Annotated in this window: 45 protein-coding genes and 1 pseudogene (1 of these 46 cut by a window edge); 26 read left to right on the top strand and 20 right to left on the bottom strand. The window is 73.5% G+C overall.

All coding sequences use genetic code 11. The annotated features are described in order from the left end of the window. The 4 genes from nuoL to ACGF5C_RS08155 all read left to right on the top strand — a co-directional run. Positions 1 to 1,360, top strand: partial view of an NADH-quinone oxidoreductase subunit L gene (nuoL, locus tag ACGF5C_RS08170; protein WP_393298150.1) — the 3' portion only. Its footprint begins 602 nt before the window's first position; the window shows 1,360 of its 1,962 coding nt (coding positions 603–1,962); its start codon lies beyond the left edge, outside the window; its stop codon occupies positions 1,358 to 1,360. A gap of 64 nt (positions 1,361 to 1,424) precedes the next feature. Further along, complete coding sequence (locus ACGF5C_RS08165; RefSeq protein ID WP_350701863.1) at positions 1,425 to 2,960, top strand: NADH-quinone oxidoreductase subunit M; 1,536 nt, start codon at positions 1,425 to 1,427, stop codon at positions 2,958 to 2,960. Continuing rightward, on the top strand, positions 2,957 to 4,510 hold the full coding sequence (gene nuoN, locus ACGF5C_RS08160) for an NADH-quinone oxidoreductase subunit NuoN (RefSeq protein ID WP_393298147.1): 1,554 nt from the start codon (positions 2,957 to 2,959) through the stop codon (positions 4,508 to 4,510). Before ACGF5C_RS08165 ends, nuoN begins: the two co-directional genes overlap by 4 nt. 90 nt (positions 4,511 to 4,600) lie before the next feature. Beyond that, a complete protein-coding gene (locus ACGF5C_RS08155; RefSeq protein ID WP_393298144.1) occupies positions 4,601 to 5,686 on the top strand; it encodes a polyprenyl synthetase family protein in 1,086 nt (361 codons plus the stop codon). A 46-nt stretch (positions 5,687 to 5,732) separates the two neighbouring features. On the opposite strand, the gene ACGF5C_RS08150 is transcribed toward ACGF5C_RS08155, so the two are convergent. From ACGF5C_RS08150 to ACGF5C_RS08140, 3 genes are read right to left on the bottom strand one after another with little or no spacing between them, the layout of a single operon-like run. Continuing rightward, positions 5,733 to 6,209: a hypothetical protein gene (locus ACGF5C_RS08150; protein ID WP_393298141.1), complete on the bottom strand. Its 477-nt coding sequence runs from the start codon at positions 6,207 to 6,209 to the stop codon at positions 5,733 to 5,735. After that, a complete protein-coding gene (locus tag ACGF5C_RS08145) occupies positions 6,206 to 6,565 on the bottom strand; it encodes a DUF6915 family protein (protein WP_357452455.1) in 360 nt (119 codons plus the stop codon). The genes ACGF5C_RS08150 and ACGF5C_RS08145 overlap by 4 nt, the downstream gene beginning before the upstream one ends. A gap of 46 nt (positions 6,566 to 6,611) precedes the next feature. Further along, on the bottom strand, positions 6,612 to 7,793 hold the full coding sequence (locus ACGF5C_RS08140) for an MFS transporter (RefSeq protein ID WP_393298138.1): 1,182 nt from the start codon (positions 7,791 to 7,793) through the stop codon (positions 6,612 to 6,614). Between the two features lie 154 nt (positions 7,794 to 7,947). On the opposite strand from ACGF5C_RS08140, the gene ACGF5C_RS08135 reads away from it, so the two are divergent. Continuing rightward, positions 7,948 to 8,730 (top strand): IclR family transcriptional regulator, encoded by a 783-nt coding sequence (locus ACGF5C_RS08135; protein ID WP_393298135.1) that lies wholly within the window; start codon positions 7,948 to 7,950, stop codon positions 8,728 to 8,730. 113 nt (positions 8,731 to 8,843) lie between these two features. On the opposite strand, the gene ACGF5C_RS08130 is transcribed toward ACGF5C_RS08135, so the two are convergent. Further along, positions 8,844 to 10,970, bottom strand: a complete 2,127-nt coding sequence (locus tag ACGF5C_RS08130) for a PhoX family protein (protein WP_393298132.1) — start codon at positions 10,968 to 10,970, stop codon at positions 8,844 to 8,846. Positions 10,971 to 11,220: 250 nt separating this feature from the next. Here ACGF5C_RS08130 and ACGF5C_RS08125 point away from each other — a divergent pair, with 250 nt between their 5' ends. Together ACGF5C_RS08125 and ACGF5C_RS08120 are read left to right on the top strand one after the other, a co-directional pair. Continuing rightward, positions 11,221 to 11,715, top strand: a complete 495-nt coding sequence (locus tag ACGF5C_RS08125) for a sigma-70 family RNA polymerase sigma factor (RefSeq protein ID WP_393298417.1) — start codon at positions 11,221 to 11,223, stop codon at positions 11,713 to 11,715. After that, positions 11,712 to 12,404 carry an anti-sigma factor family protein gene (locus tag ACGF5C_RS08120; RefSeq protein WP_393298129.1) on the top strand — a complete coding sequence of 231 codons (693 nt, stop codon included), beginning with the start codon at positions 11,712 to 11,714 and terminating at the stop codon, positions 12,402 to 12,404. The genes ACGF5C_RS08125 and ACGF5C_RS08120 overlap by 4 nt, the downstream gene beginning before the upstream one ends. A 197-nt stretch (positions 12,405 to 12,601) precedes the next feature. Here the strand turns inward: ACGF5C_RS08120 and rarD are convergent, their stop codons facing one another. The 4 genes from rarD to eccE all read right to left on the bottom strand — a co-directional run bounded on the left by rarD (position 12,602) and on the right by eccE (position 16,607). Further along, positions 12,602 to 13,546: an EamA family transporter RarD gene (gene rarD / locus ACGF5C_RS08115; RefSeq protein WP_393298126.1), complete on the bottom strand. Its 945-nt coding sequence runs from the start codon at positions 13,544 to 13,546 to the stop codon at positions 12,602 to 12,604. Further along, positions 13,543 to 14,043, bottom strand: coding sequence for a GNAT family N-acetyltransferase (locus ACGF5C_RS08110; protein ID WP_393298124.1), 501 nt, complete (start codon positions 14,041 to 14,043; stop codon positions 13,543 to 13,545). Before ACGF5C_RS08110 ends, rarD begins: the two co-directional genes overlap by 4 nt. A gap of 80 nt (positions 14,044 to 14,123) precedes the next feature. Beyond that, positions 14,124 to 14,510 (bottom strand): phage holin family protein, encoded by a 387-nt coding sequence (locus ACGF5C_RS08105; RefSeq protein WP_350701847.1) that lies wholly within the window; start codon positions 14,508 to 14,510, stop codon positions 14,124 to 14,126. Between the two features lie 171 nt (positions 14,511 to 14,681). Beyond that, positions 14,682 to 16,607 (bottom strand): type VII secretion protein EccE, encoded by a 1,926-nt coding sequence (gene eccE, locus ACGF5C_RS08100; RefSeq protein ID WP_393298120.1) that lies wholly within the window; start codon positions 16,605 to 16,607, stop codon positions 14,682 to 14,684. Positions 16,608 to 16,833: 226 nt separating this feature from the next. Here eccE and ACGF5C_RS08095 point away from each other — a divergent pair, with 226 nt between their 5' ends. Next, positions 16,834 to 17,154: a WXG100 family type VII secretion target gene (locus ACGF5C_RS08095; protein WP_350701843.1), complete on the top strand. Its 321-nt coding sequence runs from the start codon at positions 16,834 to 16,836 to the stop codon at positions 17,152 to 17,154. Positions 17,155 to 17,181: 27 nt separating this feature from the next. Further along, positions 17,182 to 17,475 carry a WXG100 family type VII secretion target gene (locus ACGF5C_RS08090; RefSeq protein ID WP_350701842.1) on the top strand — a complete coding sequence of 98 codons (294 nt, stop codon included), beginning with the start codon at positions 17,182 to 17,184 and terminating at the stop codon, positions 17,473 to 17,475. Between the two features lie 109 nt (positions 17,476 to 17,584). On the opposite strand, the gene mycP is transcribed toward ACGF5C_RS08090, so the two are convergent. Next, the gene (gene mycP / locus ACGF5C_RS08085; RefSeq protein WP_393298117.1) at positions 17,585 to 18,865 is read right to left on the bottom strand and encodes a type VII secretion-associated serine protease mycosin; all 1,281 of its coding nucleotides are present in this window, start codon (positions 18,863 to 18,865) and stop codon (positions 17,585 to 17,587) included. Positions 18,866 to 19,017: 152 nt separating this feature from the next. Between mycP and ACGF5C_RS08080 the strand changes: the two genes are divergently transcribed. Then, the gene (locus ACGF5C_RS08080) at positions 19,018 to 21,924 is read left to right on the top strand and encodes an SseB family protein (protein WP_393298114.1); all 2,907 of its coding nucleotides are present in this window, start codon (positions 19,018 to 19,020) and stop codon (positions 21,922 to 21,924) included. Further along, complete coding sequence (locus ACGF5C_RS08075; RefSeq protein WP_393298111.1) at positions 21,921 to 22,286, top strand: hypothetical protein; 366 nt, start codon at positions 21,921 to 21,923, stop codon at positions 22,284 to 22,286. The genes ACGF5C_RS08080 and ACGF5C_RS08075 overlap by 4 nt, the downstream gene beginning before the upstream one ends. Positions 22,287 to 22,335: 49 nt before the next feature. Here ACGF5C_RS08075 and ACGF5C_RS08070 read toward each other — a convergent pair whose 3' ends face one another. The 5 genes from ACGF5C_RS08070 to acs form a co-directional block, all read right to left on the bottom strand. After that, a complete protein-coding gene (locus ACGF5C_RS08070) occupies positions 22,336 to 23,268 on the bottom strand; it encodes an alpha/beta fold hydrolase (RefSeq protein ID WP_393298108.1) in 933 nt (310 codons plus the stop codon). Between the two features lie 231 nt (positions 23,269 to 23,499). Then, on the bottom strand, positions 23,500 to 25,929 hold the full coding sequence (locus tag ACGF5C_RS08065) for an immune inhibitor A domain-containing protein (RefSeq protein WP_393298415.1): 2,430 nt from the start codon (positions 25,927 to 25,929) through the stop codon (positions 23,500 to 23,502). Between the two features lie 323 nt (positions 25,930 to 26,252). Beyond that, positions 26,253 to 28,559, bottom strand: coding sequence for an immune inhibitor A domain-containing protein (locus ACGF5C_RS08060; protein ID WP_393298104.1), 2,307 nt, complete (start codon positions 28,557 to 28,559; stop codon positions 26,253 to 26,255). Between the two features lie 381 nt (positions 28,560 to 28,940). After that, positions 28,941 to 31,733, bottom strand: coding sequence for an immune inhibitor A domain-containing protein (locus tag ACGF5C_RS08055; RefSeq protein WP_393298101.1), 2,793 nt, complete (start codon positions 31,731 to 31,733; stop codon positions 28,941 to 28,943). A 268-nt stretch (positions 31,734 to 32,001) separates the two neighbouring features. Then, complete coding sequence (acs, locus tag ACGF5C_RS08050; protein ID WP_393298098.1) at positions 32,002 to 33,966, bottom strand: acetate--CoA ligase; 1,965 nt, start codon at positions 33,964 to 33,966, stop codon at positions 32,002 to 32,004. Between the two features lie 262 nt (positions 33,967 to 34,228). Between acs and ACGF5C_RS08045 the strand changes: the two genes are divergently transcribed. Then, positions 34,229 to 34,975, top strand: a complete 747-nt coding sequence (locus ACGF5C_RS08045; protein ID WP_393298095.1) for an oxidoreductase — start codon at positions 34,229 to 34,231, stop codon at positions 34,973 to 34,975. Between the two features lie 144 nt (positions 34,976 to 35,119). Here the strand turns inward: ACGF5C_RS08045 and ACGF5C_RS08040 are convergent, their stop codons facing one another. Further along, positions 35,120 to 35,935, bottom strand: a complete 816-nt coding sequence (locus tag ACGF5C_RS08040; protein WP_357452503.1) for an HAD-IB family hydrolase — start codon at positions 35,933 to 35,935, stop codon at positions 35,120 to 35,122. A 376-nt stretch (positions 35,936 to 36,311) separates the two neighbouring features. Further along, complete coding sequence (locus tag ACGF5C_RS08035) at positions 36,312 to 36,503, bottom strand: VOC family protein (RefSeq protein ID WP_393298092.1); 192 nt, start codon at positions 36,501 to 36,503, stop codon at positions 36,312 to 36,314. A 315-nt stretch (positions 36,504 to 36,818) separates the two neighbouring features. Between ACGF5C_RS08035 and ssd the strand changes: the two genes are divergently transcribed. The 7 genes and pseudogenes from ssd to ACGF5C_RS08000 all read left to right on the top strand — a co-directional run bounded on the left by ssd (position 36,819) and on the right by ACGF5C_RS08000 (position 42,184). Continuing rightward, on the top strand, positions 36,819 to 37,922 hold the full coding sequence (gene ssd, locus ACGF5C_RS08030; protein ID WP_393298089.1) for a septum site-determining protein Ssd: 1,104 nt from the start codon (positions 36,819 to 36,821) through the stop codon (positions 37,920 to 37,922). Next, a complete protein-coding gene (locus ACGF5C_RS08025; protein ID WP_393298086.1) occupies positions 37,919 to 39,130 on the top strand; it encodes a TadA family conjugal transfer-associated ATPase in 1,212 nt (403 codons plus the stop codon). The genes ssd and ACGF5C_RS08025 overlap by 4 nt, the downstream gene beginning before the upstream one ends. A 980-nt stretch (positions 39,131 to 40,110) precedes the next feature. Beyond that, positions 40,111 to 40,440, top strand: a pseudogene (locus ACGF5C_RS08020) (hypothetical protein); the annotation flags it as partial. Beyond that, positions 40,440 to 41,234, top strand: coding sequence for a type II secretion system F family protein (locus tag ACGF5C_RS08015; RefSeq protein WP_393298083.1), 795 nt, complete (start codon positions 40,440 to 40,442; stop codon positions 41,232 to 41,234). The pseudogene ACGF5C_RS08020 and the gene ACGF5C_RS08015, both read left to right, overlap by 1 nt. A gap of 64 nt (positions 41,235 to 41,298) precedes the next feature. Continuing rightward, positions 41,299 to 41,427, top strand: a complete 129-nt coding sequence (locus ACGF5C_RS08010; protein ID WP_208418639.1) for a DUF4244 domain-containing protein — start codon at positions 41,299 to 41,301, stop codon at positions 41,425 to 41,427. Beyond that, positions 41,424 to 41,792 carry a TadE family type IV pilus minor pilin gene (locus ACGF5C_RS08005; protein ID WP_393298080.1) on the top strand — a complete coding sequence of 123 codons (369 nt, stop codon included), beginning with the start codon at positions 41,424 to 41,426 and terminating at the stop codon, positions 41,790 to 41,792. Before ACGF5C_RS08010 ends, ACGF5C_RS08005 begins: the two co-directional genes overlap by 4 nt. Beyond that, positions 41,789 to 42,184: an Rv3654c family TadE-like protein gene (locus tag ACGF5C_RS08000; RefSeq protein WP_393298078.1), complete on the top strand. Its 396-nt coding sequence runs from the start codon at positions 41,789 to 41,791 to the stop codon at positions 42,182 to 42,184. Before ACGF5C_RS08005 ends, ACGF5C_RS08000 begins: the two co-directional genes overlap by 4 nt. Positions 42,185 to 42,195: 11 nt before the next feature. Here ACGF5C_RS08000 and ACGF5C_RS07995 read toward each other — a convergent pair whose 3' ends face one another. Then, positions 42,196 to 42,774: a hypothetical protein gene (locus tag ACGF5C_RS07995; RefSeq protein WP_357699006.1), complete on the bottom strand. Its 579-nt coding sequence runs from the start codon at positions 42,772 to 42,774 to the stop codon at positions 42,196 to 42,198. Positions 42,775 to 43,100: 326 nt separating this feature from the next. Continuing rightward, positions 43,101 to 45,587, bottom strand: a complete 2,487-nt coding sequence (locus ACGF5C_RS07990; RefSeq protein ID WP_393298413.1) for a DEAD/DEAH box helicase — start codon at positions 45,585 to 45,587, stop codon at positions 43,101 to 43,103. Between the two features lie 297 nt (positions 45,588 to 45,884). Between ACGF5C_RS07990 and ACGF5C_RS07985 the strand changes: the two genes are divergently transcribed. The 6 genes from ACGF5C_RS07985 to topA all read left to right on the top strand — a co-directional run bounded on the left by ACGF5C_RS07985 (position 45,885) and on the right by topA (position 53,947). Beyond that, entirely contained in the window at positions 45,885 to 46,241 is a 357-nt protein-coding gene (locus ACGF5C_RS07985; protein ID WP_091099109.1) for an STAS domain-containing protein, read from the top strand. After that, a complete protein-coding gene (locus ACGF5C_RS07980) occupies positions 46,241 to 46,675 on the top strand; it encodes an ATP-binding protein (protein WP_357699001.1) in 435 nt (144 codons plus the stop codon). Before ACGF5C_RS07985 ends, ACGF5C_RS07980 begins: the two co-directional genes overlap by 1 nt. A gap of 376 nt (positions 46,676 to 47,051) precedes the next feature. Beyond that, positions 47,052 to 49,412 (top strand): sodium-translocating pyrophosphatase, encoded by a 2,361-nt coding sequence (locus tag ACGF5C_RS07975; RefSeq protein ID WP_393298073.1) that lies wholly within the window; start codon positions 47,052 to 47,054, stop codon positions 49,410 to 49,412. Between the two features lie 113 nt (positions 49,413 to 49,525). Continuing rightward, on the top strand, positions 49,526 to 50,068 hold the full coding sequence (locus tag ACGF5C_RS07970) for a hypothetical protein (protein WP_393298070.1): 543 nt from the start codon (positions 49,526 to 49,528) through the stop codon (positions 50,066 to 50,068). Further along, positions 50,065 to 50,769: a hypothetical protein gene (locus tag ACGF5C_RS07965; RefSeq protein WP_393298410.1), complete on the top strand. Its 705-nt coding sequence runs from the start codon at positions 50,065 to 50,067 to the stop codon at positions 50,767 to 50,769. Before ACGF5C_RS07970 ends, ACGF5C_RS07965 begins: the two co-directional genes overlap by 4 nt. A 334-nt stretch (positions 50,770 to 51,103) precedes the next feature. Then, positions 51,104 to 53,947: a type I DNA topoisomerase gene (topA, locus tag ACGF5C_RS07960; protein WP_393298067.1), complete on the top strand. Its 2,844-nt coding sequence runs from the start codon at positions 51,104 to 51,106 to the stop codon at positions 53,945 to 53,947. Positions 53,948 to 53,957: 10 nt separating this feature from the next. On the opposite strand, the gene ACGF5C_RS07955 is transcribed toward topA, so the two are convergent. Further along, positions 53,958 to 55,271 (bottom strand): D-arabinono-1,4-lactone oxidase, encoded by a 1,314-nt coding sequence (locus tag ACGF5C_RS07955; protein WP_393298064.1) that lies wholly within the window; start codon positions 55,269 to 55,271, stop codon positions 53,958 to 53,960. Between the two features lie 225 nt (positions 55,272 to 55,496). On the opposite strand from ACGF5C_RS07955, the gene ACGF5C_RS07950 reads away from it, so the two are divergent. Further along, positions 55,497 to 56,072, top strand: a complete 576-nt coding sequence (locus ACGF5C_RS07950) for a TetR family transcriptional regulator (RefSeq protein WP_393298061.1) — start codon at positions 55,497 to 55,499, stop codon at positions 56,070 to 56,072. Between the two features lie 243 nt (positions 56,073 to 56,315). Here ACGF5C_RS07950 and ACGF5C_RS07945 read toward each other — a convergent pair whose 3' ends face one another. Then, positions 56,316 to 57,524: an alanine racemase gene (locus ACGF5C_RS07945; protein WP_393298058.1), complete on the bottom strand. Its 1,209-nt coding sequence runs from the start codon at positions 57,522 to 57,524 to the stop codon at positions 56,316 to 56,318. Positions 57,525 to 57,671 lie beyond the last annotated feature (147 nt).

The raw sequence follows: 57,671 nt of genomic DNA, 5'->3' as shown, positions 1-57,671 counted from the left end.
TGCCGGCCTGGCGATCGGCATCTTCATCATGTTCGCCACCCTCGGCACCACCCAGTACGACGAGGTCTTCAACGGCGTCGGCTCGCTGACCGCGACCACGGTGCTGGTGCTCGGCCTGCTGCTGCTGCTCGGCGCGACCGGCAAGTCCGGCCAGTTCCCGCTCCAGGCATGGCTGCCGGACGCGATGGAGGGTCCGACCCCGGTGTCGGCGCTCATCCACGCCGCCACCATGGTCACGGCGGGCGTCTACCTGATCGCCCGCTCCAACCCGATCTTCTCGGCCAACTCCACCCTCCAGCTCGTGGTGGTGAGCGTCGGCGCGCTGACCCTGCTGATCGGCTGCGTCATCGGCGCGGCCAAGGACGACATCAAGCGGGTGCTGGCCTGGTCGACGGTGAGCCAGATCGGCTACATGTTCGTCGGTGTCGGCCTCGGTGGGGGCGCGTACGCGCTGGCCATCATCCACCTGCTGGCGCACGGCTTCTTCAAGGCCAACATGTTCCTCGGCGCCGGCTCGGTCATGCACGGCATGAACGACCAGGTGGACATCCGCCGCTTCGGTGGCCTCTCGAAGCACATGAAGATCACCTGGCTGACCTTCGCCGCCGGCTGGCTCGCGATCATCGGCATCCCGCCGCTCTCCGGCTACTTCTCGAAGGAGCCGATCATCGCGGCCGCCTTCGAGCGGGAGGACTGGACCGCCTGGCTCTTCGGCGGGGCGGCGCTGCTCGGCGCCGGGCTGACCGCCTTCTACATGACCCGGCTCTTCGTGCTCACCTTCCACGGGCCGAAGCGCTGGACGGAGGACATCGAGCACCCGCACGAGTCGCCGAAGCTGATGACGATCCCGCTGATCCTGCTGGCGGCCGGATCGGTGCTGGCCGGTGGACTGATGGCCTGGAACGACGGGGTCATCTCCTGGCTGACGCCGGTGCTCGGTGAGAAGCCCGGCGGGGAGGCGCACGGGGTGCTCTCGCACACCGTGATCACCGTGCTCTCGCTGCTGGTCACCGTGGTCGGCGCGGGCCTGGCCTGGTTCCTGTTCCGGGGCGGCACGGCCACCGCGCCGCAGCCGGCCGGGGTGCTGGTCACCGCCGCCCGGCGCAACCTCTACACCGACGCGTTCAACGAGGCGGTCTTCGAGAAGCCGGGCATCTTCCTCACCCGGGCGCTGGTCTACCTGGACAACCGGGGCGTCGACGGGCTGGTCAACGGCCTCGCGGCGGGGATCGGTGGCGGCTCGGGCCGGCTCCGGCGGCTCCAGACGGGCTTCGTCCGGTCGTACGCCACCTCGATCCTGGCCGGCGCGCTGCTGGTGGTGGCGGCGTTCCTGGCCGTCGAGGCGGGGTGGCTGGCGTGATCGACCTCTTCCAGGCGGCCGTCGTCGGCGGACCGCGCAGTGACGACGGAGGTAAGGCCGCATAATGTCCGACTTCCCGTTCCTCTCGGTGCTCACCGTGGCACCGCTGGTCGGTGCCCTGGTGGTGGCCTTCCTGCCGCGCAGCCGGCCGGAACTGGCCAAGCAGGTGGCGCTCGGCTGGTCGCTGCTGGTGCTGGCGCTGTCGGTGGTCATGTGGGTGACCTTCCAGGTCGGTGGTGACCGCTTCCAGTTCCGCGAGTCGTACCCGTGGATCCCGAACTGGGGCGTCAGCTTCACCTTCGCCGCCGACGGCATCGCGCTGGTCATGCTGATGCTGATCGCGGTGCTGGTGCCGCTGGTGATCCTGGCGTCCTGGCACGACGCCGAGTCGTCGAAGCGGTCAGTGCCGGTCTACTTCGCGCTGCTGCTCGTCCTCGAGTGCACGATGATCGGCGTCTTCGCCGCCGCCGACGTCTTCCTGTTCTACGTGTTCTTCGAGGTCATGCTGGTGCCGATGTACTTCCTCATCGGCAGCTACGGCGGCCACCAGCGGCAGTACGCGGCGGTGAAGTTCTTCCTCTACTCGCTCGTCGGCGGCCTGTTCATGCTCGCCGCGGTGATCGGCCTCTGGGTGGTCGGCGGGAAGACCTTCGACTGGCAGGCGCTGTCCCAGGTGGACATCTCCACCGGCACGGAGCGCTGGCTGTTCCTCGGCTTCTTCCTCGCGTTCGCGATCAAGGCGCCGTTCTTCCCGTTCCACACCTGGCTGCCGGACGCCGGTGGCGCGGCCCCGGCCGGCGCGGCGGCGCTGCTCGTCGGCGTGCTCGACAAGGTCGGCACGTTCGGCATCCTGCGCTACTGCCTGCCGCTGTTCCCGGACGCGGCCAAGTGGTTCGCCCCGTGGGCGCTGGCGCTGGGCCTGATCGGCATCATCTACGCCGCGCTGCTGGCGGTGGGCCAGAACGACCTCAAGCGGCTGGTGTCGTACACGTCGATCGCGCACTTCGGCTTCATCGGGGTGGGCATCTTCGCCTTCACCACCCAGGCGGGCACCGGCGCGGTGCTCTACATGCTCAACCACGGCCTCGCCACCGGCCTGCTCTTCCTGGTGGTGGGCATGCTCATCGCCCGGCGCGGCTCGGCGCTGATCAGCGACTTCGGCGGCGCCGGCAAGCTGGTGCCGCTCCTGGCCGGGGTGCTCTTCTTCGCCGGTCTGGCCTCGCTCGCGCTGCCCGGCACCGCGCCGTTCGTCTCCGAGTTCCTGGTGCTGATCGGCACGTTCACGGTGAACAAGCCGGTCGCGGTGATCGCGACGCTCGGCATCATCCTGGCCGCCGCGTACGTGCTGTGGATGGTGCAGCGCACCACGCAGGGCACGCTCAATCCGGCGCTGACCGAGGTCGACGGCATGCGGCGGGACCTCAACCTGCGCGAGAAGTTCGTGGTCGCCCCACTGATCGTGCTGATCGTGCTGCTCGGCTTCTACCCGAAGCCGGTGACCGACGTGATCAACCCGGCCGTGCAGGCGACCATGCAGGACATCGGCAGGACCGACCCCGCCCCGACCTCGGGCGGCACCGTCCAGGAGGCGGCAAAGTGAATGAGCTGAAACTGCCGTCGATCGACTACGCGGCGCTCGCGCCGACCCTGATCATGCTGGGTGCCGCGCTGCTCGGCGTGCTGGTCGAGGCGTTCGTGCCCCGCCGGCTCCGGCACGTGGTGCAGCTCTCGTTGGCCCTGCTGGCGGTGCTGGCCGCGCTGACCATGGTGGTGCTGGCGGCAGACGAGCGGTCGATCACCATCGGCGGGGCGATCGCGATCGACGGGCCGACGCTCTTCCTCCAGGGCGCGATCCTGGTCCTCGCCGCGATGGCGCTGCTGCTCATCGGCGAGCGCTCGGTGGAGCGGGGCGGGGCGTTCGTCGCCCAGGCCGCGGTCACCGCCGAGTCCGCCGACGACCGGCGGCAGGCCGAGGGCAAGAACGGCCTCACCGAGGTCTACCCGCTGACCACGTTCGCGATCGGCGGCATGCTGATCTTTGTGGCGGCGAACGACCTGCTGACCATGTTCATCGCGCTCGAGGTCTTCTCGCTGCCGCTGTACCTGCTCTGTGCGCTGGCCCGCCGCCGGCGGCTGCTGAGCCAGGAGGCCGCGCTGAAGTACTTCATGCTCGGCGCGTACGCCTCGGCCTTCTTCCTGTTCGGCGTGGCCCTGGTGTACGGCTTCACCGCGGGCGTCCCGGGCCGGCAGGCGGGCGTCGACTTCGCCACCGTCCACGCGGCCGTCGCCGACTCCCCGGCCAGCCCGGTGCTGCTCTTCGGCGGCATGGCGCTGCTCGCCATCGGTCTGCTCTTCAAGGCCGCGGCCGCCCCGTTCCACGTCTGGACGCCGGACGTCTACCAGGGCGCGCCGACCCCCATCACCGGCTTCATGGCCGCCTGCACCAAGGTCGCCGCGTTCGGCGCCCTGCTGCGGGTGTTCCACGTCGCCTTCGACGGGGCGCGGTGGGACTTCACCCCGGTCCTCGGCGCGGTGGCGGTGCTGACCATGCTGATCGGCGCGGTGCTGGCGGTCACCCAGACCGACATCAAGCGGCTGCTGGCGTACTCCTCGATCGCCAACGCCGGCTACCTGCTGGTGGGCGTGCTGGCGCCGAGCGCCGACGGGGTCTCCGGGACGATGTTCTACCTGGTCGCGTACGGCTTCTCGGTGCTCGCCGCGTTCGCCGTGGTGACCCTGGTGCGCGACGCCGACGGGGAGGCCACCCACCTGTCCCGCTGGGCCGGGCTGGGGCGGCGTTCGCCGTTCTACGCCGGCGTCTTCACCTTCATCCTGCTCGCCTTCGCCGGCATCCCGCTGACCAGCGGCTTCACGAGCAAGTTCGCGGTCTTCGGGCCGGCGCTCGACGGCGGGCAGGCGTGGCTGGTGATCGCCGGCGTGCTGACCAGCATGGTGCTGGCCTTCCCGTACCTGCGGGTCGTGGTGATGATGTGGCTCTCCGAGCCGGGCGAGTCGACGCCGACCGTCGCCGTGCCGGGCGGGCTGACCTCGGCCGCGCTGATGATCGGCGTGATCGCCACCCTGGTCCTCGGCGTCGCCCCGGCGCCGCTGCTCGACCTGGCCACCGGCGCCGCCGAATTTGTCAGATGACCGACGCTCGGGCCCGCGGGGGCCGGTACGCCACGGCGTGCCGGCCCCCGTGCCGTATCCCCCGTCCCGGGCAGGTCGGAGGGGTGTGGCATGGTTGAAGGCGTGGTGAATCCGGCTGGCGAGCGTTCAAGTGCCATCGGGTCCGGCGGCCGTCGGACCAGGGTGAGCACGAGTCAGTTCGGCGCGCTCGGCCTCTATCTCGCCGATCCTCGCGTCGAGGCGTCCGTGCTGGGCCTGCTGGAGGGCATCGAGGTCGAGTTGCGGGCCAGTGTGGCCAGTGCCGACCCGTTCGTCACCGAGGCCGCCCGGCATCTCGTGGAGGCCGGCGGCAAGCGGTTCCGCCCGCTGCTGGTGGCGTTGGGCGCGCAGTTCGGCGACCCGACCAGCGCCCAGGTCGTGCCGGCCGCGGTGGTGATGGAGCTCACCCACCTGGCGACGCTCTACCACGACGACGTGATGGACGAGGCCGCCGTGCGCCGGGGGGCGCCCAGCGCCAACTCCCGGTGGACCAACTCGGTCGCCATCCTCGTCGGCGACTACCTCTTCGCCCGCGCCGCCGACATCGCGGCCGACCTGGGCATCGAGGCCGTACGCCTCCAGGCGCGCACCTTCGCCCGGCTGGTGCACGGCCAGATCGCCGAGACCGTCGGCCCCCGCCCCGGCGACGACCCGGTGGCCCACTACCTGGACGTGATCGCGGGGAAGACCGGCTCGCTGATCGCCACCTCGGCCCGTTTCGGCGGCATGTTCGGCGGCGCCGCCCCGGAGCACATCGAGGCGCTGGCCGGCTACGGCGAGACCATCGGGGTGGCCTTCCAGCTCTCCGACGACCTGCTCGACATCGCCTCTGAGTCGGTGGAGTCGGGCAAGACGCCCGGCACCGACCTGCGTGAGGGCGTGCCGACCCTGCCGGTGCTCTACGCGCTCGCCTCGGACGACGCCGACGCCGCCTCGGTGCGGCTGCGGGAGATCCTGGCCACCGGCCCGCTGACCGACGACGACCTGCACGCCGAGGCGCTCGGCCTGCTCCGCGAGAGCCCGGCGCTCAAGCGGGCCCGGGAGACGGTCCGCAGCTACGCCGAGGAGGCCCGGGAGCAGCTCGCGCCGCTTCCGGAGGCCCCGGCCCGCCGCGCCCTCGAGTCCCTCTGCGACTACATCGCCGACCGCACGAGCTGACGCCCGTCCTGGCCGCCCCGGAGCAGGGGCGGCCAGGTGCGGCCGGTCATTCGTGCTCGTAGTGCTGGACCTGGATTCCCGCTCGGCGGACGATCACGTCGGCGTGGTCGCCGAACGTCTCCAGGAGCACGTCGTCGAAGCCGCACTGCTCGAGAGCCTCGGCGAAGGCGTACGCCCGCAGGTAGCGGGCCTCGTCGTGCCCTCGGTACGTGTCCCGCCTCGAGGAGGCCCAACCGCCCAGGGTCGGGTGCCGGTCGGCGTATTCGCCCACGCAGAGATCGTCCGGGTCGGCCTGCGGCCCGTCGGCGGTGGTGCGTACCCACACGTCCTGGACGCCGAAGACGCACGGCTCCCCGTCGTTGAAGTAGGGCGTGAACTGCCGCCAGCCGAACTCCGTGACGGCCTCGTCGTCGAGCAGGGCGCGCAGGAGCGGTCGCAGCTCCTCCAGGGGCCGCTGCGGGACCCGGTGGCCCTGGGTGATCTCACCCTCGACCGGGATGCCGAGGAAACTGACGTGACTCACTGGTCGCCTCCGAGCAGGGTGGAGAGGGGCAGGTCCTTGCGCTGGGCGCCGGACATCCAGGGGCGGATCGGCATCCCGTCGAGGTAGTCGGCGGGGCTGGGCAGCCAGCCCAGGTCCTCGAGCACGTGCCGTTCGGCGATCAGGCGGACCGGGACGCGCTTGCGGCCGACCTGCAGGGTGTCGCCGAAGATCCGCTGGCAGAGGTAGATGCCGGCGGTGTGGTGGTACATCGCGCGGTGCCGGACGTCCCCGATGATCTGTTTGGAGGAGTCGATGAACTCCTCGATCGGCAGGTAGTCCTCCGGGGTGCCGCCCCACTTGCGCGCCGCCGACTGCGCGTGGTGCCACGAATTCATGATCGATAAACTAGCCGTCGGCACCGACAGGATCGGCCCGGCCCGCTCACTCGCGGGCGAGCAGGCGGCTGCCGGTGAGCATCAGGGCGGCGGCGGCCAGCATGGCCGCCCCGGCGGTGAGCCACATCGCGGGGTAGCCGGCATGGGCGGCCACCGCGCCGAGGCCCAGCGGGCCGAGGCAGCCGCCCGCGTACACCCCGGTCTGGGTGATCGAGGTGGCGGCGGCCGGGGCCTGCGGGTGCAGCCGGACCACCGCGAACGTCATCAGCCCCGGCCACGCCCAGCCCAGGCCGAAGCCGAGCACCACGCCGAGGACCAGCGGCGCCGGGCCGGCGACGGCGAGCAGGCCCAGCCCGGCCGCGCCGACCACGAGCATGCCGGCGATGACGGCCACGTGCCCGGCGGGGCGCCGGTCCGCCAGCCAGCCCGCGCAGACCCGCGCGGTGACGCAGACCGCGCTGCCGAGGGTCAGGGTCAGCCCGGCCAGCCCGGGGGTGAGCCCCCGGTCGACGGCGGAGTCCACCACGAAGGTGCCCAGCGCGTTCGCGGCCGCCGCGGCGAGCATCGCGGCGGCCCCGACCACCAGCAGGGCCGCCGTGGCGCGGCCGGCGCGGGCGGGCGTGGCCGTCCGGCCCGGGCGCGGCTCCCGTGCGGGTACGGCCGGCAGCGCCGCCAGGGCCGCCCCGGCGGCCACCACGAACGCCCACCGCCAGCCGGCGGTCAGCGCGACCGTCGGCACCGCCGCGCCGGCCAGCAGGGTGGAGACGGGGATGGCGGCCTGCTTCACCCCGAACGACAGCCCCTGCCGCCGCGCCGGCACGTGCCGGGCCAGCGCGGCGTTGCTGGCGAGCTGGCCGAGGGCGTTGGCGGCGGCGCTGAGCGCCAGCAGCCCCACCAGCACGGCGTACGACCGGGCGAGGGCGGCGACGGCGAGCATCGCCCCGGCGGAGAGCAGGATGGCGCAGCGGGCCACCACGGCCGGCCCGTACCGGTCGACAAGCCTCCCGGAGGGCACCGACGCCAGCGCGCCGACCCCGAAGTAGACGGAGACGGCCAGGCCCAGCCCGGCGGGGGAGAAGCCGAGGTCGTCGCCCAACTGCACGGCGAGCCCGCCGACCAGGAAGACCGGCAGGACGGAGGCGATGGTGACGGCGACGGCACCGGCGGCGGCCCGGGCGGGGCGGGGCGGCGCGACGTCCGGGGCGGGGTGGAGCGCGGGGCGGGCCATGGTGCGGCAAACCTACGCGAGGTCGTCTCGGGTCACGCATCGTGCCGGTGCGGGTACGCGCTGTTCCCGGCGATCTGGCATCCTCCACCCGAACAGGCATTTCGCACCGGGCCTGTATTTCATATGGTGTAAGTCCCCGGCGGCGGAGGTGGTTGTGCGCGACCCCTTGGCGGAACCTTCGGATCTCATCCGGAGCGTGTCCCGCGCGCTACGAGTGCTCGAGTCGGTCGGTCGCGCCCCGAAGGGGCTGACCGTCAAGCAGATCGCCCGGCGGTGTGAGCTGACCGTGGCGACGACCTACCACCTGGTCCGCACCCTGGCCTACGAGGGCTACGTGATCCGGCGCGAGGACGGCACGTACATCGTGGGCCTGGAGGTGGCCGACCGTTACCGCGAGCTGGTGACGGCGTTCCGGGGGCCGCCGGCGGTCGGGGAGAGCCTGCGCCGGGCCGCCGTGGACACGGGCTACAGCCACTACCTGGGCCGGTTCGTGGGCGGTCAGGTGGCCGTTACGGCCGTCGCCGAGGGCCCCCGCTCGCCCTACCTCGAGGACCTGGTGCCCGGGTTCGACGAGGGGGCGCACGCGACCGCCCTGGGCAAGGCCCTGCTCGCCACGCTGACCGCCGAGCAGCGCTTCCGCTACCTGCGCGACTACGGCATGCGCCCGTTCACCTCCGCCACCCTGACCAGCACGGAGGCGTTCGAGGCCGACCTGGCCGCCGGCGACCGGCGCGGCATGCAGCTGGAGCTGGGGCAGTTCCGGCAGGGGGTGGCGTGCGCCGCGGTGCTGGTCAGCCCCGACAAGGACATGGAGCGCCGGGTGGTGCTGGCCTGCGCGCTGCCGGCCAGCGAGATGATGACCTCCGCCCGGGTGGTCCGGGCGAAGCTGCTCACCGCCGCCCGGGCCATCGCCGACGGCCTGGCGTCGGAGAGCTGACCCGTCCGGCCGGCACCGCCGCAGCCGCCGTGCCCGGAAACGGCCGAGGGCCCTCACCCCGGCTGGGTGAGGGCCCTCGGTGGCGGTCCAGCGCCGGACCGCCCGAGGAGGCGTCAGCTGCCGACCGGCCCGCCGTCGAGACGCCAGGTCACCACCACGCCGGGCTTGGCGTAGTCGCCGTCCGGCCAGTTCGAGGCCGGCTTCTCGACCGACGCGCCGCTGATCTCACCCGGGTGCTGCACGGCCACGAAGACCGAGCGGTTGTCCCCGGTGATGAACGGGCCGCAGGCCTCCGCGCCCACCGGCACGGTCAGGAACTGCTTCAGGTGGCCCCGCTCCGGTCCCTCGACGGCGGTCGCGAAGAGACCGTCGTTGCTGCCCAGCGCGTTGCCGTCGGTGGAGATCCAGAGGTTCCCCGTGGCGTCGAACGCCACGTTGTCCGGGCAGGAGATCGGGGAGACCGCCGCCTTGTCGTACCCGCCGAAGTACGTCGACGGGTCGGTCGGGTCGCCGCAGACGATCGGCAGCGACCAGGCGAACGTCTCGGCGGAGTTGTCGCCACGGTCCTCGACCAGCTCCAGCACCTGACCGTGCTTGTTCAGGTTGCGCGGGTTGGCCTCGTCGGCGGCCGGCTTGCCGGCCTTGCCCCGGTCGGTGTTGTTGGTCAGCGCCACGTACACCTTGCCGGTGAGCAGGCTCGGCTCGACGTCCTCCGGGCGGTCCATCTTGGTCGCCCCGACCTTGTCGCCGGCGAGCCGGGTGAAGGTCAGCACGTCGGCGGCGGTCATCCCGTCGACGTACGAGCGGTTGCCGCTGACCAGCTTGATCCAGCGACCCCGGCCGTTGAACGCGCCGTCGGCGGGAAGCTTGCCGGAACCGTCGATCTCGCCGGCGCTGGTCTGCTCCAGCTGGGCGACGTAGAGCGTGCCCGACTCCAGCAGGGTCAGGTTGTGCCTGCGGGCGACCCAGGAGTTGCCCTTCATGAACTTCTTGTCGGAGACGAACTTGTAGAGGTAGTCGAACCGCTCGTCGTCGCCCATGTACGCGACCACGTGCCCGCTGGCGGCGACGATGACGTTCGCGCCCTCGTGCTTGAACCGGCCCAGCGCGGTGTGCTTGCGCGGGCGGCTCTCCGGGTCGAACGGGTCGATCTCCACGATCCAGCCGTGCCGGTTGGCCTCGTTCGGGTGCTTGGCCAGGTCGAACCGCTCGTCGGCGCGCTCCCACTTGCGGCTGCCGCCCGGGTAACGGGTGGTGGTGGTGATGCCGTAGCGGGCCAGCTTCGGCTTGTCCGCCTCCGGCGCGCCGTCGCCGCCGACGAAGTACTGGTTGAAGTTCTCCTCGCCGGAGAGCACCGTGCCCCACGGGGTCACCCCGCCGGCGCAGTTGTTGAGGGTGCCGACGACCGTGCGGCCCTTCGGGTCGGCGGCGGTCCTCAGGGCGGCCGAACCGGCGGCCGGCCCGGTCAGCTCGAACTTCGTGGCCAGCGCCGTGATCCGCCGGTTGTACGGCCGCCGCCCCTTGGTGACCGGCCGCCACTGCCCGGTGCCGTCGACCCGCTCCAGCTCCACCACGGACATGCCGTGCGCGGCCATCGCGACCCGGAGCTGCTCCACGGTCAGCGCGTCCTGGCTCTTGAAGCCGGGGAACATCAGGTCCTCGTTGGTGTACTCGTGGTTGACCACGAGCAGCGCCCGCTGCCCGCGCCCGTCCAGCGGCAGCACCCCGACGAAGTCGTTGTTGTAGCCGAACTGCTTGGCCTGCGCGGCGGCGGTCTGGCCGTGCAGGTCGAACTCGGGCGCGCCCGGGACGACCGGGTCACCCCAGCGGATGACGACCGCGTGGTCGTACCCGTTGGGGACGACGAAGGTGTCCAGGGTGTTCGGCGGGACCGGCTTGAAGGTCAGCGCGCCGCTGCCGACGCCGCCGGAGGGGCGGCCGAAGCCGGCGTCCTCGGGCACCACGGGGGCGGCGGGGGCGGCCGCGGCGGGGGCGGCGCCGGCCAGCGCGCCGGCCGCCGCGCCGCCGAAGCCGAGGACCAGCGCGCCGACCGCGCCGGCCCGGACCACGCCGCGCCGGGAGACCTCCGCGCCCACCACGTCACCGAAGTACGCGTTGTCGGAGGTGTTCGGCACCGGGTGGTCGCAGGCGTTGCCGCACCGGTACAGACAGGTCATGGCGTCGCGGCTGCCGTGGCGGGTGGCGCCCAGCAACGGGAGCAGCCGGGGACGGTCGCTCATGGAAGGAGCCTCCTGGAGAGGGGTCGGTGCACGCCGGACAGCCGCTGGCGTGCGTACCCGCCGGACGGTAGGAGGACCCGGTGAGCGGGCGTCGGCGGCGGCGTGAACCGGGCGTGAACACCTCCGCCGGGACTGCCACGATGACCTGCGGCTGAACCGATCCGGGTGACGGCGCGTATTCCCGTGCGAACGCCACTGTCGGACTCGCGCCGAGAGCGAGGAGACCGCCATCAGCGACCACGACGCCCAACTGCTCCGCGCGCTGCACGACGAGCACGCGGAGGCGCTCTACGCGCACGCTCTGCGCCTCGTCAACGGCGACCGGCAGCGGGCCGAGGACCTGGTGCAGGAGACGCTGCTGCGGGCCTGGCGGCACCCGGAGTCCCTCGACCCGCAACGCGGCTCGGTCCGGGCCTGGCTCTTCACCACCGCCCGCAACCTGGCCATCGACGCCTGGCGGCGCCGCTCCACCCGGGTCGGCGAGGTCTTCACCGACGAGCTGCCCGAGCCGCCGGAGACGGTGGACGAGGCGGAACGCGCGGTGGAGGCGTGGACCGTCGCCGAGGCGCTGAACCGGCTCAGCCCCACCCACCGGGAGGTGCTGGTGGAGTGCTTCTACGAGGGGCGGTCGGTGGCCGAGGCGGCCACCCGGCTGGGCGTGCCGCCGGGCACCGTGAAGTCCCGGACGCACTACGCCCTGCGCTCACTACGGTTGGTCCTGGCCGAGATGGGGGTGACCGCATGACCCGGTGCGACTTCGCGCACGACGACGGCGCGTACGTGCTGGGTGCGCTGGCCCCCGCCGAACGGGCGGCCTACGAGCGGCACCTCGCCGGCTGCGCCGCGTGCCGCCAGGCCGTCGCCGAGATCGCCGTCCTGCCCGGCCTGTTGGGCCGGCTCGATCCGGCCAGGCTGGAGCAGTTCCCGGCGTCGCCGGAGAACCCCCGGGTGTCCGAGCTGCTCACCGCCGCGGGCGACCGCCGGCGCCGCGAGCGTTCGGCCACCCGCCGCCGGTATGCCCTCACCGCCCTCGCCGCCGCCGCGCTGGCCCTGGTCGTCGGCGTCGGCACCGCCGTGGTGCTGCCCCGCGAGGCGGCCACCCCGCCGCCCGGCGACGCGCGGATGGTCACCATGCAGCCGGTGGCCGGCACCGTGCCGGTGTACGCCGAGATCGCGCTGACCAGCACCGGCTGGGGCACCGAGGTGCGGATGCGCTGCGGGTACGTCGCCAGGCCGGGCTACGCCAAGGCGTACACCTTCCGGCTGGTGGCGCACGGCCCGGGCGGCGCGACGGAGCAGGTCGGCTCCTGGCTCGCCGCCCCCGGCGACGACCTGCGGATCACCGGCGCGACCCGCTTCACCGACGCCGAACTGGTTCGTCTGGAGCTGCTCCGCGCCGACGGCACCCCCGTCCTCGCCTACGACTTCCGCTGACCCGCCCCCTCACCCCCGTCCTCCCCCGCCCTGTCCCGCCCCCGCGCCGTCGCTCTCCCGCCCCCGCCGATCTTGCATCTTGTGCCCGTCAAATGCGAGATATGCCCCTTTTGTTCGGGCGGGAAGGGCAAGATCGCGAGAGGCGAGGGGGCGGGCGGGGGGTGGGCTGGGCGAGGTGAGGGTAGGAGCGGGCTGGGTTAGCGGGTTGTGGTCGGGGTCAGGGTCGGGGTCGGGGTGGGGCGGCGGGCGGCGACGGTGGCGGCGGGGGTGCGGCGGGAGTGGTGGAGGGCGTCGATGGTGAAGACGATCAGCGCGGCCCAGACCAGGGCGAAGCCGGCCAGCCGGGCCGGCGGCATCGGCTCGTGGAAGATCAGCACGCCGCAGCCGAGCTGGAGGATCGGGGCGAGGTACTGGAGCATGCCGAGACCGGTGAGCGGGAGCCGGTTGGCCGCCCCGGCGAAGAGCAGCAGCGGGATCGCGGTCGCCGCCCCGGCCGAGACCAGCAGCGCGGTGTGCCCGACCGAGACGTGCCCGAAGGTGGCGTCGCCGCTGGCGGTGAGCCAGCCCAGGTACGCCAGCGCGGGCAGCGCCAGCACCGCCGACTCGACGAAGAGCCCCTCCGCGGCGGGCAGCCCGAGCCGCTTCTTGACCAGGCCGTAGCCGGCGAAGGTGAGCGCCACGACCAGCGCCAGGTAGGGCAGCCGGCCGTAGTCGACGGTCAGCACCGCCACGGCCAGCCCGCCGATGCCGAGCGCCACCCACTGCGCGGGGCGCAGCCGCTCGCGCAGCACGGTGACGCCCAGCAGCACCACCACCAGCGGGTTGATGAAGTAGCCGAGGGCGGTCTCCACCACGCGGTCGGAGTTGACGCCGTAGATGAAGGTGGCCCAGTTGACGGCGATCAGCGCGGCGGCCACGCCGATGCCGGCCAGCGCGCGAGGCCGGCGCAGCAGCGCCCGCAGGAAGCCGAGGTTGCGCATCGCGGCCAGCAGCAGGGCGACGAACGCCACCGACCAGACGACCCGGTGGGCCAGGACCTCCATCGGGCCGGCCGGGCGGAGCAGCTTCAGGTAGAGCGGGAAGAAACCCCAGAGCAGGTACGCGCCGAAGCCGTAGAGGTAACCGAGGCGGAGTGGTGTCACGTTTCCACCGTAAGGGGCGAATGACCGCCCGGCTCCTTTCCGGTGACCGGGCTCACCGGCTGGTCCCGCTGGTCGAGCTGCATCCAGTGGTGCGGATCGGTCACCGGGGCGAAGCCTACCTTCGCGTACACCTCGTGGGCGTCGAAGGTGGCCAGCAGGATCCGGCGTACGCCCAGGCCGGCGAGGTGGTCGCGGACGGCGCCGGCCAGCCAGGTGCCCAGCCCCCGGCCGCGCTCGCCCGGGTCGACGTAGACGTCGCAGAGCCAGGCGAAGGTGGCCCCGTCGGTGACCGCCCGGGCGACGGCGACCTGCCGCCCGTCGCCGGGGCGGTAGACGCCGAACGCCACCGACCCGGCGAGCGCGCGCGCCACCGTCTCCCGGTCCCGCCCGATCGCCCAGTACGCGTCGGTGGAGAGCCAGTGGTGCACGCGGTCCAGGTCGATCCGATCCGGGTCGGTGCTGAGCAGGTAGCCGTCGTGGCGGGTCAGGGTGGTCACCCTGGTGACACTAGCCCGGCGACCCGGGCCGCTGAGCAGCCCGTTCCCGGCATCTGGAGGCCGCCCCACGGCGGTGCGGCTCAGTCCCGATCGAGCACGGCGCCCAGGATCCAGGTGACGATCCCGACGAAGAGCGCGCCGAGCACGGCCTCCGGCCAGAAGCTGTCGACATGGAAGGGCAACCCGGCCTGGTCGGCGATCCAGCTCGTGAGCAGGAACAGCAGCCCGTTGACCACCAGCGCGATCAGCCCGAGGGTCAGCAGGTAGAAGCCGCAGCCGACGGTCTTGATGACCGGCTGGAGCACCGCGTTGACCACGCCGAAGATCGCCGCGACGAGGACGAGCGTGGTGACCGCGTCGGTGGCGGACTCCGATTCCAGCGTGATGCCCGGGATGAGCAGCGTGGCCAGCCAGAAGGCCAGTGCCGTGCTGGCCAGCCGGATCAGCAGCCCCTTGAGGAATCCCATGGCGGGGATCGTGCCACGGACGCGCCACGTGCGGAACCCGCTAGGTCGCCGGACCGCCTCGGGAAGCCGGATCCGCGGCCGGCCGCCAGGCGAGTGGCGCGCCGGTCAGCGGCGGAAGAGACGTGGGTCAGCGGCGGAAGGGATGCCGGTCAGCGGCGAGCGGTGCGCCGGTCAGCGGCGGGAGGGGCGGCCGATGAGCTGTGACTCGATCGGGGTGGGCGAGAGCAGCGCCCAGCGCAACGCGCGCCGGTTGACCACCGCGACCATGTCGTCCCGGATCCGGGTCAGCCACTCCGCCGACCCACCGAGGCCCAACGCGGCGCCGGCCAGGGCTGCCTCGGCCGGGCCGAGGGGTTGCAGCACGGCCAGGTCGGCCCGGCCCAGCGCGTCGGCGTCGGCCGGGGTCAGTTCGTCGCGGACCAGTAGCGTGGCCCGCCACGCGGGGCCCGGTTCCGGGTCGGCCGGCGTCGGGCCGGCGTCGACGACCACCAGCAGCGGGCACAGCGGCGAGCCCGGTCCGCCGCCCACCGGCCGGCCCGGCGGAACCAGCGGGATCATCGCGCCCGGCGTGCCGACGCCCCGCACGAACGGCTCCCAGCTGCGGGGGCGCGCCGTCTGCACCACCACCCGGGCGCCGAGCGCCATGGCCCGCAGCGCGACGAGCTGCGCCGCGCGTACCCCGCCGACGAGCATCACCCGGGTGCTCTCCGGCCGGAACAGCCGGACGGTCACCGCGCCGCCGTGCCGGTTCGCGCCGACCATCAGCCCCGCCTCGCCGACGGTCAGCTCCAACGCGTCGGGCGCCGGTCCCGGCCCCGGCGCCCCCGCCGCCGCGAGCGGCAGCGTGGCCGCCAGCCCGTCGAGCTGCGCGCCGTCGAGCCGGTGCACCTCGCCGCCCACCTCGGTCACCAGCCGGCGCAGCGCCTGGGCCGCGACCGAGAGCTCCGCCGGGGTGGCGGCGGCCAGCCGTACGGCCACCTCGGTCGGCGCCGACGCGGGGTCGGCGCCGGCCCACGGCCCGGCGCAGAGCGACACCGTGGTCGCCGTCGCGGGCAGCGCGAGCAGCCGGGGCACCAGCCGCCGGCCGGCATCGGTGCGCGCGTCGGGCCAGCGGCGCAGCCGGAACGTGGTCTGGAGCAGGTCGCCCGCTCGCACCGCCTGCCAGGACTCCCGCGCCGGATGGTCGTCGTGGTGGGCCGACTCCGCCAGCACCCGCAGCGTCGCGTGCTCGCCGAGCGGGCGGGCGGTGACCGCCCCGAGCCGGCGCACGATCCGGCGTACGGTGCCGGAGAGCGCCCGCCGCAGCTGCTCGCCGGTCCAGCCCTCGGCGCGGAGCACCCGCACGGCGAGGACGGCCTGTTCCAGGCCGGCGAGCCGCCCGTCGGTGAGCTGCCGGTAGGACGTGGCGACCGTGCCGCCGCCCGCCCCGACCGTCGGCGCCGGCGCGCCGGTCAGCAGGAGCTGGAGCCGGACCGGCGGCCCGTCCGGCGCGGCCGCCGACAGCAGGGACGCCGGGAGCGGCAGCGCGTGGGGACCGTCGCCGAGCAGGTCGGCCGGGTCGCCGACCTCCACCAGGGCCACCATGCCGGCGGCGTCGTCGAGCACGGCGGCCGGCGTGCCGGCCAGCTCGGCGGGGCGGACCACCGCACCCGGGTCGACCAGGTCCAGCAGGGCAGCCGGGCCCGCGGCCGGCGGCAGGGCGCGGCGGCGGGTCGCATAGCCCAGGCCGGTGGCGAGCCACTCGAAGAGCCAGCGCCCCCGCAGCCGCACCCACGCCAGGGGCAGCAGCGCCCCGGCCAGCGCCACGGCGGCCAGCGCCGCGAGCACGCCCCGGCCGGCGGCCGCGACCAGGGCGGCCACCGCGACCTGCGCGGCGACGACCTGACCGGCCCGGACGCCGATGGTCCGCCGCCGGGCGGCCGGAATCCACTGTGGCGGCAGGACGGCGCGGGGCCCCGACGCGCCCGGCGTGGGACCGGCCGGCGTGGGTGGGACCGGCGCGGGGACGGCGGCGGCCGGCTGCGCGGCCGGCCGGGCCGGGTCCGTGCTCGTGGTCACCGTCACCGTGCCTCCTCGACCGGTCACCCGCCGCGACATCGACGCCGCCCATCGTAAGGGCCGGCCGGGGGGAGTGGGGGAGCGCGGTTGTCCACAGGGGATGGCGACGGGGTAGCAGAACCGCGACGGGGCGGCTACCGTCAGCGACGAGTTTGCTGACCCCCGCGCCCGCCGCGCTCGACGCCCGGGCGGCGCGAGCGGGGCGCCCGAGTTAGCGGGCGCGCCGACGGCCAGCCACGACCGATGAGACGAGGTGACGTCCGGGGTGTCCCAGACCCAGGCAGAAGCAGCGGTGATGCAGCAGACTGCCGCGAAGTTCGAGCAGGTGGACCAGTCCCTGCAGTCCATGCTGAGCAGCCTGATGGCCCAGCTGGAGGTGTTGCAGCAGGCCTGGCGCGGCGCCGGTGGGCGCTCGTTCGAGCAGGTCAAGCAGCAGTGGGCGCAGGACCAGGCGACGCTGCAGCGGGCGCTGCGGGAGACCGCTGGCGCCATCCGCACCGCCGGTCAGCAGTACGACGTCTCGGACAGCGAGGCCGCCAGCCGCGTGTCCACCACCAACCGCGGCGGCATCCAGCTGCCGCTCTGACCCGGTCTTCGGGGGAGGAGACATCCGATGGACCACGGTGTGCTGGTCGTCAACTTCGCCGCGTTGCAGCAGGCCAGCGCGGACATCCAGCGAGCCCTGAACACGCTCGACTCGCAGCTCGGGCAGCTCGAACGCGACGCCGCCCCGCTCGTGGCGAGCTGGTCCGGCGAGGCCCGGCAGGCGTACGAGCAGCGGCAGGGCCGTTGGCGCTCCGCCTCGCAGGATCTGCAGGCCATGCTGCGCGACATCAAGCTCGCGGTCGACGACTCCGCGGCCGACTATCTCGACACGGAGAAGAAGAACGTCGGCCTGTTCCAGTGAGCCACGCCCGGTGGTGGCGCCGACCCTGACCCGGTCGGCGCCACCACCGTCGTTCCAAGCTTGTGGCTGGGCGACTGGGCGGAGAGCCAGGCCCCGCGGCAGCACGCCGTCAGGCCGGACCGGCGGGCTGCCAGCGGCGGCGGGCGCCGCGCGGCACGATCAGGGCCAGCAGCGCAGCCACCGCGACCGCCGCTCCGCTGACCCCGGCCACCAGCAGCGCCCGGTCCCGGGCCGTCGCCCGGCGGGCCTGCTGCGCCACCAGCGCCGGATCGTCGCGGTCGTCGGCGAGCGCGGTGGCCGGGCGCGGCCGCTCGGGTGCCCCGCCGCCGGTCTCGGTGACCGCCCGGTACGGATTCAGCACCCCCGCGCCGTATCCGCCGCCCCCGCCGCCACCCGGCGCCGGATCGGCGCTCGCCACGATTCGCTGCGCCACCTGCGCCGCGCTCAGCTCCGGCCGGTACTGCCGCAGCAACGCGGCCGTGGCCGCCACGAAGGGCGCCGCGTAGCTGGTCCCCTCGGCCCGGTGGTGCCCCTGGCCGGGGGCGGCCATCAGCACGTCGCTGCCCGGGGCGACCAGGTCGACGTACGCGCCGGTCTGGGAGAACGGGGAGCGGGCCCCGTCCGCCCCGATCGCGCCCACCCCGAGCACCCCGTCGTACGCGGCCGGGTAGGGCCGGGGGTCGCCACTGTCGTGCAGGTTTCCGGCGGCGGCCACCACGACCACGTCCCGCTCGACCGCGTAGCCGACCGCGGCCCGCACCGCCGGGTTGTCCGCGTACAGCACGACGGAGAGGTTGAGCACGTCGGCGTCGTGGTCGACCGCCCAGCGGATGGCCCGGGCGAAGTCCTCGGCGCTGACCGTGCGCCCCGACTCCCGCCCCTCGACGACCTGCTGCTCGCTGACCCGTACCGGCAGGATCCGGGCGTCCGGGGCGAGCCCGTGGAACGCCACCCCGTCGCGGGGGCCGGCGGCGATGATGCTCGCCACGCCGGTGCCGTGACCGGCGCAGTCCCGGCCGCCGTCGCCGCCCGGGTCGAGCAGGTCGGTGCCGTCGAGGACCCGCCCGGCCAGCTGCGGGTGGCGGCGGTCCACCCCGGAGTCGACGACCGCCACCGTCACCCCGGCCCCGGTGGCCAACGGTGCGAGCCGCTCCGGGGCGTACCGCTGGTGGGGCCACGGCGGCCCGGACACCGGCCGGACCGGGGCGAGCGGGGACGGGCAGCCGGGGGCCGCCCGCGCGGTGAGCGCGGCGGGCCCGGAACGGCCGACGGTGACCGGTTCCGTGGCGGCCCGGGCCGGCCGGGCGGCGGCAGCCGGGGCGGCCGGGACGGCGGCCAGCAGCGCCGTCGTCAGGGCTGCCAGGAGCGGGCGCGCGGGGGACCGGGACATCGACCGCCTCCGTATCGTGTCGACTCCGGGACGGGATGTTAGCGCCGCCGGCGCGACGGCGCGGACCGCCGCCGGCCAGCCATTGTGATCTTGTTTCTACCTTGTAGGTTGTACGCGATGCCTATGGCCTGTTCGCGGGAGGAGGGGTGGCCGTGACCGACTGGGAGCCGGCCACCGACGCCGAAGCGGCGATGCGGGACGCGTTGCGCGCCAACGACCAGCAGCTCTACTTCCGTGTCCTGGCCCAGACCGAGCTGCTGCTGCCGGTCTCGGCCGAGGCGCTCGCCGGGAAGGCGGCGCTGGGCTGGGGCACCTGGACGACCGGCGGTCGCACCCACGTGCTGGCGTTCACCTCCGCCGCGGCCATGCGGGCCTGCCTCGGGGATGCGGGATCCAGCCGCCGCACCTCGTACGCCGACCTGGCTGCCGGCTGGCCCAACCACGAGTGGTGGCTGGCGGTGAACCCCGGCCTGCCCGTCGAGGGCTACCTGCCGGCCTGGTTCGTCTCCCAGCTCTCCCGCGGCGACGTCCGGCTGCCCGGCCGCACCCTGGGTGCGCGGGCCCGCCTCGAACGGGCGGAGACGGTCGCCCGGGTGCGGGCCCAGGCCACCGGTCGCGACACGGCCGACGGGCCGGAGACCCGGCCGACCACCGGCAGCCCGGGGCGGGCCGCCCTGGCCGGTACCGCCCCGGCCAACGGCGCCCCGGCGGCCCGGCCCGAGCCCCCGGCGGCGTCGATGGTCGGCCGGGTGCCGGCACCCGGCCGACCCGGGCCGCCGGAGCCGCCCCGCGCCGCCGTCCCGCCCGCGTACCCGTCGAACCGGCCGGGCCCGCAGCAGGGTGACCCGACGACCGGCGACGCCGTGGCGGCTGTCGACCGGCCGGCGCCGTCCCAGTTCGTGCCGCTCGGCGACCGTGCGGAGGGCCGGCCGGTCCCGCCCCCCGCGCCGTCCTCGCCGACGAACGGTCGTCCCGCCGGCGAGACTCCGGAGCGGCCCAACCACCGGTCCTTCTTCGAGCCGGCGTCCGGCCGCGCGTCCGCCCAGCGGCAGGAGGCGCTGCGCTCCGGCGAACGGGCCGTGCCGCCGTCCCGCCTCGCGCGCGGCGGCCAGCCGTTCCCCCGGCGTCGACCGCTCGCCGAGCCGGTGCCGGAGGGCCCGACCCACCCGATCCCGATCGCCCCGGCCGACGGGGAGCCGACCCGGGCCTTCGCGGTGCCGGGCGGGGAGAGCACCCAGGTGCTGCCGCCGCGCCGGGTGGACCCGTCCGCCGAGGACGTCACCCGCGACCTTCGCGTTTCCGCCCCCGACCCCACACTGGCGTACGCCGCCCGCCGGCCGGACCCCGACGGCGACGTGACGCAGGCCCTGCCGCGCCCCCGGCCCACGCCGGCGCCCGGCGCGGAGCAGGAGGTGGCCTCGGCCGCGGAGCCGGTCTCCGGGCCGCCCGCGCCCCGGCGCGGGTTCACGCCGATCGTCATCGAGGGCACGGTCATCGAGTCGCGGGACCTCACGGGGCCGCCCGACGGTGCCCCTGAGGAGCCCGTGTCGCTGTTCGAACCGGTGCGGCGGCCCGGCCGGCCCGCCCCGACCGCCCCCGCCGCCACGGCGCCGGCTGGTCCGACCGCCATGGCGCCGGCTGGTCCGACCGCCACGGCGCCGGCTGGTCCGACCGCCACCGCAGCCGGTGCGGTCGGCCCCGCCGACCCCGTTGCCACCGGACCCGGCGCGGTCGACGCACCCGGTCCGGTGGAGACCGCAGCCGCAGCGGTGGAGACCGCGCCCGGCCTGTTCGACGCCCCGTCCCGGCCGGCCGCCGCCGCGCCGGGCCTGTTCGACACCGCGCCCGGGCCGCCCGACACCGCGCCCTGGCCAGCGGCGGCCGGCGCGTCGCGGCGGCCCGCACAGCCCGCGACCGGCGGCGTCGGGGGCACGGCCGCGCCGACGCCCGGCGAGGCGGTCGGGGACGACGCCGTGCCGGCGGGGGCCGGGTGGGGCGATGCCCCGGCGGGCGGATCGGTGGCGGCCGGGCCGGAGGGCCACGGGCCGGCTGGCGCCGGCGCGGCGGCGGCCCGCGTCGAGCCCGTGCCGGAGGACTTCCAGCCGGCCAACGAGGTCGAGGAGAACCTGCTCGACGCCGCCGGGAGCGGCAGCACCGACACGTTCCTGTCCACGCTGCTGCTGGCCCGCGTGCTGCTGCCGGTGGCCGCCGACTCCGCGCCGGGCAGCCGGCCCGGCGAGCCCGGCTTCGTCTGGCGTACCGAGGAGCTGGACGGCGACACGTTCGTGGTGGTGCACACCTCGCCGGAACGGCTCGCGGAGCACGCCGACGCGGCTGCCGAGACCATCGAGGTCAAGTTCGTCCAGCTGATCCGGCGGTGGCCGGACGCCTCCTGGTCGTTCGCGGTCAACCCGGGCAGCCCGGTCGGGGCGAAGCTGCCCGGTGAGCAGATCGTCGCGCTGGCCAACTGGGCGGCGGAGGTGGGGCTCGGTGACGACGCCGGGACCGAGGGCGAGGCGGCGGCCCCCGTCGAGGAGCCGGTCAGCCGCCCCCGCTACGCGGCACCCGACCCGGCCCGGCCGATCGTGATGCAGAAGGCGGTCGCCCCCAGCCAGCTCGCGTACTACCTGGAGCGCGGCTACGACCGGGTCTCCGGTTTCGTGCACCGGGCCAACGAGCTGGCCCACCTGAACACCCCGGCGCAGCTGCACGACGCGCTCGGCCTCGGTCACCCCGACTCGCCGTTCGCGCGGGACGCCGAGGAAATCTACGTGCTGCGCTGGCCGGCGCACCGACCCAGCCTCTACCGGATTCCGTACGGCGGGCAGAGCGAGGCCGCCATGCGGGCCATGGAGGGCTGGGTCATCGAGCGCCCGCCGTTCCGGGGCAACGGCTTCGCCCCGGGCGAGAGCAGCGACGTGGTGGCGGAGTTCAAGGTGGACAGCGCCCGGCTGCCGCACGGCGCGCAGCTCTGGCGGATCGGCGCGGACGGCACGGAGCGGGTGGTCGCCATCCTCGACACCGACGCGCTGCTGTGGCGACAGGTCGGTGCGCAGTGATCCGGGACGGCTACGTGGCCCGCTGGCGCGGCCGGGAGTACCAGGCGAGCCCGGACGGCGACGACGTCCGGCTCTACCAGCCCGAGCCGGGCGAGGGCTTCGAGGAGGTACGCCCCGGCCGGTACGTGCGGGTGGTCCCGGCCGCCGAGGTCGACGACCTGGCGTACGTGCGGACGACCTGCACCTGGCAGGGGCAGCCGTTCATCGTCCTCGGCGAGCACGACGGCTGGCTGCGGGTGGAGTACACCGGCGGGCGCTGGCCCGTCGCCCGGGCGATGGGGCTGGAGGTCTTCGACTTCGGCGTCTACCAGGGCTGGGCGCCCGCCGCCGAGGTCGCCGACCTGCGCGAGCAGCGGGTCTGAGGCCCGCGCGGGCAGCGGGTCGGGGCCGCGCACGGGCAGCGGGTCGGAGTCAGGACTTCGCCCAGCGCAGGATCTCGCCGAGCACCACCTCGCGGGCCTCCATGTGCGGGAAGTGCCCCACGCCGTCCAGGAGCCGCCACTCGTAGGGCGCCACCACGTACCGGCCGGAGCCCTGGGCGGTGCGCGGCAGGGACGCCTGGTCGAGCGCGCCGTGGAGTTGGAGCGTCGGGGTGATCAGCGGCTTCTGCATCAGCCGGACGAAGCGGTAGCCGTGCAGGCGGAGCACCGAGCGGAAAGCCCAGCGGTAGCCCTCCAGCGCGCAGAACGCCGCCTGCGGGATCCGCATCGCCTCCCGGCACCGCCGGGCGTACGCCTCGAAGTCCGGCCCGTGGACCCAGCGCGGCCCGCCCCAGCGGCGCAGCATCTCCTCCACCGCCGCCGCGCCGTCCCTGGTGAGCACGTGTTCGTAGCGGGGCAGCTGGAACTTCAGGGTGGGCGTGGAGGCGGCGAACTGCCCGCGCGGGTCGGCGAAGATGGCGGCCCGGAGCCGGAGCGGGTGCGGGGCGCCGAGCACCACCAGCTGGCGGACCAGCGACGGGTGGAACGACGCCACGGTCCACCCGATCATGCCGCCGATGCCGGTGCCCACCACGGTCGCGGAGCGCTCGCCGAGGGCCCGGATCAGCCCGGCGATGTCGGCGGCCAGCGTGTAGCCGTCGTACCCCCGGGGCGGCTTGTCGCTGGCACCGTAGCCGCGCAGGTCGACCGCGACGGCGCGGAACCCGGCGTCGGCGACCGCCGGCAGTATCTCGTGCCAGGCCCACCAGTGCTCGGGGAAGCCGTGCAGGAAGAGCACCATCGGGCCGGTGCCCGACTCGACGACGTGGAACCGGCTGCCGTTCGCGCCGACGAACCGGTGCGTCCACGGCCCCTCGCTGAGGACGCAGGACTCGTCGACGGGCCCGCCACGCTGCTCTGTCATGGCCGACAGCCTAGGACCCCGATGCCGGCCGGCTCCGCCGCCGACCCGGCGGGTGGCCGGGATCGCTGACGATCGCGCGGGTGGTGGGCAGCACGACCGGTCGGACGCGCCACACGCCGCGACGGTTCCCCGCCCGCCCGCGGGGGCGCCGGCATCCGTGTGAAACGGGCGATGCCCGGGCAGGTGGCCTGCCCGGGCATCGCGTGGTGCGGGTGGTGCGTGATCAGGCGATCAGGAGATGCGGATCTTGGTGTAGAGGCCGTCCTTCTCCAGGACCTTGATCTTGGTGCCGGTGGCCGGGAGCTTGACGCCGTGGTTCGGCAGCTCCGGGTACCAGTACTGCTTGGTGTCGTCGAACAGCGGCTGCGCGGCCTGGCCACGGATGTACTGCGGCTGGCTGTTGAGGTGCAGCGTGAACGAGTCGGCCTTCTTCAGGCTGAACGGCGCGTCGTAGACCTGGACACGGGCCCGCCAGGGCTGCCCGGTCAGGTTGTAGATCGGCCGCGGGTGCGCGTCGATGATCAGGTTGCGACCCTCACCCGGGTGCTCGAACGTGTCGTTGTCCGCCCAGCGGGTGTTCCAGTAGGAGATCAGCAGACCCTCCTGGTACGCGTAGTGGTCCACGTAGTCCGGGCGGGTGTTCGCGTAGCCGAAGAAGTACGGGCCGGTCTTCAGGTACTTGTCGTACGAGATGTACTGCCGGGTGCCCGCGATGTAGTAGTTGTCGAACTCCCGGGTGTAGGTCTCCTCGGCGACCTCGAAGCCACCGGCGAGCGTCCAGCCGGCGGCGCCGGACTCGGCACCGTCGGAGAGGACGGTCTGGCCGTCGGCGGTCACGGTGACCGCGTCACCGTAGAAGCCACCCTCGGAGACACCGCCGTCGGTCTGGTAGCGCAGCCGGAACTGCGCGACCTTGCCCGCCGCCACGTCCATGGGGATGGTGATGTCGGCCCACTCGCCGTTGCTGCTGCCGTCCAGGGCCGGACGTCCGGGCGAGATCTCCGGGAGGGGCTGGCCGTTGACCGTGCCCGGCAGCGCCGTCCAGGTCTGGCCGCCGTCGAGCGACGCCTCGAAGAACAGGTAGTCGTACCCGGCCTCGATGTTGTAGCGGCCCTTCATCGACAGCGACGCCGACGACTTCCCGGTGAAGTCCAGGGTCCGGGTCATCGTGCTGTTGAGGTCGTCCTCGTTGCCTGAGAAGAACTGCTTGGCGCCCTCGAACGGCTTGCCGTTGTCGAAGGTGTACTCCCGCTTCGGGAGCACCACCACGACGCCCTGGGCCTCGTCGGTGTTGTATTCCTGCGGACCGAGCTTCAGGGTGCGCTGCTGCCCCGCGACGACCACCTCGTAGTCGAGCCAGCCGAGCTGGAGCTTGTTCCACGCGCCCAGGTCACCGCCGCGGTCGCCGATGCCGGGGTCGGTCTTGGCGCCGAGCCGGCTCTGGGCCATCAGGGTCCAGTGCTCGTTGTTGTTGTCCCCACCACTGACGACGTTGTAGTCGTCCGGCAGACCGAGGTCGTGGCCGTACTCGTGGTAGAAGACGCTGCGGCCGCCGTTCTCCGGCTGGATGGTGTAGTCACCGATCCAGATGCCGGTGTTGCCGATCTGGGTGCCGCCGGCCGGGAAGTTGACCGGGCCGGTCGAACCCTGGTCGGACGCGAAGGCGTACCAGCGGTGGCTCCAGACGGCGTCCTCGCCCTGGTACGGGTCGCCGTCGGCCTCGTCGCCGCCGGAGTGGACGATCTGGAAGTGGTCGATGTAGCCGTCCGACTCGTTGAAGTTGCCGTCCGAGTCGTGGTCGTACCGGTCCCACTGGTCCATCGCCTTGACGTCCGCGGCGATCTGGGCGTCGGTGCGGCCGGCGGCCTTCTGGTCGGCGACCCACTGGTTGGCGGCGTCCCGGACCAGCGCCCACGTGTTGGTGCAGACGTTGTCCGAGCAAACCGCAGGATCGCCGGTCGGGTCGTCGTTGGCCTTCGGGTCGCCGGAGCGGCCGTAGCGGGCCTCGTTGTACCTGACCTTCACCCAGTCGGTGACCGTGCCGTCGACGCTGTAGCGACCCGAGGACTGCGCCTCGTAGTACTGCTTCAGCGACTCGTCACCGGGGTTGGTGCCGAAGTAGAGCTTGCGGTAGTGGTCGGCGTTGTAGTCCGCCTGCCACACGGTGGAGTTGTCCACCGCCCGGTTGGGGGCGGGGATCTCGTTGTGCAGCGGCCCGTCGAACCGGGTCGGACCCGCCGTGGTCGGGTCGGTGTCCTGGTCCGGGTAGCTCGGGTGCCGCTCGTTGCCGAACTCGGCGAGGATGACGAAGATCCGGTCGGTCTGCTCGCGGGCGAGCTCGACGTACTGGTCCTCCATCTGGCTGGCGGCGCCGGCCCGGCTCGAGCGGGCGGTGGCCCCCTCGGCCTGGGTCTTGCCGACCTTGACGACCGTGCTGCCGTTGATCTTCTGCGCCTTGGCCCGGCCGGAGAGGACGTCGCTCAGGCCCTCCTGGCGCAGGGCGCGACGCTTGTCCTCGAGCGGGTTCGGCAGGTCGTGGTCGACATGGGCTGGCTCGGTGACCGACGGAGCGGCCGTCGGCAACTTCGGCTGCGGCGCGGCGCTGGCGGATGTGCCGACCGCCAGTCCCGTCGCCGTCAGCGAAAGCCCGAGCAGACCCACTGCGACTTTGCGCACGTGGTACCTCCGGTGTGAGGGAACCGGCCCAACGGGGGTACGGGCCGGTGGAGATCGATCCCACTAGTGGGACCAATGGTGAACATAGACACTCCTGTGACCCCTGGGAAGATGCGTCCGTCTATTTGTTGCAAGGTTTTGTTGGGAAGGCTTTTCACCGTCACATCCCGGCCGTTCATCAACCGTCATGAGCAGGGCATAGGGTCCCCGATGGGGCGGAAGAGATCGTTCTCGATCGGACCGGGTCACGTACGCGAAAAGTGGGGCCGGTGGCGTCACCGCCACCGGCCCCACGGGTAACCCGATCGTCAGTTGCTGACCTTCACGACCATGTCGTCGGTCGGGTTGGTGCCCTGCTGCAGGATCTCGATCCGGGTGCCGGAACCGGCCAGCTTCACCGAGTTCCACGGGTTGCCGGACGTCCAGTACTTGTTCGCCCCGCTGTCGAAGAACACCGGGTTCGGGTCGAGCGCCGGGAGCGTGACCGGGACGCCGTTGAGGTGGAAGGTCTGCGCCGGCTTGGCGTACAGGCTGAACGTGGCGTCGAAGCCGTTGCGGCGGTTGGTGATGGTGCCCTGACCACCGACGTTGATCTTGTTCGGCCGGACGTCCACCGGGAGGTTCAGGCCGTAGCCCGGGTGCTCCGAGGTGTTGTTGTCGCCGTACGCGTAGTTCACGTACCAGACCAGCATGCCGGGCTGGACCGAGAACCGCTCCACCCAGTTCGGGCGGGTGTTGTTGAACCCGTAGTTGTACCCGCCGGTCCGCAGGGTGTCGTCGTAGCCGAAGTAGGACCGGTTCTCCGCGATGTAGAAGCGGGGGTACGTGTCGGTCACCGAGCCGCCCATCCGGGTGAAGCCCCTGGCGGTCCACTCGGCGGCCAGCGTCTCGGCGTCGTCGGTCCAGGCGACGGCGCCGCCCTTGACCAGCGACACGTTGTCCAGGAACGCGCCGCCGAGGTGCACGCCGCCGTCGGTCTGGTAGCGGTAGCGGAACTGCACGGTCTGCCCGGCGTACGCGGACAGGTCGTAGGCCAGGTCCACCCAGGCGCCGCTGGTCGAGCCGTCGACCCCGGTCTCACCGGCGTCGATCGACGAGTTGCCCAGCGGGGTCCAGGTGGCGCCACCGTTGGTCGACACCTCGGCGTAGAGGTAGTCGTAGTCCTCTTCGATGTCGTACCAGGCCTTCGCGGTGATCGACGCGGACGTCGCACCGGTCAGGTCGAGCTGGCGGGTCAGCGTGGTGTTCAGGTCGTCCGCGCTGCCGCCCCACCACTCGTACGACCCGCCGAACGGCGTGTTGTAGCTGGTGGTCTGGGTCTGCGCCGGCAGGTTGACGACGACGGCCTGGGCCTTCGGCCCGTCGCTGTCGCCGGCCGGGCCGAGCGTGACCCGGGTGGTGCCGCTGTTCTCCTCGACCACCGAGTAGTTCAGCCAGCCCAGGAACAGCTTCGACCACGGGTCCATGTAGCCCGGGGTCGACCCGATGTCGTCCGTGCCGTGGCTCAGCCACGAGCCGGAGGACATCAGGCTCCAGAAGCCCACGCCGTTGTCGCCGCCGGCGGTGTCGTAGAGGTCCGGCAGACCGAGGTCGTGGCCGTACTCGTGGGCGAACACGCCCAGACCGCCGTTCTCCGGCTCCGTGGTGTAGTCCCGGATCCACATGCCGGTGTCGCCGATCTGGACACCACCGGCCTTGTTCTCGCCCGGACCGGCGCTGCCGGCCAGGTTCGGGAACGCAGCCCAGCGGTGCGACCAGATGGCGTCCTCGCCCTGGGCGCCGCCGCCGGCCTCCTCGCCCTCGCCCGCGTGCACCGCCTGGAAGTGGTCGATGTAACCGTCGGGCTCGTTGAAGTCGCCGTCGCCGTCGAAGTCGTACCGGTCCCAGATGTCGAACTGGGCCAGGTACTGCTTGATCTGCTCCGGCGTCTTGCCGGCCGCGACCTGGGACTCGTACCAGGCCGTCGCGGTGTCCTTGACGAAGTTCCAGTACCCGTCGGCCTCGGAGATGGCGTTGCTGCCGTACCGGGCCTCGTTGTAGGGAACCTTGACCCAGTCGCTGACGTCGCCGTTGACGGTGTAGCGCCCGCCGGACTGCTTCAGGTAGAAGTCCCGCATCGACTCACCCGGACCGAACATCATGTCCTGGTAGTGGGCCCGGTTGAAGTCCGGCCGCCACAGCGTGCTGTTGTCGTCGGTCGAGCTGCCGTCCCAGTTGCGGTCCGGCTCGGCGATCTGGTTGCGCACCGGGCCGGCAGCTCCACCGGTCCGGGGGTCGGTCTGGTCGCCGAACTCGACCAGCATCGTGAAGATCGGGTCGGTCTTCGGGGCCTGCTGGTACTCCACGAACAGGTCGTCCTTGACCTGGATGACCTTCGAGCCGTTGCGCGTGGAAAGCTTGGCCTTGCCGGAGAGCAGGTCGGCGATGGCCTTCTTCCGGAGCTCCCGCTGCTGATCCGCCTTCGGATCGGGGAGGTTGTCCCTGCGGTGCTTCGCCTTGTCGGAACCGGGGGCCGGGTCCGCGGCCGGTGCGCCGGAGGCCGGCGCCGACACGACTCCCGCCGCCAGCAGCGCGGCCGTGGCAGAGGCCAGACCGGCTGTGACTCGTCTCCTCAAAGGTCCTCCTCCTTTGTGGATCTGTTACATGACGAGCGCGGCCAAAGCCGCGGCTGTCATGTGATGCGCCACTCACCCTGGCAGAGGGGGCGTGCGCTTGTCACGGGTCAAATACCTGGTGGGAACGCGTCCGCCGACCTGCATATGCGCATAAATACCGACCAAGTGGCGCGGTGGACCGACGCCGGTTCACGTTACGTTTTGGCCACGATCACTTTGAGTGACCGGAGTTATGAACTCCCCTTCGGGGAGCGCCCGGGGGCCGGAAATCGTCACAGCGGCCGGTCGGCGCGGATCGTGGACCACACGACGAGCGGGGCCCGCCCGGAGCAGTGTGCTCCGGACGGGCCCCGCCGTGTGTCCCGTCGGCCGACCCTCGGGTCAGTTCGTCGCCGGGGTGACGTACACCGTGGCGTACGAGTTGTCCGTCGCGGTGTGCTTGATGGTGATGGTGACGCCGTAGGACACGCCCTGGTCGCCGGGGTTGCCGGTGCCCAGCACGATGGCGCCGCCGCCCAGGACGGCCCCGTAGTACGCCGGCGCCGGCGTACCGTCCGGGTTGGTGACCCGGGTCGTGTACGGCGCGTTGCCCTTCGACGGGATGACGACCGAGGCGTCGCTGTCCCGGGCGTACGCCGAGCCGTCGCGGATCTCGATGCCCGGGTACCAGCCCTTGGCGTCCGTGAAGGCCGGCACCGCCGGCTGCGCGGGGAAGTTCGTGCAGTACTCGCTGTACGGCTCGTCCTCCGCCTCCAGGCACTCCCGGAAGGGGTACGTGGGGTTGAGCGAGAAGGCCGCGTTGGCGGACTGCGGGCGGCTGGGCAGGTTGTCCAGCACCGACGGGTCCTTGACGGCCGCCTCGCCCGTGCGGCGGAACGGGTCGAAGTGCGAGTCGACGATCAGCAGGCCACCCTTGGCGCCGTAGCTCGGCAGGGAGGTCAGCTGTCCGGTGACGTGGTTGACGTCGCCGAGCGCGGTGTCCCGGTACCAGACCAGCATGCCCGGGGCGTTGTAGGAGACCTTGTCGACCTTCCACGCCTCGTGCGAGTACACCGTGTCGTAGGTGTACTTCAGGCCGTTGTCGAAGCCGTCGAAGTTGCGCCACTCCGCCAGGTAGTAGTGCGCCTGGGTCGAGGTGCCGCTGTCGATGCGCCAGCCCGGGCCGGTGGTGTCGGTGAAGGTGCCGCCGGTCGCGGTCCAGCCGTTGGTGCCGCTCTCGACGTCGTCGCTCCAGGTGGTGGCGCCGCCGCCGGTCACCGAGAAGTCGTCGGCGAACCAGCCGCGCTCCGCGAACGCCTCGTCGGTGGCGTAGCGGAGCCGGACCTGCACGGTCTGCCCGGCGAACGCCGACAGGTCGACGTAGTCGTGCCGCCAGCCGTTGGTGCTGCCGGTGAGGCCGTACTTCTTGTTGCCGAAGTCGACCATCCGGCCGTTCGGGTCGGCGTAGCCGTCGTTGGTGGTGACGAGCTTGCCGGTCGAGTCGTAGACCTTCTGCTCGGCCCAGGTGGCGCCGCCGTCGGTCGAGACCTCGAGGAAGCCGTAGTCCCAGTCGGCCTCGATGACGAAGTTGTTCCACATCCAGAACTTCGCGTCGGCCGCCGCCGGCACGGCCACCTGGCGGGCGATCTTGACGTCCGCCCAGTCCTGGTCGGCGCCGGTGTACCACATCTTCTCGCCGCTGTGCGGCGTGGCCAGGGTGATCACCTTGTTCGGCAGGTTGATCTTGATGCCGTCCTTGGTGCCGACCGGGGTCCGCGAGGTCTGACCCAGTTGCACGGAGCGCGGGTCGGTGCCGGGCGCGAGGGTCAGCGGGTCGGCCCAGCCGAGCACCCACTTGTCCCACAGGCCCATGTGCGTCGGCAGTGCCTGGAAGATCTCACCCGAGTGCGAGCCCGAGGCCATCAGGTCCCAGAAGTCGACGTCGGAGTCGGCGTTGCCCGAGGTGTCGTAGAGGTCCGGCAGGCCCAGGTCGTGGCCGAACTCGTGGGCGAACACACCGACGCCGGCGTCCTCCGGCTGCACGATGTAGTTCGACACCTGGAGGTTGGTGCCGGGGATGGTGTAGCCGCCGGTGATCGTCGACGAGTGCGCCCAGACGGCGTAGATGCCCTCGGCGCCGCCGCCGCGGGACTTGCCCTGGCCGGCGTGCACCAGCACCAGGTGGTCGATCACGCCGTCCGGCTCGAAGACGTTGCCGTCACCGTCGCGGTCGCCCTGGTCCTCGATGTCGTAGTCGGCCCACGGGAAGTTCGGGTCCATCTGCGCGAGGGTGGCGATCGCGTCGGTGGCCAGCCGGCCCGCGCCCTGCGGGTTGTCCGGGTGCCCGTTCATCGCCTGCTCGCGGCCGGCGACCCAGTTGCCGTTCTCGTCCTGGAAGCAGCGGGAGGCCGCGTACCAGCCCTCGGAGTGCGGCACCTTGATCCACGGGCTGGCCTGCCCGTCGACCGTGTACGCGCCCTTGGACATCTCCAGGTACATGTTGTGCATGGTCCGGCCGGCCAGGCTGATGCCCGGCTTGCCGTCCGGCCCGGTCAGGTCCGGGCGGACCCGCTCGGTGATGCCCTCCTTGGTGTAGAGCATCTTGTCGTAGTGCGTGGGCGAGAAGTCCGGCACCCACATCGAGTTGTTGTCCTCGCGCGGCAGGGACGCCGGGTTGGGGATGTTGTTGTGCAGGGGGCCGTTCTGGACGGTGCCGGGGACACAGCTCCGGTCCTCGAAGACCGTCTTGGGGACCATGACGTCGGTGAAGTCGTCGTTGGCCTGGTCGTTGAACTCCACCAGCAGGGTGAGCAGCTTCGCCGTCTGGGTGCCCTCGGCCTGCTTGATCTGCCGCGGGCTCTTGCCCGTCTTGATCGCCTCGGCCTCGGTCTTGGCGAGTTCCCGCGCCGTGACCGGGTTGCCGCGGGCGAACTTGCGGTCGTAGGCCCGCGCCTGTTCGACCGCCGGGGCGTAGACACCACCCTTGCCCTTGACCTCGCGGCCGGTGCTGTCCGGCTGGACGGCCGGCTCGGCGTAGTTGATGTAGTACTCGTCCGCCCCGATGACGGCTCGGGCGGGGCCGGACTCTGCCGCCGCCGAGCTGCCAGTCACGGTCAGTGACGTGGCCGCCAGGGCGATGGCGGGCAGCGCGACGAGTAGGCGTCGACGCGACCCAGGTTGCGGATTTCTGTTCATGCCGCTCCATTTCTCGGGCATGGGAGGGAGGGAGCCGGACGGCCTCTGATCGATGTGACGTCCATCGAACCGACTCGGCCTGCGTGAACCTAAATCAGAAATCAGGCGAAGGACAGGGGTCCATACCCGCCTGTGTCCGTTCAGCTTCTCCCGGTTCCCCCGACCGACTGATGTGACAGGGCGCATCCGGTCCGCCGTGTACCCGTAAGAAATGACGATGGGTGACGGTCCGCGCGGGACCGCCACCCATCGTGTCGTACGCCTGCCGTCAGTCCTCGTCGGACTTTCCGCCGCCCATGCCGGACGAGATCAGGTCCATCACGGACGAATCCTGGAGCGTGGTGACGTCGCCGAGCGACCGGTTCTCGGCCACGTCCCGCAGCAGGCGGCGCATGATCTTGCCGGAGCGGGTCTTCGGCAGTTCGGGCACCAGCATGATCTGCCGCGGCTTGGCGATCGGGCCGAGGGTCTTCGCCACGTGGTTGCGCAGGTCGGCGATGAGCTTCTCGCCCGCCTCGCCCGAGGTGTCCGTGGCGCCGCGCGGGATGGCGAACGCGACGATGGCCTGCCCGGTGGTCGGGTCGGTCGCGCCGACCACCGCCGCCTCGGCCACCGACGGGTGCGAGACCAGCGCCGACTCGACCTCGGTGGTGGAGATGTTGTGCCCGGACACCAGCATCACGTCGTCGACCCGGCCGAGCAGCCAGATGTGCCCGTCGTCGTCCCGCTTCGCGCCGTCCCCGGCGAAGTACATGCCCTCGAACCGCGACCAGTACGTCTCGATGAACCGGTTGTCGTCGCCCCAGATGGTGCGCAGCATCGACGGCCACGGCTCGCGCAGCACCAGGTAGCCACCGCCGCCGTTCGGCACCGACTGGCCCTGGTCGTCCACCACGTCGGCGCTGATCCCCGGCAGCGGCGTCATCGCGGAGCCGGGCTTGGCCTCCGTCACGCCCGGCAGCGGCGAGATCATGACCGACCCGGTCTCGGTCTGCCACCAGGTGTCCACGATGGGCAGCTCACCCCGGCCGACGTGCTGCCTGTACCACATCCACGCCTCGGGGTTGATCGGCTCGCCCACGCTGCCGAGCAGCCGCAGCGAGGTGAGGTCGTAGCCGGCGGGGATGTCCTCGCCCCACTTCATCATCGTGCGGATCAGCGTCGGGGCGGTGTAGAGGATGCTGACCTTGTACTTGTCGACGATCTCCCAGAACCGGCCCTTGTGCGGGGTGTCCGGGGTGCCCTCGTACATCACCTGCGTGGCGCCGTTGGAGAGCGGGCCGTAGACGATGTAGGAGTGCCCGGTGACCCAGCCGATGTCGGCGGTGCACCAGTAGACGTCGGTCTCCGGCTTGAGGTCGAAGACCGCGTGCGTCGTGTACGCCGTCTGGGTGAGGTAGCCGCCGGTGGTGTGCAGGATGCCCTTCGGACGGGCCGTGGTGCCGCTGGTGTAGAGGATGAACAGCGGGTGCTCGGCGTCGAACGGCTGCGCGGCGTGCTCGGCCGGGGCGGTCTCCACCGTCTCGTGCCACCAGTGGTCCTTGGCCGACCAGGCCACCTCCTCGCCGGTGCGCCGCACGACCAGCACGTGCTCGATCGACGGGCAGTTGGCCACCGCCTCGTCCACGGTCGGCTTCAGCGCGGACGGCTTGCCCCGGCGGAAGCCGCCGTCGGCGGTGATCACCACCTTGGCGCTGGCGTCCTGGATCCGGTTGGTCAGCGCATCGGCGGAGAAGCCGCCGAAGACCACGCTGTGCGTCGCGCCGATGCGGGCGCAGGCCAGCATCGCGACCGCCGCCTCCGGGATCATCGGCAGGTAGATCGCCACCCGGTCGCCCGCGGTGACGCCCAGGTCGGTCAGCGCGTTCGCCGCCTGGCAGGTCAGCCTGTGCAGGTCGGCGTACGTGATGGTGCGGGTGTCGCCCGGCTCGCCCTCCCAGTGGATGGCGACCCGGTCGCCCAGGCCGGCCTCGACGTGCCGGTCCAGGCAGTTGTACGCCACGTTGAGCTGCCCGCCGACGAACCACCTCGCGAACGGCGGCTTCGACCAGTCGAGCACCTGGTCCCACTGCCGTGCCCACATCAGCCGCCCGGCCTGCCGCTCCCAGAACGCCAGCCGGTCGGCGTCGGCCTCCGCGTACGCGTCTGCGGTGACGTTGGCGTTCGCGGCGAGTTCGGCCGGCGGCGGGAACTGGCGTGTCTCGTTCAGCAGATTGGCCAATGCCTCGCTCATGCCGTGCTCCCTCGTCGTTCGGGGTGACCTGCGTCTCCCGCACGAGGTTAGTCGGGACACCCCGTCGTCCGACTGCCGGTCCGGCCAACTCGCGCCGAGCGGCCCCCGCCGCGCGCCGGACGGCCACCCAGACGCCAAAAGGGGCACCCTGTTGGCGCCTTCCGTCGAGGAAGGGCCCTCGCTCCCACAATCGAGGGGTGGCGGCGGTCGCTCCCGGGCGGCTCGTCGGCGGGTCGCGTCACGCAGTCGATAGCGTGACGGGGTGACCGCTGACCCGCTCGCCCCGCTGCTCGCGCTCGCCGACATCGCCCCCGCCGTCGAGCGGGCCCGCGAGCGCTTCGACCAGGCGCTCGGGCACCGCGCGCTGCGCCGGCACGGCGGCCAGGTCGCGGCCGAGGTCAGCCTCCGGTCCGCGGTCGCCAGCGCCGACCTCGAGGGGTACGCCCACGAGCGCGAGGCCGTCCGCGCCGGAACCGTGACCGAGCCGGTGGTCCAGGGCGCGCTGCGGGTCGCCGGGGCGCTGCCCGGGCTGAGCGAGCTCTGGCCGAAGGCGCCCCGGCAGGCGCTGGCCAAGCTGCACGTGCTCGCCGCCCGGGACGTGGTGACCGAGGCCGAGCTGGGCCGGCCCGTGGCCGACCCGGTGGTCGCCGCGCGGTTGGACGGGCTGGCCGGGCTGGTCGCCGGCGGCACGAAGGTCTCCCCGCTGGTGCTGGCCGCCGTCGTGCACGGCGAGCTGCTGAACCTGCGCCCCTTCGCCGGGCCGTCCGGGGTGGTGGCCCGCGGCGCCGCCCGGCTGGTGCTGCTGTCCAGCGGGCTCGACCCGCGCGGCCTGCTCGCCGTCGACGTCGGCCACCGCGAGCGCGAGCCCGAGTACGTCGGCTCGGCCGGCGCGTTCGCCACCGGCACTCCGGACGGCCTGCGCTCCTGGCTGCGACACTGCATGTCGGCCGTGGAGGTCGGCGCCGACCAGCTCACCACGATCGGCGACGAGATCCTCGCCGCCGCCTGACCCGCCCTGTCTGGTCCGGGTCGCCTCGGTCCGGGTCGCCTCGGTCCGGGTCGCCTCGGTCCGGGTCGCTCCGGCCCGGGTCGCCTCGGTCCGGGTCGCGTCGGCCCGGCTTGCTTGGTCCGGGTCGCGTCGGCCCGGATCCGGTCAGGCCGGAGCGGGGGTGGCGCGGGTGCGGCGGTGACGGCCGTACCAGGCGATGCCGATGGCCACGCCGACGCCCACGCCCAGCGCCGCCGCGGCGACCGGGACGGCCGGGCGCTCCCGCAGCCGCCGGCCCAGCGGGATCGGGTGCCGGAACTCCAGCACCGGCCAGGAGTTCTCGACCGCGAGCCTGCGCAGCTGCCGGTCCGGGTTGACCACCGAGGGGTGGCCGACGCACTCCAGCAGTGGACGGTCGCTGTACGAGTCGGAGTAGGCGTACGAGTCGGCCAGGTCGTACCCGCGGCGGGCGGCCAACTCGCTGACCGCCTCGACCTTGCTCGGGCCGGCCGCGTAGAACTCGACCTCGCCGCTGTAGCGGCCGTCCACCACGCCCATCCGGGTGGCGATCACGTCGGTGACCCCCAGCAGCGCGCCGATCGGCCGGACCATCTCCTCGCCGGAGGCGGAGACCAGCACGACGTCCCGGCCGGCGGCCTGGTGCTCCTCGATCAGGGCGGCGGCCTCGGCGTACACGTAGGGATTGATCAGCTCGTGCAGCGTCTCCGCGACGATCTGGCGGACCTGCTCCACCTGCCAGCCCTTGCAGAGCGTGGCGAGGTAGTCCCGGGTCTTGGCCATGGTCTGCTCGTCGGTGCCGCCCAGCCGGAACATCAGCTGCGCGTACGCCGACTTGACCACGTCACGCCGGGTGATCAGGCCGTCCCGGTAGAACGGCCGACCGAACGCCAGGGCGCTCGACTTGGCGATGACGGTCTTGTCCAGATCGAAGAAAGCGGCACTTCGGCCCACGGCGCGCAAGTCTAGCCGGATGGTCTATGGTCGGCGGGTGCCCGGGGTGCCGATGACCCCTCGGACTTGCGGGCAGACCCCATCGCCCTCGCTCATCGTGACGTCCATCACACTCTGCGAAGTTTAATTTGCAGGGAGTGGAGGTGACACCACTCGACGTATACAGGTCCGCTCAGGCAGACTGGTCGGCACGACGAGCTTTCATATCTCGTACAACACAGGCCCTCGGCGGTTGCACCCCCCGTGACCGCTGAGTGGGTTCGGCTCGACCCCCCCGGAGCCGAACCTCCCGACGACCCCCGTCTCCCCCCGACGGGGGTCGTCCCTTTTTGCAGTGACCTGGTCGTCGTCCGGCGCGGACGGGGCCTGCGGAGGATCCGGGGGTTCACCGGCGGCGCGACACCAAGGCGTCGCGCCACGGCCAGGTCCTGGCCTGGGCGTCGAAGACCTCCGGTGGGCTCTCCGCCGGCAGGACACAGACCAGGTGCCCGCCGGGCACGCGCAGCACGCGGCACTCCTGCCACCGTGCGACCTGGGTGGCGCCGAGGGCGAGCAGCCTGGCGGTCTCCGCCTCCACGTCGTCGGTCTCGAAATCGAGGTGGAAGCGGGGGCGGCCGACCAGAAGGCCGCGGCCCGAGCAGCCTCCGAGCGGGGTGTGTCAATCAGGACGGCGTACAGACGACTGCGGTGCATACAGCGCAGGCTATCGATGCGTACGGCTCGTCGCCGTGTTGCGCGGAGTGGGCCGACATAGCAGATCGACTCGCGCGGTGGGCGTTGTCCACAGGTGCCGAAGTTGTCCACAGGCTGGCGACGCGGGGCGGCGCCCGGTGGCGGATCGGGAGGAGCGTCTCGGGTCAGCAACCCCGGAGCCCGACCGCTGGAGGCCGCGATGCCACCCCGTACCTCCGTCCCGCCGCACCGGCGCCTGCCGCTGCTCGTCACCTCGGACGGCGACCTGCTCGACGACCTGCTCCGGCTCGCCGCGGCGGGCGGCGTCGAGGTGGAACTCGCCGCCGACCCGGCGGCGGCCCGGACCCGCTGGCTGCCCGCCCCGCTCGTGCTGGTCGGCGCCGACCAGGCCCAGCCGTGCCTGCGGGCGCGGCTGCCGCAGCGGCCACGGATGGTGCTGGTCGGCCGGTCCGGGGAGCCCGATCCCGGCTTCCAGGTCGCCGAGCTGATCGGTGCCGAGCACGTGGCGGTCCTGCCGGCCGCCGAGCCGTGGCTGGTGGACCGGTTCGCCGAGTGCGGGCCGGAGGGCGCCGATCGGGGCGTAGCCCGGATCACCGCCGTGCTGGGCGGGCGTGGCGGCGCCGGGGCGAGCATCCTGGCCGGCGGGCTCGCGGTCACGGCCGCCCGCGCCCGGCTGCGCACCCTGCTCGTCGACGCCGATCCGCTCGGTGGTGGGCTCGACCTGGTGCTGGGTTGGGAGCAGTTGGAGGGGCTGCGCTGGCCGGCACTGACCGACGCCGACGGCCGGGTGGACGCGCCGGCGCTGGTGCGGGCCCTGCCGAGCCGGGGCGACCTGGTGGTGCTCTCCTGGGACCGGGGCGACCTGCTCGCCCTGCCCGCCCAGGCGATGGCGGCCACGGTCGACGCCGCCCGGCGGGGCCGGGACTTCGTGGTGGTGGACCTGCCCCGGCAACTGGACGACGCGGCCGTCACCGCACTCCAGGCGGCCGACCAGGTGTTCGTCGTCGTACCGGCCGAACTGCGGGCCACCGCCGCGGCCGCCCGGGTGGTGGCGGCCGCCGCACCGCACTGCGCCGCGATGTCGGTGATCGTGCGCGGTCCGGCACCGGGCCGGCTCGGGGCCGCCGAGGTGGCCCGCGCGCTCGGGCTGCCGCTCGCCGGCACGCTGCGGCCGGAGCCGGCGTTGGCCCGTGGGCTGGAGCGGGGTGAGGCACCGGCCGCCCACGGCCGGGGGCCGCTGGCGGCCCTCTGCCAGCGCATCGTCGCCGACCTGACCGGCACGTCCACGGCGGATGCGGCATGACCGGACCATCCGAGGGCGACACCCTCGCCTCCCGGGTGCGGCAGCGGATCGCGGCCGCGGCGACCCCGGTCACCCCAGCCGCGATCGTGTCCGCCGTACGCGCGGAACCCACCGCTGCCGTGCTGGGCGACACCGCCCTGCTGCGGATGGCCGACCGGGTGCACGACGACCTGGTGGGCGCCGGTCCGCTCGCGCCGCTGCTGGCCGACCCGGAGGTCACCGACGTGCTGGTCAACGGCGTCCGGGTCTGGGTGGACCGGGGGCAGGGCCTGCACCAGGTCGCGGTGCCGATCGGCACGGTCGACGACGTTCGCCGGCTCGCCCAGCGGCTCACCGCCAGCGCCGGCCGGCGGCTCGACGACGGCTCGCCGTACGCGGACGCCCGGCTCCCCGACGGCACCCGGCTGCACGCCGTGCTGCCGCCGGTGGCGACCGACGGTCCCTACCTGTCCCTGCGGACGTTCCGGCAGCGGCCGTTCACCCTCGACGAGCTGGTACGCCAGGGGACGGTGCCCCGGCCGATGGCGCCGGTGCTCTCCGCCGTGGTGGCGGCCCGGCTGGCGTACCTGGTGACCGGCGGCACCGGCTCGGGCAAGACGACTCTGCTGAACACGCTGCTCGGGCTGGTGCCGTCGACCGAGCGGATCGTGCTGGTGGAGGACGCGGCCGAGCTGCACCCCCGGCACCCGCACGTGGTCGGGTTGCAGGCCAGGACTGCCAACGTGGAGGGCTCCGGCGCGGTCGGGCTGACCGACCTGGTCCGGCAGGCACTGCGGATGCGGCCCGACCGGCTGGTCGTCGGCGAGTGCCGGGGCGGGGAGGTGGTCGACCTGCTTGCCGCCCTGAACACCGGTCACGACGGCGGTGCCGGCACCCTGCACGCCAACGCCCCCTCCGACGTGCCGGCCCGGCTGGAGGCGCTCGGGATGCTCGGTGGGCTGCCCCGCCCCGCGCTCCACGCCCAGGTGGCCGCCGCGCTCCAGGTGCTGCTCCAGGTGCGCCGGGGCGATCAGGGGCGGGTGCTGGAGTCGGTGTGCCTGCTCCTGCCCGAGGGACCGGATCGCCTGGTCGCCGCGGTTCCCGCCTGGGTACGCGGGCGTGGCCTCGGCCCCGCCGCCCGCGCGCTCGGAGCGCTGCTGCGCGAGCGCGGCGTGCCGGTGCCGCCGATTCTCAGCGAGCCGTGGCCCGGATCGGCGGGTCCGAAGTGAGCGCCCCGTACGCGCTGGTGGCGCTGCTGTCGATCGCGTCGGCGGTCGTCGTGGCCAATCTGGTGGGTGGCCTTCGGAGCAGGCGGCGTGCCTTCGCGGGCGAGGCACGAGGGAACGCGTCGACCGGGGCTGACGATCCGCTTGTCGACTGGATCACCGAGCTGCGTCGGGTGTCGGAGCCGGACCTCCGCCCCGCCCCGCCGGACCGTCCCGCCGAGACGTTTCCCGGCCCGGCCGCTGCGGCGGTGCCGCCCGGCCGGCAGCCGGGTGAGATGTCCGAGGTGACCGCGCCGGCGCGCCTGCCGGCCGCCGCCCAGGCCGCCTCGGTCCGCCGGGTGCCTCCGAACGGGCGCGGACCGGGCGGTGTGGCGCAGTGGCCGCCGCGGGACGTCGCGGATCGGTCGTCCTGGCCGTGGCCCGCCGGTGGTCACCCCGGCCCGTCCCGACCGCCGGGACCCGCCCGACCACCTGTCCGGCGGGACACGCGACGTCCCGTCGGCGCGCCGGCCCCGACGGCTACACCCACCCGTCGACCCGACGTACGGGCGGCCCGTCCTGCCGGTGCGGGGCGGCGAGACTGGTCGGGCGTGCTGACCACGTCACCGAGGCGCACCCTGCTGCTGGTGGGGCTGGCCGGCGTCGCGGCTGGGCTGCTGCTGGCCGGGCCGGTGGCGGCGGTGGCCGTCGGCGCCTACGGCACGCTGGCCGCCCGCGCGCTGCTCCGACGGCAGTCCGGCCAGCTGGCGGACCGGGCCCGGCGACGTCGGCTGGACGAACTCTGTGGGCTGGCCGCCGATCTGCGGGCCGGCCTGCCGGCGCCGGTCGCCGCCGAGCAGCTCACCCTCGGACGGACCGGAACCTCCGCCGGGATCGGTCGGGGGGACGCGGCGCCCGGCGACGGGCGGGCCCCCGACGTCGGGGCGGACACGCTGCTCAAGACGCCCCGACGACCCGCCGGCAACGGCCCGGATCGGCTGGAGCGGCTGGCGCGGGCGGCCGTACGCCTCGCCGACCGGACGGGCGCGCCGCTGGCCGAGCTGCTGGAGCGCATCGAGGCCGACGCCCGCTCCACCGACCGGGGACTGGCCGCCGCGGACGCCCAGGCGGCCGGGGCGCGCGCCACCGCGTTGCTGCTCGCCGCTCTGCCGCTCGGCGGCATCGGGCTCGGCTACGGCATCGGCGTCGACCCCGTGGCGGTGCTGCTGCACACCCCCGTCGGCGGTGCGTGCGCGGTCGCCGCCGTCGCCCTCCAGGTCGCGGGCCTGTTCTGGGCCGAGCGGCTCGGCGCGACACCGGGGCGGGCGAGCTGATGCCCCGGGCGGTGCTGGTCGCGGGCTGCCTGGCGGCGGTGGCCCTGCTCGCTGTCGCGTTCCTCGCCGGCCGGCGGCCTCTGCGCCGCCTGCGCGCCCTGCGCGGGGCGCCGCCCGGCGTACGTCCGGCCGGCTCGGCTCACCGGCCGGTGGCGCCCGGGAGCGGCGACGAGCCGCCGGAGGGTGCGCGGTCCCGGCGACGGCCGGATGCGATCCGGCTCGCCGCCGGGCTGGGTGGTCTGGCCGTGGCCGTCGTGGTCGGCGGCTGGCCCGGATTGCTGACAGCCGTGCCGGCGGCGCTGCTGCTCGACCGGTTGCTGCGCCGGATCGAGCCGCCGGCCGTACGCAGGCGGCGGCTGAGGGAGGCCGCCGACCTTCCGCTCGCCGCCGACCTTCTCGCGGCGGCGATGCGGGCGGGGGCGCCGGTGGACAGATCCGTCCTGGCCGTGGCGGACGCACTCGACGGGCCCCTCGCCGACCGGCTCGCCCGGGTGGGCCGGTTGCTGCGGCTCGGCGGCGGCCCCGAGGAGGCGTGGGAGCCGCTCGCGTCGGTGCCGGGCGCCGAGCGGCTGACGGCGGCCGTCCTGCGCTCCTCGAACAGCGGCGGGGCGCTGGCCGGCGCGCTGATCCGGCTCGCCGACGACCTGCGCGCCGACCGGTCCACGGCTGCCGAGGCGGCCGCCCGCCGCGCCGGCGTTCTCATCGTGCTGCCGCTGGGGCTCTGCTTCCTGCCGGCCTTCATTCTCGCCGGCCTGGTGCCGGTGATCGTCGCCGTTCTCGGCGACGTGCTCTGACCCACCCTCCAGAAAGGACAAGCACGTGCGCAAACTTCTCGCCCGCCTGCGCGGGGACGCCGGGATGAACACAGCCGAGTACGCCGTCGGCACGCTCGCCGCCGTCGCCTTCGCCGGGATCCTGCTCAAGGTGCTGACCTCCGGCAACGTGCAGTCCGCGTTGACCGCCGTCATCGACCGGGCGCTCAAGTGAGCTGGCGCCGGTCGGCCGGCCGCGACCGGGGTTCCTTCACCGCCGAACTGGCGGCCGGCCTGCCGGCGCTCCTGCTGCTCCTGCTCACCGGGCTGACCGCGGTGAACGCCGTCGGCACGAGGGCGGGCTGCCTGCACGCGGCCCGGGAGGCGGCGCTCGCCGCCTCCCGGGGCGAGGACGGGGTGGCCGCCGCCGGCCAGGCGGCCCCGGCGGGCGCCGAGGTCACGGTCACGGTCGACGGCCAGCGGGTCACCGCCACCGTCCGAGGGCCCGTACGCGCACTCGGCACGCGGCTGCCCCGGATCACCGTGACCGCTACCGCGGTCGCGGCCGTGGAACCCGGCGTCCCGGCGGCCCGACCGTGACCGGCCCGTCAGCGCCTCGACTTGGAGGAACCGGCGGGGAGCGTGGCGGAGCGACGGTCTGCCTGCTCGCGGTCGGGCTGGTGTTCGTCGTGGTCGGCCTGTTCGGGGCGGCCGTCGGTGCCGCCCAGACCGCCCGGCAGCGGGCCCGGGTCGCGGCGGACTTCGGCGCGCTCGCCGGTGCCGGGCAGGCCCTCCATGGTGAAACGGCGGCGTGCGGTCGGGCAGCCGAGATCGCCGCCGCCAACGGCGGCTCACTGTTGGACTGCCGGCTCGACGGCCTCGACCTCCTGGTGACCGCGGAGGTGGCCGTCACCCCGCTGCCCGGCCTGGCGCGGGCCGCCACGGCGACCGCCCGCGCCGGACCGGTCCGGGCTGACCAGGAGTGGGGCTGACCAGGAGAGGGTCAGCGTGCCTGGAGGGCGTCGAGGGCGACGGCCATCGCGATCACGAGTCGGCGGTCGATCTGCGGGTGCTGCACCTGGACGACGTACCGGTCGCGCAGGCCCCACTGCTTGATCACTGAGAAGACGGGCTGGCCGTCGGCGACGAAGTCGAAGTGGTACGGCAGCCAGGACAGCGAGTCGACGAAGCGCCGCAGCAGCGCCACCGGCATGCTGCGTTCCTGGCCGGTGATCTGCGGCAGGCCGGCCTGCTCCACGTGCCACGTGGACCGGAGCAGCGACTGGGCGAAGTCCTTGCGGAACAGGCCGATCGGGTTGCCGGCGTGGTCGGTCACGTCGTACGTGGCGCCGATGTCGAGGCGCTGGCGGGCCTTGAAGCCGAGCAGCGGCTGCTGCTTCGAGTCGTCGGTGTAGATCGTCACCTGCTCCTTGAAGGCGAGCCGCTTCTGCTGGGCGAACGCCAGCATCCCGCCTTCGGAGCCGTCCGGTGCGACGGCGTGGACCTCGTACTGGTTGACCATCATCCGGATCCGCTGCCGGATGTGGAACTGCTGCTGGGACTGCAAGGTGTCGGGCTGCATGGAATCTCCTTCGAGGGGTGGGCCGGAGTGTCGCACAGGCTCAACCGTCCCGCCGGCCCTCTGGTAGCGAGCGGCCCGTCGTCACCCGCGCCTCCGCCACCCCGAACCCATCGCCGGAGCCCGCCGCCCGAACTCGTCGCCGGAGCCCACCGCCCGAAGCCGCCGCCAGATCGCGCCGCGAGATCGCGCCGCGAGATCGCGCCGCGAGATCGCGCCGCCAGATCGCGCCGCCAGATCGCGCCGCCAGATCGCGCCGCCAGATCGCGCCGCCGGATCGCGCCGCCGGAATCCGCCCCGCGTGGGACGGCAGCGCGCACGGCGGCTGGTCAGTCCCGGACGGCAGCGTCACCCGGAGCAGCGGCGCGAGGATCCGGGGTGCCGCCGGCATCCCCGGACCGGCGGGGCGCCGGTACGCCGTCGGGCAGGTTGGCGAGCACCACGTCCAGCACCTTCACCGCGTCCGGCTTCGAGAGCGGGTTGTTGCCGTTGCCGCACTTCGGGGACTGCACGCAGGACGGGCAGCCCGCCTCGCAGCCGCACTCCGCGATCGCGTCCCGGGTGGCCCGCAGCCAGGCCGCGGCCGTGCCGTACGCGCGCTCAGCGAACCCCGCCCCACCGGGGTGCCCGTCGTAGACGAAGACGGTCGGCGCCTCGGTGTCCGGGTGCACGGCGGTGGAGAGCCCGCCGATGTCCCAGCGGTCGCAGGTGGCGGTGAGCGGCAGCAGCCCGATCGCGGCGTGCTCGGCGGCGTGCAGCGCGCCCGGCACGTCGGCCGGCTCCACGCCGGCGGCCGCCAGGGACTGCGGCGACAGGGTGAACCAGACCGCCACGGTGCGCAGCTCCCGGGCCGGTAGGTCCAGCGGACGGGTGTCGATGACCTCGCCGGAGGCGATCCGTCGTCGCTGGTACGACACCACCTGGCTGGTCACGTCGACCTCGCCGAGGAAGAGGCCGACGGGCCCGGCGTCCACGTACGAGCGGACCGACACCACCGACAGCGACGTGACGTCCCGGGCGTGGGTCGACCAGTCCGGCTCCTCGGGGTGCACCAGCGCGCACCCGTCGGCGAGGTCGAGCGAGTCGACCACGTACGAGACGCCCTGGTGCAGGTAGACCGCGCCGGGGTGGAGCAGGAAGTGCGACGAGCCGCCGTCGACGGTGCCGAGCAGCCGCCCGGTCGCCGCCTCCACCACGCAGACCGGCGCGCCGCCCTCGCCGCGCAGGTCCACCTCCGGTCGTTCCCGGTGCCGCCAGTACCAGCCGGTCGGCCGCTGTCGCAGCGCTCCCGCCGCCACGAGCTGGTCCACCGCCTCCTTGGCCCCGTCGCCGAAGAGTTCCAGGTCGGCCGGGGTCAGCGGTGCCTCGACCGCCGCGCAGGCGAGCTGCGGGGCCAGCACGTACGGGTTGGCGGGGTCGAGCACGGTCGCCTCCACCGGCCGCCCGAACAGCGCCTCCGGGTGGTGCACCAGATAGGTGTCGAGCGGGTCGTCCCGGGCGACCAGCACGGCGAGCGCCTCCTGCCCGGAGCGCCCGGCCCGGCCGGCCTGCTGCCACAGCGAGGCCCGCGTGCCCGGGTAACCGCAGATCAGCACCGCGTCGAGCCCGATCAGGTCGACGCCCAGCTCCAGCGCGTTGGTCGAGGCCAGCCCGAGCAGGTCGCCGTGCAGCAGCGCGCGTTCCAGCTCGCGTCGCTCCTCGCGCAGGTAGCCGGCCCGGTAGGCGGCCACCCGGTCGCCGAGGCCGGGCACCGCCTCGTCGAGGGCGCGGCGGGTGTTCGCGGCGACCACCTCGGCACCGCGCCGGGAGCGCACGAAGGCCAGTGTGCGTACCCCCTCGGCGACCGTGTCGGCGAGCAGGTCGGCCGTCTCCCGCAGCGCCGACCGGCGGACCTGGGTGAGGTCCGCCTGCTGGTCGGCGTGGGAGTCCGGCGGCAGCAGCGGCGGCTCCCAGAGCGCGAAGGTCACCCCGCCGCGCGGCGAGGTGTCCTCCGTGACGGCGGCGACGGGCAGCCCGGTGAGCCGCCCGGCCGCCGCCGCCGGGTCGCCGGAGGTCGCCGAGGCCAGCACGAAGACGGGGGTACGCCTGAACCGGGCGCACTGCCTACGCAGCCGGCGCAGCACGTGCGCGACGTGCGAGCCGAAGACCCCCCGGTAGGTGTGGCACTCGTCGATCACCACGTACGCGAGCCGGCGCAGGAACCCGGACCACTGGGCGTGGCCGGGCAGGATGCCGTGGTGCAGCATGTCCGGGTTGGTCAGCACGAACCGCGAGTGCCGCCGGATCCACTCCCGCTCGGCGCGCGGGGTGTCGCCGTCGTAGCAGGCGGGGCGTACGCCCTCCAACTCCAGCGCGGCGACGGCGCGCAACTGGTCGGCGGCGAGCGCCTTCGTCGGCGCCAGGTAGAGCACGGTGGCCCGGGGGTCGGCGAGCAGGGTGGCCAGCGCGGGTAGCTGGTAGGCCAGGGACTTGCCGGACGCGGTGCCGGTGGCGACCACCACGTGCTGGCCGTCGTACGCCAGGGTGGCGGCCTCGGCCTGATGCCGCCAGGGCGCGACCACGCCGCGCCGGGCGAACGCCGCGCGCAGCTCCTCCGGCGCCCAGCCCGGCCACGGGGCGGGCTCGCCGGCCCGGGCCGGGACCCGTTCGACGTGGGTGACCGGATCGACACCGTTGCGGGCGCGCAGCCGGCCCAACAGGTCGGCTGGCGCTCGCCCGGGACCGGTGCCCGCAGATACGGTGGCTGCGGACGACGGCTCCAGGTCGTCGCGCGGCGTCGGGGGCGTCGAGCCGGAGCTGTCGGACGACGGCTTCAGGTCGTCGCGCGGCGTCGGGGGCGTCGAGCCGGAGCTGTCGGACGACGGCTTCAGGTCGCGGCGCGGCGTCGGGGGCGTCGAGCCGGAGCTGTCGGACGACGGCTTCAGGTCGCCGCGCGGCGTCAGACGCGCCGAGCTGAAGCTGTCGGAGGTCACGTCCTGCACTCTCGCACTGGTGTTCGGAGATGAAAAGCGGGGGCCCGGGGTATGGGGATGCCTTCGCCGGTGAGCAGAGCCGTATCCGGCGGGGATGGTTAGATGCCCAGGAGAGTTTACGGCTCTTGCGAGGGAGGACCGATGGAGCTGTCGCTGGCGACCCGCACCGTGGGCGAGCACACAGTGCTTGAGGTCGGCGGTGAGGTGGACGTCTACACCGCCCCCCGGCTGCGGGAACGGCTCCTCGAACTGATCGACGGCGGGGCCCGCCACGTCGTGGTCGACCTCGGCCGGGTGGACTTCCTCGACTCCACCGGCCTGGGCGTGCTGGTGGGCGCGCTCAAGCGGCTGCGCTCGGCGGGCGGTTCGTTCGCGCTGGTCTGCGACAAGGAGCCGCTGCTCAAGATCTTCCGGATCACCGCGCTCGACCAGGTCTTCCCGTTGCATCCCACGGTCGACGCGGCGATCGGCGCGGGCCCGGCCGGCGCTGGCGCGTGATGGCCACGGTCCGGCTCTCCTTCTCGCCGGCCCCGGTGCACGTGCGCACCGCGCGCCTGGTCGGTGTGGCGGTCGCCCGGCGGGCCGGGGTCCGTGAGGACCTGCTCGACGAGGTGCGCCTGGCCATCGGCGAGGCGTGCACGCGCGCGGTCGCCCTGCACCGCCAGTACGGCGTGCCCGACCCGGTGCTCGTCGAGATGTCCGACACCGGGGCGTACGCGGTGCGGGTCGTCGACCGCGCGCCGATCGAGGCCGGGCTCGGCCTGGCCGCGCTGGACGCCGACCAGCTCGCCAACGAGTCGCTGAACGAGGACGACCTCACCACCGGCGTCGGCTTCGCGCTGCTCGCCGGCTTCGTCGAGGACCTGCAGGTCCGACCGGTCGACGAGGGCATCGGCACCGAGGTGCGGATGGTCTGGCCCGTGGGCCGCTGAAGCTTGAATAGCCCGGCCCCGGCGGGGGGTCGCGCCGCTCCTCCACCGTCCTCCAGCAGAGGGCGTCGCACGCCGTCAGGCCGCGTCCCGGGTAGGGACGCGGCCTCCTTGTCATGGACGGACTCCTATATCAGATTTTTACTCATAACACAGCGACGAAGATCATCGAGACAGGGTGCCCCCTCGGTGTGACCTCCGACACTGAGGAGGGCTACAGTACGCGGGTTGTCAGCAAGTGATCGCATCCCGCAACCAGCGGGAACGGTGTCATCGCTGGTCTGCCGGGGTGGGTTGGCGCGCTTGCGAATCCGCATCCAGGCGCCGGGTCGGTGCGTCTCCACCGGCCGGCGCGAGCGTTCGGTACAGGAGGACACAGATGTCCGACACCTTGGCCGCCGAGGGCGGCGGGATCTCCCTCACCGGAAACAATGTCACGTACGTCGTCATCGCCGCGGTGATCGCGCTGGTGGCGCTCGCCTTTGCCGCCGCACTGACGAAGGCCGTACTGGCCGCCGGCAAGGGCACCACCAACATGCAGGAGATCTCCGGCGCGGTCCAGGAGGGCGCCTCGGCCTACCTGCTCCGGCAGTTCCGCACACTGGCGATCTTCGTGGTCATCGCCGTGGTGCTGCTCTTCCTGCTGCCGGTGCACGACACCGACGGCAACGAGACGGCGGTGAAGATCGGGCGCTCCGCCTTCTTCGTCGTCGGCGCGCTGTTCAGCGCGTTCATCGGCGGCGCCGGCATGTGGCTGGCCACCCGGGCCAACCTGCGGGTCGCCGCCGCCGCCCGGGAACGGCAGGGCGGCCGCGAGGGCGCCATGAAGATCGCCTTCCGCACCGGCGGCGTCGTCGGCTTCCTCACCGTCGGGCTCGGCCTCTTCGGCGCCGCGCTGGTCGTGCTCTTCTTCCGGGGCGACGCGCCGACCGTGCTGGAGGGCTTCGGCTTCGGCGCGGCGCTGCTCGCCATGTTCATGCGGGTCGGCGGCGGCATCTTCACCAAGGCCGCCGACGTGGGCGCCGACCTGGTCGGCAAGGTCGAGCAGGGCATCCCCGAGGACGACCCGCGCAACGCCGCCACCATCGCCGACAACGTGGGCGACAACGTCGGCGACTGCGCCGGCATGGCCGCCGACCTCTTCGAGTCGTACGCCGTGACCCTGGTCGCCGCGCTGATCCTCGGTCGCGCCGCCTTCGGCGAGCAGGGCCTGGTCTTCCCGCTGATCATCTCCACCATCGGCGTGCTCATCGCGATCGTCGGCGTCTTCATCACCCGGCTGCGTGCCTCGGACCGCAGCGGCCTGACCGCGATCAACCGGGCCTTCTACATCTCCGCGCTGCTGTCCGCGGTGCTGGTCGCGGTCGCCACGTACGCGTACCTGCCGGCCACCTTCGCCGAGCTGGAGGGCGGGCTCACCGGCGTCGACGAGAACCCGCGGGTCGTCGCCATCGGCGCGGTCGTCATCGGCATCGTGCTGGCCGCCGCGATCCAGGCGCTGACCGGCTACTTCACCGAGACCGACCGGCGCCCGGTGCAGGACATCGGCAAGAGCTCCCAGACCGGCCCCGCCACCGTCATCCTCGCCGGCATCAGCGTCGGCCTGGAGTCGGCGGTCTACTCGGCGCTGCTGATCGGCGCCGGCGTGTTCGGCGCGTTCCTGCTCGGCGGCAGCTCCATCACGCTCTCGCTGTTCGCCGTGGCGCTGGCCGGCACCGGCCTGCTCACCACGGTCGGCGTGATCGTCGCGATGGACACGTTCGGCCCGATCTCCGACAACGCCCAGGGCGTGGCGGAGATGTCCGGCGACATCGACGAGCACGGCGCCCGGACGCTGACCGAGCTGGACGCGGTCGGCAACACCACCAAGGCGATCACCAAGGGCATCGCGATCGCCACGGCCGTGCTCGCCGCGACGGCGCTCTTCGGCTCCTACACCGACACGCTGCGCACCGCGTACTCCGACGCGGGGGTGGGCGACGTCGGCGCGGAGATCCTCAACTCGCTGAACGTGGCGAACCCGCGCAACCTGGTCGGCCTGATCATCGGCGCGGCGGTGGTCTTCCTCTTCTCCGGGCTGGCCATCAACGCGGTCTCCCGCTCGGCCGGCGCGGTCGTGATGGAGGTCCGCCGGCAGTTCCGCGAGCTGCCCGGGATCATGGACCGCACCCAGCGCCCCGAGTACGGCAAGGTCGTCGACATCTGCACCCGGGACGCGCAGCGCGAGCTGATGACCCCCGGCCTGCTCGCCATCCTCGCCCCGATCGCGGTCGGCTTCGGCCTCGGGCCGGGCGCGCTCGCGGCGTACCTGGCCGGGGCGATCGGTGCCGGCACGCTGATGGCGGTCTTCCTGGCCAACTCCGGCGGCGCCTGGGACAACGCGAAGAAGCTCGTCGAGGACGGCGCGTACGGCGGCAAGGGCTCCGAGTCGCACGCCGCGACCGTCATCGGCGACACCGTCGGCGACCCGTTCAAGGACACCGCCGGCCCGGCGATCAACCCGCTGATCAAGGTGATGAACCTGGTCTCGCTGCTGATCGCGCCGGCCGTGGTGGCCTGGAGCGTGGGCGACGAGAAGAACACCGCCCTGCGGGTCGGTATCGCCGTGGTGGCGACGCTGATCGTCGTCGCGGCGGTGGTGTTCAGCAAGCGCAAGGGCGTGGCGATGTCCGACTCCGGTGCCGGCACCGGCGCCGGCACGGGCAGCCCGGACCAGCGACCGGAGACGGTCAACGCCTGATCCGTCCGGCGTCCGGTCCCCGGTCGGCCCGCGTGGCCGGCCGGGGACCGTCCGTGTCGTCGCGGCAAACCTGACCGGTGCCCCGGCTCGACACAGGCCGTACGCTGCTTCGCATGCGCACGTGCCGGGCGACAACCGCCGGAAAGCTCACGGTGGTCCTGGCCACGCTCGTCCTCGTGGCCGCCGGCTGCGGTGGTGGCCCCAGCCCGCAGGCGTGGGCGGCGTCGGTCTGCTCGGCGCTCACCCCGTGGCGGGCCGAGATCAGCAAGCTGACCAGCAGCACCGACCAGCAGATGACCGCCCAGACCACCCCGGCGCAGGCGAAGGAGAACCTGGTGCGGCTCTTCGGCGGCGCGGAGCAGGCCAGCGAGACCGCGCGGCGCAAGGTCGAGCAGGCCGGCATCCCGGAGGCCGAGCACGGTGCGGAGGTCTCCGCCGGCTTCCGCGCGTCCCTGGAGAAGATGCGCGACGCGTACGGCCGGGCCCGCGACACCATCGACGGGTTGAGCATCGGCCAGCCCGCCGCCTTCTACGACGGCGTCCGGGCCGCCGTGGACACCCTGAACAAGGAGTACGACGCCAGCGCGCTCGACACCAGCCGGCTCAACTCGGAGGAGCTGAAACGGGCCTTCGACGAGGTGCCGGAGTGTCGCTGAGCGGGACCGGTGAGTCGGACGGCCTGACGCCGCCCGCGCTGTTCCCGGCGCCCGAGCCGGACCGGGTGGCGCCGGCGCCCCGGCGGGCCGCCCCGCCCCCGCCGGGCGACGTCGACGACTCCACCCGGCAACTGCCGTTCTTCGCCGCCGAGGCGGCGGACCCGTCCCTCGCCGACCTCGCCGGGCTGCTCGCCGGTCCGGGCGAGGTGGTCCGGATGGGCGGGACGGCCCGCCTCTCCGTGGTGGTGGACGCCGCCTGGCGCGTGCACGTGCTCGTCGCCGAGCTGGCGCTGCGCGGGGTGGCGGCCACCTGGGAGGCGACCGCCGACGGGCGGCACGCGGTGCGCACCTCGTACGCCCGCACCCTGAAGCCGCTCGCGGTGGCCTGGCTGCGCGGCTCCGGCAAGCGCCCGCCCGCCGGCTTCCACCTCAACGGCCGGCGGCTGCGGCTCTGGCTCGCCGCGGCGGGGGTGGCCGAGCCGCCCGGCTACCTGCTCCGGCTCGGCGTGGCCGACGAGGAGTGCTGGGAGCCGGTCGGTGGGGCGCTCGCCGCGGTCGGCCTGTCCGGGGCCCTCCTGGCGCCGGCCGACGGCGGCCCGGCGTACCTGATCACCGGCCGCCGCCGGCTCGCCCGCCTGGCCGAGCTGGTCGGGGACCCGCCGCCCGCCGCCCCGCCGGCGGCCTGGCCCGGCCACCCCTGACCCGGCCCGGCCCCGCCCCGCCGGTGTCCGATCCGGGACAGCCGGACGCGGAAATCCGCAGGAAAACGGCCGGGTGGCGCCTCGGCCGACGGTTCGCCATCGTCACAGTGTCCCGCCTCACGGCACACGCACGGTGTACGGTGGCGCCGTCCGGCACCGCCAGCGCCGCCGGAGAGAAGGTGCCGCCCCGCCGGGGGCGGTTTGCCGCCCGCGAAACCCGAAACGCGGGCGGCGCGTTACGTTGGACGTCCGGGCCGCCGGGGGTCGGCGGGTCGGAAGTGGGCCCGAACCGGGCACCGCGCGGCTGCGAGCAGGAGTGAGGTCGGGGAGAAACGTGCCGAGCAACGCTGGAACCACCCGCCTGGTCATCGTCGAGTCACCGGCGAAGGCCAAGACGATCTCGGGCTACCTCGGCCCGGGATACGTCGTGGAGGCCAGCTTCGGCCACGTCCGGGACCTTCCACGCAACGCCGCCGACGTGCCGGCGAAGTACAAGGGCGAGCCGTGGGCGCGGCTCGGGGTGGACGTCGACAACGGCTTCCACGCCCTCTACGTGGTCTCCGCCGACCGCAAGCAGCAGATCAGCAAGCTGGTGAAGCTGGCCAAGGAGGTCGACGAGATCTTCCTGGCGACGGACGAGGACCGCGAGGGCGAGGCGATCGCCTGGCACCTGGTGGAGACCCTCAAGCCCAAGGTGCCGGTCAAGCGGATGGTCTTCCACGAGATCACCAAGCCGGCGATCCAGGCGGCGGTGGCCAACCCCCGCGAGATCGACCGGGACCTGGTCGACGCCCAGGAGGCCCGACGCATCCTCGACCGGCTCTACGGCTACGAGGTCTCCCCGGTGCTGTGGAAGAAGGTCATGCCGAAGCTCTCGGCGGGCCGGGTGCAGTCCGTGGCGACCCGGATCGTGGTGGAGCGGGAACGGCAGCGGATGGCCTTCCGCACGGCGGAATACTGGGACATCCTGGCCACCCTCGCCGTGGCGAACGCCGGCGAGGGGCCGCGCAACTTCAACGCCACCCTGGTCGCGCTGAACGGCGACCGCATCGCCACCGGCAAGGACTTCGAACCGACCACGGGTCGCGTGAAGCCCGGCGCCGGGGTGGTGCACCTGGACGAGGGCGGGGCCCGGGGGCTCGCGGCCCGCCTGGAGGGCCGGCCGTTCACCGTCACCCGCGTCGAGGAGAAGCCCTACCGGCGTCGCCCGTACGCGCCGTTCATCACCTCCACCCTCCAGCAGGAGGCGGCCCGCAAGCTGCGGTTCTCGTCGCAGCAGACGATGCGCACCGCGCAGCGCCTCTACGAGAACGGCTACATCACCTACATGCGTACCGACTCGGTGAACCTGTCGGAGACCGCCATCGCGGCGGCCCGCCGGCAGATCGTCGAGCTGTACGGCGAGCGCAGCGTGCCGCCGGAGCCGCGCCGCTACACCGGCAAGGTGAAGAACGCGCAGGAGGCGCACGAGGCGATCCGCCCGGCGGGGGACAACTTCCGCACCCCGGGCGACGTGGCGAAGGAGCTGTCGGCCGAGGAGTTCAAGCTCTACGAGCTGATCTGGCGGCGCACCATCGCCTCGCAGATGACCGACGCCGTCGGCTCCAGCGTCTCGGTGCGCATCCGCGCCGTCTCCTCGGCGCAGGAGGAGGCCGACTTCGGCGCCACCGGCAAGACCATCACCGACCCCGGCTTCCTGCGCGCATACGTCGAGTCGAGCGACGACGAGAACGCCGAGGCCGAGGACGCCGAGCGCCGGCTGCCCACCCTCGTCAAGGACCAGCCGCTCACCGCCGACGAGCTGGCCGCGCAGGGCCACCACACCCAGCCGCCGTCGCGCTACACCGAGGCGTCGCTGGTCAAGGCCCTCGAAGAGCTGGGCATCGGCCGCCCCTCGACGTACGCGTCGATCATGCAGACCATCCAGGACCGCGGGTACGTCTTCAAGCGCGGCCAGGCGATGATCCCGTCGTTCCTGGCGTTCGCCGTGATCGGCCTGCTGGAGCGGCACTACCCGCGCCTGGTCGACTACGACTTCACGGCCAGCATGGAGAACGAGCTGGACGAGATCGCCGGCGGCGACCACGCGGCGGTCGACTTCCTCACCGCGTTCTACTTCGGCAGCGCCAACGGCGCCGGCGACCGGGACATCGCCCGCTCCGGCGGCCTGAAGAAGCTGGTCACCGAGAACCTCAGCGAGATCGACGCGCGCAGCGTCAACTCGATCCCGCTCTTCACCGACGACGACGGCCGCGAGGTCGTCGTCCGGGTCGGCCGCTACGGCCCGTACCTCCAGCGGGCGGTGCCGGGCGAGCAGCCGGCGCCCGCCGCGGAGGGCGAGGAGGGCGGCGGCCAGGGCGACCGGGCGCCGATCCCCGAGGGGCTGGCGCCGGACGAGCTGACCCCGGAGAAGGTGCACGAGCTGTTCCTCGGGGGCGGCGGCGAGCGCAAGCTCGGCGACGACCCGGCCACCGGCGAGCCGATCCTGCTCAAGTCGGGTCGCTTCGGCCCGTACGTGGCCAGCGGCGAGCGCAAGTCGTCGCTGCTGCGCTCGCAGTCGCCGGACTCGCTCACCCTCGACGAGGCGCTGAAGCTGCTCAGCCTGCCCCGGCTGGTCGGCGTGGCCCCGGACGGCGTCGAGGTCTTCGCGAACAACGGCCGCTACGGCCCGTACGTCAAGCGTGGCGACGAGTTCCGCTCGCTGGACTCCGAGGACAAGATGTTCACCGTCACGCTGGACGAGGCGCTGGCCCTGCTGGCCGCCCCGAAGACCCGCCAGCGTCGGGCCGCCGCGCCGCCCCTGCGGGAGATGGGCGTCGACCCGCTGACCGAGAAGCCGCTGGTCATCAAGGACGGTCGGTTCGGCCCGTACGTCACGGACGGGGAGACCAACGCGTCGCTGCGCCGGGGCCAGACCCCGGAGGCGCTGAGCATCGAGGAAGCCTCCGAGATGCTCGCCGAGAAGCGCGCGAAGGGCCCGGCGCCGAAGAAGAAGGCCGCCGCGAAGAAGGCGCCCGCCAAGAAGGCCACGGCGACGAAGGCGACGGCGGCGAAGAAGACGGCCGCGGCGACCAAGTCCACGGCCGCCAAGAACACGACGACGGCCAAGGCCACCCCGGCGAAGAAGGCCCCGGCCAAGAAGGCGGCCCCCCGCAAGGCCACCACCACCGCGGACTGACCCGTCCACCTCAGCCGAGGATTCGGGTGAGGTGGGGGTTGGTGAAGAGACGGTCGGGGTCCAGGCGGTCGCGTACTGCCAGGAAGTCCGGGAAACGGGGGTACGCGGGGGCCAGCGACCCGGCGTCGCGCCAGTGCAGCTTGCCCCAGTGCGGGCGACCGCCCAACCCCTCCGCGACCTGCTCGAACGCGCGGAAGTACGGCTCGTACGGCATGCCGACGTACTGGTGGATCGCCACGTACGCCGACTCGCGCCCGTACCCGTGGGAGAGCCAGATGTCGTCGGCGGCGGTGAACCGCACCTCCACCGGGAAGAGCACCTTGAAGGGCAGGCCGTCCACGATCCGCCGGAGCGTGCCGAGCGCCTCGCCGAGCGCCTCGCGCGGCAGCCCGTACTCCATCTCCACGAAGCGGACCCGGCGCGGGGTGCAGAACACCTTGTCGGAGCGGCCCGTGTAGTGGCGTTCGGTGAGCGCCCGCGCGGAGACCGCGCTGATGCGCGGCGCGAGCGCCGGCACGGCGCGGCCGAGCCGGCAGGCGCCCTCGAAGACGGTGTTGGACAGGAAGTCGTCGTCCAGCCACCCGCGCCACCGGGGCAGCGGCCGGTCGTCGACGGGCACCCGGTCGTTGGTCTTGACCTGCACCCGGTCGGTGTACGGGAACCAGTAGAACTCCGCGTGGTCGTGCCCCTCGACCAGCGCCGGCAGGTCGGCCAGCACGGCGTCCAGCGGCGCCGGCCGCTCGTGCGCGTGCAGCACGAAGGCGTCCACGCAGCGCAGGGTGACCTCGACCAGCACGCCGAGGGCGCCCAGGGAGACCCGGGCGGCGGCGAAGACGTCGGGGTTCTCGTCGGCGGAGCAGCGCAGCGCCTCGCCGGTGCCGGTGACGAGGGTGAGCGCCTCGACGAACGTCGACAGGCAGCCGTACGCGGCACCGGTGCCGTGGGTGCCGGTGGAGATCGCCCCGGCGATCGTCTGCGCGTCGATGTCGCCAAGGTTGGGCAGCGCGAGACCGTGCGCGGCGAGCAGGTCGTTGAGCGCGCACAGGGTGATCCCGGCCGGTACGGTGACCAGTCGGCGGCCGACGTCGACGCGTACGCCGGTGTCCAGTGCGGTCAGTTCCATCCGCCGTCCGTCGGCGACCGCGACGCCGGTGAAGGAGTGGCCGCTGCCGACCACCCGGATCCGGTCTCCGGCCGTCGCGGCGGCGCGTATGGCATCGGTGACGTCGGAGAGAGAGGTGGGGCGCAGGATGGCGGTGGCGGTGGCGCGCTGGTTGCCGGCCCAGTTGGACCAGGCGGCGGTGGACGCTGCGGTGCCGGCCATGCACACTCCTCGACATGAATGTGAACTGACTTCATATCAGGAACGTTGTCGCAGGTAAATACCGCAATCGAGTCTTGCTCGTTGTACCGGTAGTCACGAACTCGTGACGTGCAGATATGTTCATCCGTCGAAGGGGGGTGGCGCCGAGTGTCCACACCAGCCGCCACAGCCGGGCCGCTGCGCCGCGTACCGGTGCAGGGTCGAAGTGTCGCTCGGGTCCAGCGGATGCTGGACGCCTGCGCCGAACTCGTTGACGAGGTGGGGTACGAGGGGCTCACCACGACCCTGCTCGCCGAGCGTGCCGAGGTGGCGATCGGGTCGGTGTACCAGTTTTTTCCGGACAAGCGGGCGATCGTGCAGGCGCTCACCCTGCGCACGATGGAGTCCTACCTCCAGCGGCTCGACGAGCGTTTCGCCTCCGACGACCTGACCCACTGGTGGGACGGGGTCGACGCGGGGATCGACGAGTACATCACGATGCACCGCACCGTCCCGGGATTCCGTACCCTGCACTTCGGCGACGTGGTCGACCTGCACCTGCTCGATGAGCAGCGGGACAACAACGGGGTGATCGCGGACCAGTTGGCCCGCGTGCTCGGCGAGCGCTTCGGCCTGACCGACGTCCCCGACCTCCGGTTCCACCTGGAGATCGCCGTGGAGACGGCCGACGCGCTGATCAAGCTGGCGTTCCGTCGGCTGCCGGAGGGTGACGAGCGGGTGCTGGCCGAGGCGAAGGCGCTGATCCGGGAGTACCTGCACCGGCAGGTCGACGCCCCGGCCGACGCCGGCCAGCCGGGCTGACCCCGGCCCGCCGGCCCGGGTGCGTGGGCGGCGGGACCGGACGCGAAGGCCCGGGGTGCGCCGGGCGCGAAGCGGGGCGCGGGACGACACGGTGCGTAGGACGTACCCGGGGTGCGCCGGGCGACAGGTGCGGAGAGACGGAACGGCCGGGTTCGCCGGCCGGTGGACAGGGCACGACGGCCCGGGGTGCGCCGGGCGGCGGAAAGCGGCAGGGCGGCCCGGGGTGCGCCGGGTCGGTGAGTCTCAGAGGAAGGCGTGGCCCTCGCCCCGGTAGGTGGGCACGGTGGCCACGACCGCATCCCCCTCGACCAGGTGTAGCTCGTTGACGTGCTCGCACAGCTCGCCGGCCTTCGCGTGCCGGAACCAGACCCGGTCGCCGACCCGCAGGGTGGCGGCCGCCGCGCCGGCCAGCGGGGTCTGCACCTCGCCGGCGCCCTCGGTGCCGACCAGCTTCAGCCCGGCGGGCAGCCACGGGCGGGGGAGCCGGCTGTCCTCCGCCGGGCCGGAGGCGACCCAGCCGCCGCCGAGCACGGTGGCCAGGCCGGGCGCCGGGCGGCGGACCACGGCGCAGGCGAAGAACGCCGCCGGGGTGGGGCGCCAGGCGCGGTAGGCGTCGAACAGCGTCGGCCCGTACAGTCCCGATCCCGCGGTGACCTCGGTGACCGCGGGATCGGCGCTGGTCGCGGCCACGCTGCCGGTGCCGCCGCCGTTGACGAACTCCAGGTCGGCGTGTTCGCGTACGGCGGCCACCGCCGCGGCCCGGCGGGTCCGCAACTCGCGGTACGACCCGCGCTGGGCCAGCCGGATCGCGGAGCCGAGCACCGCCCGCCCGGGCGGCGCGTCCCCGAGGCCGGCGATCTGCGCCTCGTACGACATCAGCCCGACGAGTCGGAAGCCGGCGCGGCCCGCGACGGTGGCGGCGAGCGCGCCGGCCGCCCGGGCGCTGTGCACCGGCGAGCGGCGCACCCCGATGTGCACCCGCCCGCCCAGCGGTCGCCAGGAGGCGTCCAGGTCGAGGCAGACCCGCAGCTCGGGACGCCTGCCGGGAGCGCGCACGGCGTCGACGAGGTCGAGCTGGTCGGTGCCGTCGACCATCAGCGTGACGGCAGCGGCGAGCGCCGGGTCGGCGGCGAGCTCGGCGAGCGCTCCCCGGTCGACGGTGGGGTACGCCACCAGCGCGTCGTCGGTCACGCCGGCGCGGACCAGCCAGATCGCCTCGGGCAGGGTGAAGGCCATCACGCCGTGCCAGCCCGGCCGCCCCAGCGCCCGGCCGATCAGCTCCCGGGCGCGGACCGACTTGCTGGCGGCCCGGACCGGCTTGCCACCGGCGCGGCCGGCCAGCGCGGCGGCGTTGCCGTCGAAGGTGGCGAGGTCGACCACGGCGTACGGCGGGTCGAGGTGTGCGGTCGCCCGGTCGAGCCGCTCACGAAGTCTGTCGCTTTCGGTGGCCACGTCTGCACGCTAACTGTCTGGGAGTGAATGCGAAATACCCTCGCGTCTGTCCGGGCTGACGGCGGTGGCCGCGGCGGCCTAGGCTCGGCGAGCAGGAGAATGTCACGGCGGGGAAGGTCCCCCACCGGGTCTAGAGTGTTCCACCGG

The sequence above is a fragment of the Micromonospora sp. NPDC047620 genome (genome assembly GCF_043205005.1).
Lineage (GTDB): Bacteria > Actinomycetota > Actinomycetes > Mycobacteriales > Micromonosporaceae > Micromonospora.
Note: the sequence above shows the minus strand (reverse complement) of the source record. Positions and strands in the feature narration are given on the sequence as shown.

Coding starts and splice junctions, on each gene's coding strand:
- ACGF5C_RS08105 (WP_350701847.1), bottom strand. CDS start 14,510: ATGGGATTCCTCAAGGGGCTGCTGATCCGGCTGGCCAGCACGGCACTG.
- ACGF5C_RS08165 (WP_350701863.1), top strand. CDS start 1,425: ATGTCCGACTTCCCGTTCCTCTCGGTGCTCACCGTGGCACCGCTGGTC.
- ACGF5C_RS08120 (WP_393298129.1), top strand. CDS start 11,712: ATGACCCGGTGCGACTTCGCGCACGACGACGGCGCGTACGTGCTGGGT.
- ACGF5C_RS07970 (WP_393298070.1), top strand. CDS start 49,526: ATGCGCACGTGCCGGGCGACAACCGCCGGAAAGCTCACGGTGGTCCTG.
- ACGF5C_RS07950 (WP_393298061.1), top strand. CDS start 55,497: ATGCTGGACGCCTGCGCCGAACTCGTTGACGAGGTGGGGTACGAGGGG.
- ACGF5C_RS08055 (WP_393298101.1), bottom strand. CDS start 31,733: ATGAACAGAAATCCGCAACCTGGGTCGCGTCGACGCCTACTCGTCGCG.
- ACGF5C_RS08070 (WP_393298108.1), bottom strand. CDS start 23,268: ATGACAGAGCAGCGTGGCGGGCCCGTCGACGAGTCCTGCGTCCTCAGC.
- ACGF5C_RS07985 (WP_091099109.1), top strand. CDS start 45,885: ATGGAGCTGTCGCTGGCGACCCGCACCGTGGGCGAGCACACAGTGCTT.
- ACGF5C_RS08025 (WP_393298086.1), top strand. CDS start 37,919: ATGACCGGACCATCCGAGGGCGACACCCTCGCCTCCCGGGTGCGGCAG.
- ACGF5C_RS08015 (WP_393298083.1), top strand. CDS start 40,440: ATGCCCCGGGCGGTGCTGGTCGCGGGCTGCCTGGCGGCGGTGGCCCTG.
- ACGF5C_RS08145 (WP_357452455.1), bottom strand. CDS start 6,565: ATGAATTCGTGGCACCACGCGCAGTCGGCGGCGCGCAAGTGGGGCGGC.
- ACGF5C_RS08130 (WP_393298132.1), bottom strand. CDS start 10,970: ATGAGCGACCGTCCCCGGCTGCTCCCGTTGCTGGGCGCCACCCGCCAC.
- ACGF5C_RS08155 (WP_393298144.1), top strand. CDS start 4,601: ATGGTTGAAGGCGTGGTGAATCCGGCTGGCGAGCGTTCAAGTGCCATC.
- ACGF5C_RS07955 (WP_393298064.1), bottom strand. CDS start 55,271: ATGGCCGGCACCGCAGCGTCCACCGCCGCCTGGTCCAACTGGGCCGGC.
- ssd (WP_393298089.1), top strand. CDS start 36,819: ATGCCACCCCGTACCTCCGTCCCGCCGCACCGGCGCCTGCCGCTGCTC.
- mycP (WP_393298117.1), bottom strand. CDS start 18,865: ATGTCCCGGTCCCCCGCGCGCCCGCTCCTGGCAGCCCTGACGACGGCG.
- ACGF5C_RS08090 (WP_350701842.1), top strand. CDS start 17,182: ATGGACCACGGTGTGCTGGTCGTCAACTTCGCCGCGTTGCAGCAGGCC.
- acs (WP_393298098.1), bottom strand. CDS start 33,966: ATGAGCGAGGCATTGGCCAATCTGCTGAACGAGACACGCCAGTTCCCG.
- ACGF5C_RS08010 (WP_208418639.1), top strand. CDS start 41,299: ATGAACACAGCCGAGTACGCCGTCGGCACGCTCGCCGCCGTCGCCTTC.
- ACGF5C_RS07975 (WP_393298073.1), top strand. CDS start 47,052: ATGTCCGACACCTTGGCCGCCGAGGGCGGCGGGATCTCCCTCACCGGA.
- ACGF5C_RS07995 (WP_357699006.1), bottom strand. CDS start 42,774: ATGCAGCCCGACACCTTGCAGTCCCAGCAGCAGTTCCACATCCGGCAG.
- ACGF5C_RS08140 (WP_393298138.1), bottom strand. CDS start 7,793: ATGGCCCGCCCCGCGCTCCACCCCGCCCCGGACGTCGCGCCGCCCCGC.
- eccE (WP_393298120.1), bottom strand. CDS start 16,607: ATGTCGCGGCGGGTGACCGGTCGAGGAGGCACGGTGACGGTGACCACG.
- ACGF5C_RS07980 (WP_357699001.1), top strand. CDS start 46,241: ATGGCCACGGTCCGGCTCTCCTTCTCGCCGGCCCCGGTGCACGTGCGC.